This window comes from Rhizobium esperanzae, assembly GCF_014197615.1.
Taxonomy (GTDB): domain Bacteria; phylum Pseudomonadota; class Alphaproteobacteria; order Rhizobiales; family Rhizobiaceae; genus Rhizobium; species Rhizobium esperanzae_A.
The window spans coordinates 1-56,923 of sequence record NZ_JACIFY010000028.1 but is presented as its reverse complement, the minus strand read 5'-3'; the positions used below and the strand labels follow the sequence as shown (position 1 = coordinate 56,923).

At 61.8% G+C, this 56,923-nt stretch carries 52 protein-coding genes and 1 pseudogene (1 of these 53 cut by a window edge); 29 read left to right on the top strand and 24 right to left on the bottom strand.

The annotated features are described in order from the left end of the window. The 5 genes from GGD57_RS27380 to GGD57_RS27360 all read left to right on the top strand — a co-directional run. Window positions 1–260: the end of an SDR family oxidoreductase gene (locus GGD57_RS27380; RefSeq protein ID WP_085740090.1), read on the top strand. The gene continues 475 nt to the left of window position 1, outside the view; 260 of the gene's 735 nt are visible here — the last part of the coding sequence; its start codon lies off the left edge, out of view; its stop codon occupies window positions 258–260. A gap of 88 nt (window positions 261–348) precedes the next feature. Beyond that, window positions 349–1,626, top strand: a complete 1,278-nt coding sequence (locus GGD57_RS27375; RefSeq protein ID WP_184473304.1) for an L-fuconate dehydratase — start codon at window positions 349–351, stop codon at window positions 1,624–1,626. A gap of 224 nt (window positions 1,627–1,850) precedes the next feature. After that, window positions 1,851–4,433 (top strand): caspase family protein, encoded by a 2,583-nt coding sequence (locus tag GGD57_RS27370; RefSeq protein ID WP_184473303.1) that lies wholly within the window; start codon window positions 1,851–1,853, stop codon window positions 4,431–4,433. A gap of 276 nt (window positions 4,434–4,709) precedes the next feature. Beyond that, window positions 4,710–5,108, top strand: a complete 399-nt coding sequence (locus GGD57_RS29335) for a tail fiber domain-containing protein (RefSeq protein ID WP_246713747.1) — start codon at window positions 4,710–4,712, stop codon at window positions 5,106–5,108. Between the two features lie 17 nt (window positions 5,109–5,125). Then, the gene (locus GGD57_RS27360; protein ID WP_184473301.1) at window positions 5,126–6,379 is read left to right on the top strand and encodes an isoprenylcysteine carboxylmethyltransferase family protein; all 1,254 of its coding nucleotides are present in this window, start codon (window positions 5,126–5,128) and stop codon (window positions 6,377–6,379) included. Here the strand turns inward: GGD57_RS27360 and GGD57_RS27355 are convergent. Further along, window positions 6,360–7,967 carry a hypothetical protein gene (locus GGD57_RS27355; RefSeq protein ID WP_184473300.1) on the bottom strand — a complete coding sequence of 536 codons (1,608 nt, stop codon included), beginning with the start codon at window positions 7,965–7,967 and terminating at the stop codon, window positions 6,360–6,362. The genes GGD57_RS27360 and GGD57_RS27355 overlap by 20 nt on opposite strands. A 149-nt stretch (window positions 7,968–8,116) precedes the next feature. Between GGD57_RS27355 and GGD57_RS27350 the strand changes: the two genes are divergently transcribed. From GGD57_RS27350 to GGD57_RS27315, 8 genes are all read left to right on the top strand, one after another. Next, a complete protein-coding gene (locus tag GGD57_RS27350; protein WP_129419277.1) occupies window positions 8,117–8,707 on the top strand; it encodes a hypothetical protein in 591 nt (196 codons plus the stop codon). Window positions 8,708–8,840: 133 nt separating this feature from the next. Beyond that, complete coding sequence (locus GGD57_RS27345; RefSeq protein WP_184473299.1) at window positions 8,841–9,212, top strand: hypothetical protein; 372 nt, start codon at window positions 8,841–8,843, stop codon at window positions 9,210–9,212. A gap of 212 nt (window positions 9,213–9,424) precedes the next feature. Then, entirely contained in the window at window positions 9,425–11,386 is a 1,962-nt protein-coding gene (locus tag GGD57_RS27340; RefSeq protein ID WP_184473298.1) for a DUF4384 domain-containing protein, read from the top strand. Between the two features lie 22 nt (window positions 11,387–11,408). Continuing rightward, on the top strand, window positions 11,409–13,019 hold the full coding sequence (locus tag GGD57_RS27335; protein WP_184473297.1) for a caspase family protein: 1,611 nt from the start codon (window positions 11,409–11,411) through the stop codon (window positions 13,017–13,019). Next, a complete protein-coding gene (locus GGD57_RS27330) occupies window positions 13,016–15,634 on the top strand; it encodes a trypsin-like serine protease (protein WP_184473296.1) in 2,619 nt (872 codons plus the stop codon). Before GGD57_RS27335 ends, GGD57_RS27330 begins: the two co-directional genes overlap by 4 nt. Window positions 15,635–15,647: 13 nt before the next feature. Beyond that, complete coding sequence (locus GGD57_RS27325) at window positions 15,648–16,868, top strand: serpin family protein (protein WP_184473295.1); 1,221 nt, start codon at window positions 15,648–15,650, stop codon at window positions 16,866–16,868. A gap of 131 nt (window positions 16,869–16,999) precedes the next feature. Continuing rightward, a complete protein-coding gene (locus tag GGD57_RS27320; protein WP_184473294.1) occupies window positions 17,000–19,405 on the top strand; it encodes a protein kinase domain-containing protein in 2,406 nt (801 codons plus the stop codon). A gap of 285 nt (window positions 19,406–19,690) precedes the next feature. After that, window positions 19,691–20,443, top strand: coding sequence for an NYN domain-containing protein (locus tag GGD57_RS27315; protein ID WP_184473293.1), 753 nt, complete (start codon window positions 19,691–19,693; stop codon window positions 20,441–20,443). Between the two features lie 92 nt (window positions 20,444–20,535). Here the strand turns inward: GGD57_RS27315 and GGD57_RS27310 are convergent, their stop codons facing one another. Continuing rightward, window positions 20,536–21,180, bottom strand: coding sequence for a TetR family transcriptional regulator (locus GGD57_RS27310; RefSeq protein WP_184473292.1), 645 nt, complete (start codon window positions 21,178–21,180; stop codon window positions 20,536–20,538). Between the two features lie 91 nt (window positions 21,181–21,271). Between GGD57_RS27310 and GGD57_RS27305 the strand changes: the two genes are divergently transcribed. The 4 genes from GGD57_RS27305 to GGD57_RS27290 all read left to right on the top strand — a co-directional run bounded on the left by GGD57_RS27305 (window position 21,272) and on the right by GGD57_RS27290 (window position 24,035). Further along, entirely contained in the window at window positions 21,272–21,928 is a 657-nt protein-coding gene (locus tag GGD57_RS27305) for an O-methyltransferase (protein WP_184473291.1), read from the top strand. Window positions 21,929–21,954: 26 nt separating this feature from the next. Beyond that, window positions 21,955–23,082 (top strand): sensor histidine kinase, encoded by a 1,128-nt coding sequence (locus tag GGD57_RS27300; RefSeq protein ID WP_348646003.1) that lies wholly within the window; start codon window positions 21,955–21,957, stop codon window positions 23,080–23,082. A gap of 6 nt (window positions 23,083–23,088) precedes the next feature. Then, window positions 23,089–23,472: a response regulator gene (locus tag GGD57_RS27295; protein ID WP_184473290.1), complete on the top strand. Its 384-nt coding sequence runs from the start codon at window positions 23,089–23,091 to the stop codon at window positions 23,470–23,472. Between the two features lie 251 nt (window positions 23,473–23,723). Continuing rightward, the gene (locus tag GGD57_RS27290; RefSeq protein ID WP_184473289.1) at window positions 23,724–24,035 is read left to right on the top strand and encodes a DUF982 domain-containing protein; all 312 of its coding nucleotides are present in this window, start codon (window positions 23,724–23,726) and stop codon (window positions 24,033–24,035) included. Window positions 24,036–24,383: 348 nt separating this feature from the next. On the opposite strand, the gene GGD57_RS27285 is transcribed toward GGD57_RS27290, so the two are convergent. From GGD57_RS27285 to GGD57_RS27275, 4 genes are all read right to left on the bottom strand, one after another. Continuing rightward, on the bottom strand, window positions 24,384–26,321 hold the full coding sequence (locus tag GGD57_RS27285; protein WP_184473288.1) for a mechanosensitive ion channel family protein: 1,938 nt from the start codon (window positions 26,319–26,321) through the stop codon (window positions 24,384–24,386). Between the two features lie 430 nt (window positions 26,322–26,751). Further along, window positions 26,752–26,988 (bottom strand): hypothetical protein, encoded by a 237-nt coding sequence (locus GGD57_RS29560; protein ID WP_432443406.1) that lies wholly within the window; start codon window positions 26,986–26,988, stop codon window positions 26,752–26,754. Between the two features lie 508 nt (window positions 26,989–27,496). Continuing rightward, complete coding sequence (locus GGD57_RS27280) at window positions 27,497–28,000, bottom strand: hypothetical protein (RefSeq protein ID WP_184473287.1); 504 nt, start codon at window positions 27,998–28,000, stop codon at window positions 27,497–27,499. Window positions 28,001–28,158: 158 nt separating this feature from the next. Beyond that, the gene (locus GGD57_RS27275; protein ID WP_184473286.1) at window positions 28,159–29,127 is read right to left on the bottom strand and encodes a DMT family transporter; all 969 of its coding nucleotides are present in this window, start codon (window positions 29,125–29,127) and stop codon (window positions 28,159–28,161) included. Between the two features lie 296 nt (window positions 29,128–29,423). On the opposite strand from GGD57_RS27275, the gene GGD57_RS27270 reads away from it, so the two are divergent. The 3 genes from GGD57_RS27270 (at window position 29,424) to GGD57_RS27260 (ending at window position 30,924) form a co-directional block, all read left to right on the top strand. Further along, window positions 29,424–29,957, top strand: a complete 534-nt coding sequence (locus tag GGD57_RS27270) for a hypothetical protein (RefSeq protein WP_184473285.1) — start codon at window positions 29,424–29,426, stop codon at window positions 29,955–29,957. Window positions 29,958–30,096: 139 nt separating this feature from the next. Further along, on the top strand, window positions 30,097–30,507 hold the full coding sequence (locus tag GGD57_RS27265; RefSeq protein ID WP_184473284.1) for a GNAT family N-acetyltransferase: 411 nt from the start codon (window positions 30,097–30,099) through the stop codon (window positions 30,505–30,507). 39 nt (window positions 30,508–30,546) lie between these two features. Beyond that, the gene (locus tag GGD57_RS27260; protein WP_184473308.1) at window positions 30,547–30,924 is read left to right on the top strand and encodes a VOC family protein; all 378 of its coding nucleotides are present in this window, start codon (window positions 30,547–30,549) and stop codon (window positions 30,922–30,924) included. 163 nt (window positions 30,925–31,087) lie between these two features. Here GGD57_RS27260 and GGD57_RS27255 read toward each other — a convergent pair whose 3' ends face one another. Next, window positions 31,088–31,300, bottom strand: coding sequence for a 4-oxalocrotonate tautomerase (locus GGD57_RS27255; protein ID WP_184473307.1), 213 nt, complete (start codon window positions 31,298–31,300; stop codon window positions 31,088–31,090). A 99-nt stretch (window positions 31,301–31,399) separates the two neighbouring features. Between GGD57_RS27255 and GGD57_RS27250 the strand changes: the two genes are divergently transcribed. The 4 genes from GGD57_RS27250 to GGD57_RS27235 all read left to right on the top strand — a co-directional run bounded on the left by GGD57_RS27250 (window position 31,400) and on the right by GGD57_RS27235 (window position 34,150). Further along, on the top strand, window positions 31,400–32,284 hold the full coding sequence (locus tag GGD57_RS27250) for a LysR family transcriptional regulator (RefSeq protein WP_184473283.1): 885 nt from the start codon (window positions 31,400–31,402) through the stop codon (window positions 32,282–32,284). A 199-nt stretch (window positions 32,285–32,483) separates the two neighbouring features. Beyond that, on the top strand, window positions 32,484–32,909 hold the full coding sequence (locus GGD57_RS27245; protein ID WP_184473282.1) for a hypothetical protein: 426 nt from the start codon (window positions 32,484–32,486) through the stop codon (window positions 32,907–32,909). 444 nt (window positions 32,910–33,353) lie between these two features. Further along, complete coding sequence (locus GGD57_RS27240; protein WP_184473281.1) at window positions 33,354–33,638, top strand: DUF1778 domain-containing protein; 285 nt, start codon at window positions 33,354–33,356, stop codon at window positions 33,636–33,638. Next, window positions 33,638–34,150 carry a GNAT family N-acetyltransferase gene (locus tag GGD57_RS27235; RefSeq protein ID WP_184473280.1) on the top strand — a complete coding sequence of 171 codons (513 nt, stop codon included), beginning with the start codon at window positions 33,638–33,640 and terminating at the stop codon, window positions 34,148–34,150. Before GGD57_RS27240 ends, GGD57_RS27235 begins: the two co-directional genes overlap by 1 nt. Window positions 34,151–34,161: 11 nt before the next feature. Here GGD57_RS27235 and GGD57_RS27230 read toward each other — a convergent pair whose 3' ends face one another. Continuing rightward, window positions 34,162–34,932, bottom strand: coding sequence for an SDR family NAD(P)-dependent oxidoreductase (locus GGD57_RS27230; RefSeq protein ID WP_184473306.1), 771 nt, complete (start codon window positions 34,930–34,932; stop codon window positions 34,162–34,164). Window positions 34,933–35,249: 317 nt separating this feature from the next. Here GGD57_RS27230 and GGD57_RS27225 point away from each other — a divergent pair, with 317 nt between their 5' ends. Beyond that, window positions 35,250–35,684 (top strand): hypothetical protein, encoded by a 435-nt coding sequence (locus GGD57_RS27225; protein ID WP_184473279.1) that lies wholly within the window; start codon window positions 35,250–35,252, stop codon window positions 35,682–35,684. 84 nt (window positions 35,685–35,768) lie between these two features. Here the strand turns inward: GGD57_RS27225 and GGD57_RS27220 are convergent, their stop codons facing one another. The 11 genes from GGD57_RS27220 to GGD57_RS27170 all read right to left on the bottom strand — a co-directional run bounded on the left by GGD57_RS27220 (window position 35,769) and on the right by GGD57_RS27170 (window position 46,158). Beyond that, the gene (locus tag GGD57_RS27220) at window positions 35,769–36,644 is read right to left on the bottom strand and encodes an FHA domain-containing protein (RefSeq protein ID WP_184473278.1); all 876 of its coding nucleotides are present in this window, start codon (window positions 36,642–36,644) and stop codon (window positions 35,769–35,771) included. A gap of 2 nt (window positions 36,645–36,646) precedes the next feature. Beyond that, window positions 36,647–37,552 carry a type II secretion system F family protein gene (locus tag GGD57_RS27215; protein WP_184473277.1) on the bottom strand — a complete coding sequence of 302 codons (906 nt, stop codon included), beginning with the start codon at window positions 37,550–37,552 and terminating at the stop codon, window positions 36,647–36,649. Next, a complete protein-coding gene (locus GGD57_RS27210; protein ID WP_184473276.1) occupies window positions 37,549–38,412 on the bottom strand; it encodes a type II secretion system F family protein in 864 nt (287 codons plus the stop codon). The genes GGD57_RS27215 and GGD57_RS27210 overlap by 4 nt, the downstream gene beginning before the upstream one ends. A gap of 112 nt (window positions 38,413–38,524) precedes the next feature. Continuing rightward, window positions 38,525–40,423 (bottom strand): ATPase, T2SS/T4P/T4SS family, encoded by a 1,899-nt coding sequence (locus GGD57_RS27205; protein WP_184473275.1) that lies wholly within the window; start codon window positions 40,421–40,423, stop codon window positions 38,525–38,527. 20 nt (window positions 40,424–40,443) lie between these two features. After that, window positions 40,444–41,370, bottom strand: coding sequence for a Flp pilus assembly protein CpaB (gene cpaB / locus GGD57_RS27200; RefSeq protein WP_184473274.1), 927 nt, complete (start codon window positions 41,368–41,370; stop codon window positions 40,444–40,446). Next, window positions 41,367–42,296 carry a hypothetical protein gene (locus GGD57_RS27195; RefSeq protein WP_184473273.1) on the bottom strand — a complete coding sequence of 310 codons (930 nt, stop codon included), beginning with the start codon at window positions 42,294–42,296 and terminating at the stop codon, window positions 41,367–41,369. The genes cpaB and GGD57_RS27195 overlap by 4 nt, the downstream gene beginning before the upstream one ends. After that, a complete protein-coding gene (locus tag GGD57_RS27190; protein WP_184473272.1) occupies window positions 42,297–42,962 on the bottom strand; it encodes a TadE/TadG family type IV pilus assembly protein in 666 nt (221 codons plus the stop codon). Next, a complete protein-coding gene (locus GGD57_RS27185) occupies window positions 42,934–44,577 on the bottom strand; it encodes a TadE/TadG family type IV pilus assembly protein (protein ID WP_184473271.1) in 1,644 nt (547 codons plus the stop codon). Before GGD57_RS27185 ends, GGD57_RS27190 begins: the two co-directional genes overlap by 29 nt. Then, window positions 44,574–45,371 (bottom strand): TadE/TadG family type IV pilus assembly protein, encoded by a 798-nt coding sequence (locus GGD57_RS27180; protein ID WP_184473270.1) that lies wholly within the window; start codon window positions 45,369–45,371, stop codon window positions 44,574–44,576. The genes GGD57_RS27185 and GGD57_RS27180 overlap by 4 nt, the downstream gene beginning before the upstream one ends. 5 nt (window positions 45,372–45,376) lie before the next feature. Continuing rightward, entirely contained in the window at window positions 45,377–45,940 is a 564-nt protein-coding gene (locus GGD57_RS27175) for an A24 family peptidase (protein WP_184473269.1), read from the bottom strand. A gap of 14 nt (window positions 45,941–45,954) precedes the next feature. Continuing rightward, on the bottom strand, window positions 45,955–46,158 hold the full coding sequence (locus GGD57_RS27170) for a hypothetical protein (RefSeq protein ID WP_018246152.1): 204 nt from the start codon (window positions 46,156–46,158) through the stop codon (window positions 45,955–45,957). 472 nt (window positions 46,159–46,630) lie between these two features. Between GGD57_RS27170 and GGD57_RS27165 the strand changes: the two genes are divergently transcribed. After that, entirely contained in the window at window positions 46,631–47,947 is a 1,317-nt protein-coding gene (locus GGD57_RS27165) for a CpaF family protein (protein ID WP_184473268.1), read from the top strand. Window positions 47,948–48,032: 85 nt separating this feature from the next. Here the strand turns inward: GGD57_RS27165 and GGD57_RS27160 are convergent, their stop codons facing one another. Together GGD57_RS27160 and GGD57_RS27155 are read right to left on the bottom strand one after the other, a co-directional pair. Further along, entirely contained in the window at window positions 48,033–49,439 is a 1,407-nt protein-coding gene (locus GGD57_RS27160) for an RtcB family protein (RefSeq protein ID WP_184473267.1), read from the bottom strand. Window positions 49,440–50,231: 792 nt separating this feature from the next. Beyond that, the gene (locus GGD57_RS27155; protein ID WP_184473266.1) at window positions 50,232–51,788 is read right to left on the bottom strand and encodes an RNA-binding protein; all 1,557 of its coding nucleotides are present in this window, start codon (window positions 51,786–51,788) and stop codon (window positions 50,232–50,234) included. Window positions 51,789–51,998: 210 nt separating this feature from the next. On the opposite strand from GGD57_RS27155, the gene rtcR reads away from it, so the two are divergent. Then, window positions 51,999–53,606: an RNA repair transcriptional activator RtcR gene (gene rtcR / locus GGD57_RS27150; RefSeq protein WP_184473265.1), complete on the top strand. Its 1,608-nt coding sequence runs from the start codon at window positions 51,999–52,001 to the stop codon at window positions 53,604–53,606. A 17-nt stretch (window positions 53,607–53,623) separates the two neighbouring features. On the opposite strand, the gene GGD57_RS27145 is transcribed toward rtcR, so the two are convergent. Then, entirely contained in the window at window positions 53,624–54,517 is an 894-nt protein-coding gene (locus tag GGD57_RS27145) for an NAD(P)/FAD-dependent oxidoreductase (protein ID WP_184473264.1), read from the bottom strand. 199 nt (window positions 54,518–54,716) lie between these two features. On the opposite strand from GGD57_RS27145, the gene GGD57_RS27140 reads away from it, so the two are divergent. Both GGD57_RS27140 and GGD57_RS27135 read left to right on the top strand, forming a co-directional pair. Beyond that, window positions 54,717–55,364, top strand: a complete 648-nt coding sequence (locus GGD57_RS27140) for a TetR/AcrR family transcriptional regulator C-terminal domain-containing protein (RefSeq protein ID WP_184473263.1) — start codon at window positions 54,717–54,719, stop codon at window positions 55,362–55,364. A gap of 34 nt (window positions 55,365–55,398) precedes the next feature. After that, window positions 55,399–56,262: a class I SAM-dependent methyltransferase gene (locus GGD57_RS27135; RefSeq protein WP_184473262.1), complete on the top strand. Its 864-nt coding sequence runs from the start codon at window positions 55,399–55,401 to the stop codon at window positions 56,260–56,262. Window positions 56,263–56,287: 25 nt separating this feature from the next. Here the strand turns inward: GGD57_RS27135 and GGD57_RS27130 are convergent, their stop codons facing one another. Beyond that, on the bottom strand, window positions 56,288–56,461 hold the full coding sequence (locus GGD57_RS27130) for a hypothetical protein (protein WP_184473261.1): 174 nt from the start codon (window positions 56,459–56,461) through the stop codon (window positions 56,288–56,290). A gap of 171 nt (window positions 56,462–56,632) precedes the next feature. Next, a pseudogene (locus GGD57_RS27125) lies at window positions 56,633–56,923 on the bottom strand (HlyD family type I secretion periplasmic adaptor subunit); the annotation flags it as partial.

Genomic DNA, 56,923 nt, shown 5'->3' with positions numbered 1-56,923 from the left:
CCAAGTCCGTCGCCGCCGATTATGTCGCTCAAGGCATCCGCTGCAACGCCATCTGCCCCGGCACGGTGGAAAGCCCGTCGCTGCAGGATCGCATGCGCGCGCAGGGCGATTACGACGCGGCGCGCGCCGCCTTCATCGCCCGCCAGCCGATGGGCCGGCTCGGCTCGCCGGAGGAGATCGCCGATCTCGCCGTCTATCTCGCCGGCGCCACCTATACTTCGGGCCAGGCGATCGCCATCGACGGCGGCTGGACGATCTGAGCTCGGGCGATGACGCGGCCGGCAGCATTGCCGGCCCGCAAGATGATCGGCCGATATAACAAGCCTTAAGGAATCGGGAGGAACAACCATGACCCGCATCACCGACCTTCGTGTCTTCGATCTCCGCTTTCCCACCTCGCAAAGCCTGGATGGATCGGATGCGATGAACCCCGATCCGGATTATTCGGCCGCCTATGTCGTGCTCGATACGGATGCGCCCGATCTAGCCGGCCACGGCCTGACCTTCACCATCGGCCGCGGCAACGACATTTGCTGCATGGCGATCGAGGCGATGCGCCATCTCGTCGTCGGGACCGACCTCGCCGACGTACTCGCTCATCCCGGCAAATTCTGGCGGCATCTGACCAGCGACAGCCAGCTGCGCTGGATCGGCCCGGAAAAGGGCGCCATTCATCTGGCGACCGGCGCGGTCGTCAACGCCGTCTGGGATCTGCTTGCCAAACAGGCGGGAAAACCGGTCTGGCGGCTCGTCGCCGACATGTCGCCGGAAGAGATCGCCGATATTGTCGACTACCGCTATCTCACCGACGTGCTGACCCGCGACGAGGCGATCGAGATCCTCAAGCGCGCCGAAGCCGGCAAGGCCGAACGCATCGCCACCCTCGAAAAGGAGGGTTACGCCTGCTACACGACCTCGGCCGGCTGGCTCGGTTATGAAGACGAGAAACTGCGCCGCCTCTGCCGTGAGGCGATCGACGCCGGCTTCAACCATATCAAGATGAAGGTCGGCCGCGACCTGGACGACGATATCCGCCGCTTGCGGATCGCCCGCGAGGTGATCGGCCCCGATCGCTACCTGATGATCGATGCCAACCAGGTCTGGGATGTCGGCCAGGCGATCGACTGGGTCAAGGCGCTTGCCCCGGCCAAGCCCTTCTTCATCGAGGAACCCACCAGCCCCGACGACGTCGCCGGCCATCGCAAGATTCGCCAGGCGATCGCGCCGGTGAAGGTCGCGACCGGCGAGATGTGCCAGAACCGCATCATGTTCAAGCAGTTCATCGCCGAAGGCGCGATCGACATCGTTCAGATCGATTCCTGCCGCATGGGCGGCCTGAACGAGGTTCTCTCCGTGCTGCTGATCGCCGCCAAATTCGGCCTGCCGGTCTGGCCGCATGCCGGCGGCGTCGGCCTCTGCGAATATGTGCAGCACCTGTCGATGATCGATTACGTCGCCGTGTCGGGCACCAAGGACGGCCGCGTCATCGAATATGTCGATCATCTCCACGAACACTTCCTCGACCCCTGCCGGATCGAGAACGCCGCTTATATGCCGCCCGCCCTGCCGGGCTTCTCCATCGAGATGAAACCGGACTCGATCAGCAACTATACGTTTCGAGGCTAATCAAACCTCACCGCTCCGCATGATAATTTCCTGATTTCGATAGTCTTTCCTTGAGGGAACGGACTTCCAATCAGACGGGACTGCTCCAATTCACTTGGAAGCGGCGAAGCTTGCTTTTTTTAGCAGTCGGGAATATTTTCGAATTGTGAATGCGGAGGGGGCCCAGCACCAGCAGGCCGGCAAATTTTATTGAACTTAAACAATAGAATGTTTGCGATCCAGCCATGCCCAAGTTTCACCACGTCAAGAGACTGTGCGCCTATCTGCTGATCCTCGCGGCAATGCTGCTGCCGGTCGGCCTGGCGCATGCCGCCATGACCGAAGGCGAGAACGGACGCCGCGTCGCCCTCGTCATCGGCAACTCGGTCTATAAGACGCTGCCTTCGCTCCCCAATCCCGCCAATGATGTCGAAGAGGTCGCCAATACGCTGCGGGCGGCCGGTTTCGACGTGACGATCGGCGTCAATGTCGACCGTATCGGGCTCGAGGATACGGTGCGCCGCTTCCTGCGCTCGACCAGCCATGCCGATGCCGGCCTGATCTACTATTCGGGCCACGGCATCCAGGTGGGCGGACAGAATTTCCTCGTGCCGGTCGATGCGACGCTGGAGACGCCCTATGACGTCGAGACCCAGACCATGCCGCTCGACCTCATCCTGAACCACCTGAAACAGAATTCGCGGGTGCAGCTGATCTTCCTCGACGCCTGCCGTAACAATCCCTTCAATGCCCAGAAATTCTGGATGGCGGAAAAGCTGGAACCGGTCGGCGCCACCCGCGGCCTTGCGCGCATCGACAGCGATCTCGGCAGCCTGATCGCCTTTTCCACCGAGCCGGGCCAGGTGGCGCTCGATGGCCAGGGCGCGCTCAGCCCCTATTCGGAATCCTTCATCAAACGCGCCAGCGAACCCAACAAGGAAATCCGCCAGGTCCTGACCGACGTGCGCCGCGACGTGATCGCCATGACCAACGGCAAGCAGGTTCCCTGGGAAAACTCCTCGCTGATGGACAGCTTCTATTTCATTCCGGCGCCGCCGCCGCCGAGCGTCGAGGCGATGCAGCAGGTGAGCGTGCCGGAGGGAGCAACTGCCACGAAACTGCCGATCGCCCCGCCGCATGACGAGACCGGCTCGGCGCTGCTGGTCACCCTGAACCAGCTTCCCCAGACCGGCAAACTCAGCTTCGACGGCAAGCCGGTCGAACAGGGCGCCAAGATGCCCGCCGCGGCGCTGACGGCGCTGAGCTATGATTCCTCCGGTGTCGCCGCCGGAACCGTCGGCCTGATCGGCTATACCGTCAGCGATCCCTATGGCCAGGCGACGCAGGGCGTCGTCGCCATTACCGTCTCGGCCGATGCCGGCGCCAAGCTCGCCCAGCTCGAACAGCAAAAGCAGACCCGGCTTGCCGATGCCGGCGCCTATCTGAAGGAACTGCCGCGTGACGTCGACGCGACGATCGGCGTCGGCCCTGTTGCAGCCGCTCTGCCTGACGTGCCGGCATCGGCTGCGGAAATGACCTTCAAGGTCGCGGCCCTGCCCGACAAGGGCACGCTGCGGGCCGGAGACCGGGTGATCGGGCTCGGCCATGTGTTGGAACCCGCCGATATTGCGACACTTTCCTACGAGCCGCAGATCGGCACCGAAAACCAGCCTTTCGCCCTGACGCTGCAGGCCGCCAATGACAACCTGCCGCCGGCCACCATCACCTTCAAGCCGACGCTCGACGCCTGCGACACCGCAGCCGCAGCGCCTCTCGACCTGCAGGGTGTGACGTCGGGCAAACTGCCGAACGAGATCGACCCGGCCATCGCGGTGCCGGCCTGCACGGACGCCATAAAGACCTATCCTCAGGTGGCGCGCTTCGTCTACCAGCTCGGCCGCGCCCAGCTTGCCAACCGCGACACCAAGACGGCCTTCGCGACGATCAAGAAGGCGATGGATGCCGGGCATATTCGGGCGATTTCGGAGCTTTCAGGCCTTTACGCGCTTGGCGCGTCCGTTACGCGTGATGATGCGAAAGCTGCTAAGATAGTTCAAGCGGGGGCAGAGAAAGGTGATCCCTTCGCTTTGTATGGCTACGGTAGGAGCCTTTACTACGGCCGCGGCATCAAGGCGGATACACAGCAGGGACTGCGATTGCTGCTTCAATCCGCGGATCTCGGCCATACCTATGCGATGAATGAACTCGGATATATTTTCTTGAACGGCATCAATGTTCCAGCCGATCCGGAACGCGGTATCCGCTTCTACCAGGCGGGCGTCGAGCGAAACGACATTTACTCTATGAATAACCTCGCGATGGCCTACCGTTTCGGAAAGGGTACGCAGCAAGATCTTTCTAAGGCAGTCGAACTTTTCACGCGGGCTGCAGAAGGTGGACAGCCCTATGCTCCGACCAATCTCGGGCGCATGTACCGGGATGGCATCGGCGTTGCCGTAAACAAAGCCGAAGCAGTGAAGTGGCTGGAGATGGGAGCGGAGCGCGGTGACTACTGGGGTGCACTGGACCGCGCCAATCTGGCGAAGGAAGAAGGTGCGGATGCCGACAGCCTCGCAACCGCGGTCCGCTACTTCGCACTAGCGATGGCGATCAACATGCCAGGCAGCGGCGATCCGAAAAATCAGGCGCTGGCGGAACTCAAGAGGCTGCCTGGAGCTGCAAAGAAACAAGCGGAAGCCACCTTTGCCGCCGAGCTGACCGCTCAAGAGCAAAAGGCAATCTCCAAATCCAAGTCGCCCGATGACAGGCTTATCAAGCTCGCCAAGGCGACATGGGTCAAGCGAAATCCGAGGTACGATCTCTTCTAAAACGGCGGTCTGGGGGCGCCCTACATGAACAGCAAGCTCATCATCCGTATCCTAATGTGCTCGACATTCCTTGCAGGCTCTGGCGCGATCCTGCAGAGCTGTATTTTCGACCCCGGCGCCAAGACGCTATTTACCAGTGAAGAGCCGGCGAGAAACGTCGCCCCCGCCCAAACCACACCCGCCGCTAAGAAAAGGGTACCCTCGAATACCAGTCAACCGGCTTTCGCCCGCTCTGAGAACAGTTCCAGCGGGAATTCCAGTTCTGGAGGAGGAGGCATGGGCGGCGGCGGATCGAGCAGTTCTTCCAGCTCGAGCAGTTCTTCCAGCTCCAGTAGCTCCTCTAGTTCGAGCAGTTCCGGTGGATGGAGTCCCTCGGATCGCCGCCTGAAGACCGATATCCGTCGACTCGGCACCTCGGCTGAGGGCATCCCGGTCTATGCCTTCCGCTATATCTGGGGCGGCCCGCTCTTCGTCGGCACGATGGCGCAGGATCTGTTGGCAATCCGGCCCGAAGCCGTCATCGCTACCGGATCGGGCTATTACATGGTCGACTACGACAAGCTCGATATCGCAATGATCTCGCTGCCGGAGGATATGTCGTCCCTGACGGCTGAAGCAGCAACGGCGCTTGCGGCGCGGATAGGCTCTCCGGTCTCCGTCCAGCCGGCAATCTGACCGAGAAAGCCGAGCGCGTGCCGATATCGCAGGACAGGGGTGCCGTGGCCGGCAGCCCTCTCGTCAGCCAGGCCGCAACCCTTGCCGGCGTTCTCGTCGGCATCGCGCTGTCGGACTATCTGCAGCTTGCGCCCGGCATGGCGATGGCGCTTGCCGTCATCTGTCTTCTCCTCGCGTGGATCGTTGTCGAAGGCATGCCGGCCGCGCGTCAGGCCTGGGCATCAAGGGAAAGACGCAACGAGGCTCCTGCCATCTTCTGGCGGCGCATCGGAACCAAGCTGGTCGGCCTTGCCGCGCTCCTCGGCGCGGTCGTCATTGCCTGTTCGGTCTTTCCGTTTTTCACGCAGTCGTCCGCGGTCCAATGGGTTGTCGAAGCCAGCCATACGACCATTCCCCTTTCCATCGCACTGGCGATTGCCACCATTCTCTACGTCGCGGTCACCGATCTGATCGCCAAGCAGCCTGACGATTATCTCCATCAGGCCGGACGGGCGGTGCTGATGCAGGATTTTCGCGAAGAGGACGTGCTCTTCGCATTGCGCCTGCTCGCGATCAAATGCTTCTTTCTCGTGCTGATGTTTTCAAGCGGCATGGCGGCTCTTTCCGATCTGGCCGACAAGCCGGCCTGGGCCTTTCCTCCACTGTCGGCGGCCTGGTTCGAAGGCTGGATGCGGCTTGTCTTTCTCCTCGACGTCATCCTTGCAGCCGGCGGCTACATCGCCACCTTCAAGCTTTTCGGCTGGCATGTCAGGGCGACGGAGACGACGGCGCTCGGCTGGCTCGTCTGCCTCATCTGTTACGAGCCGTTCTTTCCTGCGATCTCACATGCCTTCGTGCCTTACGGCGACGGGCCGGGCTGGGAGAGCGTGATCCGGGAGGGTTCGTCCGTCTTCTTTCTCTGGAGCGGTGCAATGCTGTTCTGCGCCCTGATCTATGTCTGGTCGACCATCGCCTTCGGGCCGCGTTTTTCCAATCTCACCCATCGCGGCATCATCACCTCGGGCCCCTATCGCTTCATCAAACATCCGGCCTATGTCTCGAAGAACATCGCCTGGTGGCTGTTTGCGGCCCCGAGCTTTATCGCAAGCGGGTTTGCGGAAGGACTTGCCCGGGCCGGCATGCTGGCGATCGTCACGCTCATCTACATCATGCGCGCCCGCGCCGAAGAACGCATGCTGAGCCTGGATCCAGCCTATCGGGACTATGCCGAGCGCGTCGCAACGCACGGTCTTCTGGCAATGGCGAGGCTGCTCACCCATCCAACCCCTTGAAACGCACCGGCTGGTAGCCGCGCATCAGCAGGCTGCCGAGGGAATAGGTGTTGCGGCAGACGCGGCCCTTGCAGGCGTTCGGCGAGGCCTCCATCACTTCCACCTTGCGGTCGTCGGTGAAGCGCATGAACAAGAGCACATGCGAGCCCGGCTTGTTCAGCGCGTCGCCCGGCCGCAGCGACCAGGGGTCGGAGAGGCGTTTGGTGATGCCGGGGATGGCGCGCGTCGAGACATGCATCTTCAGGCCCCAGGCGTCGCTGACGAAGCCGGAGCAGTCGACGCCGAGAATGTTGGATTGCGGCGCGCTCTTGGTGCAGACATTGCCGGCGGTCTGGCCCTTTTCGACGCCGCCGATGAAATTCTCGAGCGGCGTCTTGCAGCCCCAGCAATAGGGAACGCCCTTCACCGTCTGGCCGCGCTTGCCGATCAGGTAGACCGGCCGGCGCAGCCGGTTCATGTTGAGGCAGCCGGGCCCGGGATCGCCGCCATAGGCGGTCGGCGTCACCAGCCAGTTCAGCGTCTCGAAGCCGATCGCCCGCTCGATCACGTCGTCCCGCGATTTCGGCACGATCGCCACCTTCGGCGTCCTGCCGGGTTTATCGGGTTTGAGCGGCTTGGCAGGGTTGATGACGGCAAGCTTGCGGCCGGGATCGCGGCCGTCGAGTTTGACCACCTGCGCCCGGCCCTCCTGCGATCTCAAATAGAGCACGTCGCCGCGCGGGCCGATCGCCACGAAGCGCCTGGAAAACACCGTGCCCGGGTCGATCGGCAGGTCGTAGACCCGGTCCATCGCGCCGTTCGGCGTGAAGCGCGCCACCAGCATGCCGGTGCGCTCGGGCCGGTCGGCCGGCACCAGTTCGACCAGTGCATAGGGCCTGCCCGTCGTATCGATGTCGAGAAGTTCGACGGTACCGATCCGCCCGTCCGCGCTCAGCTGCAGCGACAGGAAATTCTCCTCCGAGCTCGCGCGCCGCAGCAGGATCTCCGCCTTGTCGCTGGCGGCCGAGACTTCCGCGACGATATCGCCGAGCCCGCGGCTCGGCACATATTGGATAACAGGCGGGCGGGCTTCGGGCCGGCTGACGCTGCGGCCGATCTCGTCGATGATGCTGTTCAGCGGCCCCGGCGGCACCGAGCCCATCGAAGCGAAGACCGAGCGGGTGTAATCATCGGCATCGCCGCCGCCGTCGACGGCGCGCAATGTCTGCGACCGGCCGTCGGCCTCGGTGGAGCGCTCGAGCGGCACGACGCCATCGGACCAGAGGTAGAGTTCGTTATGGACGACGGCGAGATCCTCCGGCGCGGCATTCTCCGGCAGCGGCAGGATCTCGGGTTCGGCCTGCGAACGTTCGGCGTCGATGGCGAGCACGCGGCCGTTGTTCTGGTCGAGGATATAGACGGTGCCGTCGTCGCCGACGGTGATCGCCGCCGGCCCGGAGGCTTCGACCTCCTCATTGGCGGAGATGATGCCGACCGAACGACCGCCGTCGCCGCCGGGAAGCTCGATGATCACAGTGTCTTTGGCAAAAACCGGCGAAGCGACCGCAAGTGCCGCGGCAAACAGGATATGCGACGCTGAACCACGCATTGCCTCGACCCTCAAAAGACTGCCAAGTCTTTAAAATGTTAGGACAGTTGCGCCTCCTCAGCAAGCTGTTGCTTTCCAAACGATTTGGAGATCTGCGCTGGGAATAGTACAAGATCATCGTCTCGACGATTTGCTGGCAGGGAATGCTTATGCTGGAATGGAACGGTGACGAACTGGCGCTCGACATCAGCCTGCTGGAGCAGGTGCGCGCCGCAAGGATCGGTTTCTCCGATCGGGTCTGCGCCGCCTCGGCCAGCAAGGACGACAAGCATCTGGCGCAACTGCGCTCCGAGCCGACCTACCTGATGGCCGAGTTCCTCTATTCGATGAAGGTCTTCGGCATCAGCACCGCCGAGGATATCGAACGTTTCGCCGACCTGCACAATGATTACGTGGTGTCGCTCACCCGCGATCCGGCCAAGCTGCAGCGCCTCGGGCTGTCGCAGGATCGCGCGCTCGCCTCGATGTTCACCGCCGACACCAAGCCGCGGCTGATCCAGAACTGGGCGGAGAAGGCGGGCGCCATCGACCAGTCCAATCTAGCCCGTTTCCTGGTGGCTGTCATGTCGAGCGAGACCTGCCGCAAGACGCTGATCGATTTCGAGACGGCCGGCTTCATGCAGCGCAAACGCTCGCCCTACGGCACCATGGTCGTCTGGTCGACGGGAATGATCGAGGAGATTTTCGGCGAGATGCTGCGCGATCTCCGTCTCGGCCTGCAGCAATTGAAGATCCTCTGATTTCCAACCGATTTCACCCCTCCCAACCGATTGGCACTCGATTGGCACCGGGCGCCGTTGCCATCTTTCCGGCCTCTGCCTATTGTTTCAGCGATAGCCGCGCAAATGGCGCACCAAGACGGATGTGACGACGATGACGAAATCCCGGCTCATACCCCTGTCGATCACCCTTCTCATGGCACTGCCTCCGCTCGGCCATGCCGGCCCGGCCGAGGATGCGCTGGCGGCGCGCAACCCTTCGCTTGCGGCACTGCGCCAGCATGACGAAAAGGCCTTTATCGCGGCAGCCGCGATCATCGCGGACCATGAACGCGCTGAGGGCCTGACACCCGGCGCGGGCAAGCTGCCGGATCAGACGTCGCCCGGCCGCGACATGGGCGCCGGCCCCGGCAAGGAATTCACCGTCGATAATCCGGATATTCTCTGGCTTTACAATTCCTCGCCCGAGGGCATGAGCGACCTGATCTCGATTTTGAAATCGGCCGGGCAGAAACCGAAGAACTAACCACGGCTTCGAAGTCAAAATGACTAGATCGGGCGGTGAATATTGCCGAGCGCGCGTCTTGCGCAGGTCTTTTCCGGGACGGTTTCTTCCAGGCTCCAAATAATTTGTAACCCTCCCTCAAGCAAGACAGGCAAAGCCATCCCAATTTCGCCGGTCAGTGCTATTCTCATCTTCGACACAGTGTGAGATTGTTCGAAAGAGGAGGTTTTCCAATGCCGAACCGCAAAGCCATCCTAGCCGCAGCCACCTTTCTTTCGTTCTTTGCGGTAGTTCCCGCCGTCGAGGCGCAGAATGAACGCACACTCACCGAAGCGCCGGCGCAAACCGGCCCCGTCAGCATCACCTTCGATCGCGCGGAGGCCAAATACGCCATCGGCGAAGTCGTCGGCCTCTTCATCCAGTCGAGCGAGAATGCCTATGTCACGGTGCTGAACGTCTCGCCGAACGGTTCCGTCGTCAAACTTTTCCCGAACAAGTATCAGACCGATGCGCTGGTCGGCGCCGGCAAGCGCGTGCAGGTGCCGGATCCGGCAAGCGGCGCCCGGCTGCAGGTCTCCGGCCCTGTGGGACAGGAGCAGATCAAGGTCTTCTATTCTTCCAAGCCGCTCAACATTTTCGCCGATCTCGGCGGCAGCGGCAGCGGCATGTTCCGCTCGATCGACGGCGGCATGGATGCCGTTTCCCGCAGCCTCGAAGAAGCCCGCAGCCTCGGCACCAAGATCAGCAGCAAGACGCTGATGCTGACGACGGTCGACAGCCCGGCGGCCCTGCCGCCCACAGCAACCCCGCCGATTGCCGCCGCTCCCGCCGCAAAGCCGGTCGAGCAGGCGGTAAAGCCGCCGGTTGCACCGAAGCCGAAGCCGGCGAAACAGGAGGTCGCCAAGAAGCCGGAAACGGTGGTGGAAAAACCGAAGCCCGCCGCCCCGAAGAAGGTGACGCCGAAGCCGGTCGAACAGGCGACGACCCAGCCGCCGAAGAAATACAAGATCGTCACCAACCTGGCGCCCGGCCAGGAGCTTGCCGCCGACGAACTGCAGTTGATCGGCCCGGCCGACACCACATCCTCCACCCGGCCGAACCAATATAAACAACCAGGCCAATATCAGCAGCCCGCCCAGTCCTACCAATCATCGCAGACGAAGATGCCGAAGCTGCCAATGCCGCAGCTCAAGATGCCGCAATTCAAGCTTCCCGGCGGCTTCAGCATCAAGATGCCGCAGCTCAACCTTGGCCGTTCGGCAGACCCGGCCGGCCAGGCTGGCGAAGGCGAGCAGATCGAGGTGGCCAATGCCGACACGCCCGCCTGCACCGCCCTGCTCGACAAGCTGAATACGGCCGTCGCCGCCAAGGATATCCCGGCTGCCGCGACGCAAGCCGATACGATCGCCGTCAGCGCCGAATGCGGCCAGTTCCAGGTGAATGCCCAGCGCCGCGTCGCAGCCCTCAGGCTTGCCGCCGCCCAGGAGATGATGGCCGCCGACAAGCCGGTCGCCGATTACGAGCCGCTGCTGGTGGCCGCCGACAGCCCGCAGGTGCTCTGGCAGGCCTCGGCGACACTCGGCGAGATCTATTTCTCCGCCCGCCGCTTTGCCGATGCCGCCGCCGATTACCAGCAGGCGATCGAGATCATCAAGAACGAGACCCGCACGCCGAAAGCGCCGCCGGCCGATACGATTTCCGATCTCATCCAGCGTGCCGCCCAGGCCCGCATCCTTGCCGCCAATCCGTCGAGCGACAATCCGCAGGGCAGCTTCGTGCCGGCCGAGAAGGATCACCGCAGCGGCGTGCTCGGCGGCATCTATTCCGAAAATGTCCGCGGCATCGTGCCGGTCTCCATTCCGGTGCCGATCACCTTCGATTTCGACAAATCGACCTTCACCTCGATCGGCACCGAGGCCGCCGAGGAACTGCTGGAAGCGCTGAAGGAGCAAAAGCCCGGCCGCATCATCCTCATCGGCCATACCGACCGGCGCGGCGGTGACGATTACAATCAGAAGCTCTCAGAGCGCCGCGCCCAGGCGGTTGCCGATTTCCTCAAGAGCCACGGCATCGACGCCTCGATCGATGCCGAAGGCCGCGGCGCTTCCGAACCGGTCGACGTGACCGCGACCGCAAACCTCACCGAAGACGATGTCGATGCGCTGAACCGGCGCGTCGAATGGCGCCGCGAATAGCTGGGGCGAGGGGGGCTCGGCCATGTCCACATCCGTTTCCCTGGCCGCAGCCCTTGCCTTCCTCACTTTGGCGGCCACCGGCAGCCTGGCAAGGACGATCGAGGCGCCCGAACGCGGTGCCGTCCGGGCGGTGCTGATCGGCATCGACCTCTACCGCAACGTTCCGCCGCTGCACGGCGCCGTCGCCGATGCCGAAGACCTCTCGCTGTCGCTGCGCTCGGTCGGCGTCGAGGATATGACGCTGTTGAAGAACGGCGCCGCCGACCGCGAGGGCATCTTCCATGCGATCGAAGCCGTTACGGAGCGGGCAGGGCAGGGCGATCTCGTCGTGCTCGGCATTGCCGGCCACGGCTCGAGCGAGCCGGAGCGCGTCAAGGGCTCGAAACCGAGCGGCCGCGACGAGGTCTATGTGCTTGCCGGCTTCGATACCCGGCTGCCGGGCTCGCGCGAGCGCATCTTCGGCGACGAGTTCAAGGTGCTGATCCACAATCTCGAAGCCAAGGGCGCCGATGTCGTCTTCATCGCCGATACCTGCCATGCCGGCGGCATGACCCGCGACGTCGATCCGCGCGGCGCCGACATCACCTGGCGCCAGGCGCCGTCCTATACGATCGAGGAGGACGACCTCGCGCCGATTTCGACGACATCAGATGCGCTCTCAACCGGCTTCGATTTCCAGCGGCTGACCTTTCTCGCCGCCGTCGACGACAACACCAAATCGCCCGAAATCTCGATCCCCGGCATTGCCCAGAAACGCGGTGCGCTGAGTTATGCCACAGCCCGCGCCTTCGAGGGTGCCGCCGACCGCAACGGCGACGGCGCGGTCAGCCGCCGCGAACTCTTCGAATATGTGCGCCAGGCGGTCTACCAGTTCACCGACCAGCGGCAGAATATCTTTACCGAAAGCCCGCCCGGAACCGATCTCGACCGCGCCGTCGTCTACACTTACGAAGGAGCGGGAGCCCAGGAGACGGCCGCGAAATCGACCACTCCGCCGCCCGCCGCGGCCACGCCGATCCGCATTGCCGCCCTCGGCCCGGATCAACCGCTGCAGGGGATCAGCCCCGCCGTCACGCCGTTCACGCTGACGGAGGCCGCCGATGCCGAACTGGTTTTCGATCCGGAAAAACACGAGGCGATTGCCGGCGGTGATGTCGTCGCCTCCGGCGTCGGCGCCGGCGACATGCCCTTCGTCGTCGACCGCATGGCGGCGCTCGATACGCTGAAGCTGCTGTCGGATCCGCAGACGGTGCGCGTCACGCCATCGGATGCGGTGCATCGCGAAGGCGAGCGCGTCGGCGTCACCGTGTCGGATCTCGCCGGCCGCAGGCTCGTGCTTTTCGACGTCACCGGCGATGGCACCGTGCAGTTCCTCTATCCCGGCGAGAAAGATGCCGATAGCGGGATGCCCCAAAACTTCGATCTCGATCTCTCCGTCGTCGCCCCCTTCGGCACCGACCTGCTCGTCGCCGTCAGCTCTGAAACCCCGATGCCGCAGCTCGTGGAATTCCTGAAGCAGAACGACAGGCGCCGCACGGCCGGCAATATCGCCCGGCGCCTCGGCGAATTCCTGCCCGAAGGCGCACGCGTCGGGTTTACGGTCCTCTATACCTCCGCCGGAGCCAAGTTATGAGCACGTCGATCAGCAGGGTCCTCAATATTGCGTCCGTCATGCTGCTTCTCTCCGCTCCCGTGCTGGCGCAGCAGGATACCGATTTCGCCGGCGAGGATGGCGGGCGCGTCATCGGCGGCCAGGCGGCGAAGAAGGGCGAGTGGCCCTGGCAGGTGAAGATCCTGGCGCCCGATCCCGAGCAGCGCGGCCGCTTCGGCGGCCATTGCGGCGGCTCGCTGATCGCCCCGCGCTGGATCCTGACGGCCGCCCATTGCGTCACCAGCGGCCGCTCCGGCAAGCAGGATCTCTTCGCCCGCGACCTGCTGATCGTCGAAGGCAAGTCGAAGATCGACAAGGTGATATCGGTCGACGGCCCCGACAAGCCGGGTCTCGCCGTAGAAGACGTCATCATCCACGAGGATTTCGACCGCAAGGTCTTCGCCAACGACATCGCCCTCATCAAGCTCGCCGAACCCGCCGTCTCCAGGCCGGCCATTCTCGCCTCGGCCTCGGACGAGGATGTGGAGGCCGCAGGTCACAAGGCCGTCGTCACCGGCTGGGGCTACACCAAGGCCGACCACGGCTGGGACGACAAATACCTGCCGACCGAGCTGCAGGAAGTCGAGCTGCCGATCGTCCCGCGCGAGGATTGCCGTGCCGCCTATCGCGACAGCTCGATGCGCATGAACCCGATCGACGAGCGCAATGTCTGCGCCGGTTATGCCGAGGGCGGTAAGGATGCCTGCCAGGGCGACAGCGGCGGGCCGCTGGTCGCCCAGCGGCCGGACAAACGCTGGATCCAGCTCGGCATCGTCAGCTGGGGTGCGGGCTGCGCCGAGGCCGAGCATTACGGCGTCTACACCCGTGTGGCCGCCTTCCGCGACTGGATCGCGGCAAAGACCGACGGCGACGTGCCGAACGTGGAAGGCCCTGATGCCGGGCAAGCCGGCGGCGATCAGGTCGCATCGACCACAACAGGCACCGGGGCAAAGCAGAAACAGTCCGGCCAGCAAGAAGCCAACCTCGCCATCACCTCGCCGACAGGTGAGACATCACCGAAAGGTGAGACCTCGCCAACCGGCGAGACCTCGCCGACAGGTGAGACATCACCGAAAGGCGAGACCTCACCGACCGGCAACACCCCGCCCGCCGGCGCAACCGAAACGCCGAACCCCGACATGCCGGCCGCGAATGCTCCCGCCGACAATCAGCCCGCCGTCCAGCCGGCGCCCGTTCAAACCCCCGCGACGCAAAGCTCCTCCGGCGACCGCGCGCTGCTGATCGGCATCGACGATTACGAAATGCGCGAGGCCAAACTCACCGGTTCGGCAAGCGACGTGAAGGCCATGCAGCTCTTCCTCGCCAAGACGCTCGCCTACCGCCCGGAGCAGATCCATACGCTGACCAACCGCAAGGCCACCCGCGAGGCGATCCTGGCCGAAATCGACGACTGGCTGGTGCGCCAGTCGACGCCGGGCAGCCGTGTCTTTCTCTATTTCAGCGGCCAAGGCTCCGAGGAAATGGGCGCCGAGGCGACGACGAGCCCGACGCTGGTGGCCGTCGATGCCAAGCTGACACGCGAAGGCGGCAAGGTGACGGTCACCAACCAGATCCGCGAAACCGAGATCGCCGCCCGGCTGAACAGCCTCAAGGACCGCCGCGTCACACTGCTGATCGATGCCTGCCATGTCGGGCCCGGCAGCCGCAGCGCGGTGGCCGCCCCTGCCGGCGGCACCGTGCGCTGCCTCGGCCCGGCGCTCGCCGCCCTCGAACCGCCGAACAAATCGGGCAAGGAAGCGAAATTCTCTTTCGGCGGCGAAAACGCCATGGTCTGGTCGGCCGTCAACTCGGGCCAATGGGCGCTTGTCGACCGTGAGGCCAAGCCGGCGCTCGGCGTCTTCACCCGCAACTTCATCGAAGGCGTACAGGATGGCGTCGCCCGCGCTGCCGACAAGCCCGACGTCAGCAATGCCGCTCTGCTCGATTATGTCAGGCGCAAATCCGATGAATATTGCCGGACGCACACAGAGGACTGCCGCTTCACGCCGGTGCCGCAATTTTATGGCCAGCCGGATGCGCTCGGCCGCGACGTCATCACCGGCGAGGAGGCGAAAACCCCGGTTGCCGCCGTCGAGAATACACTGAAAACCGATAACGAAGCCGGTGTCGCCGTCGACATGCTGCCCGGCACCTCGGTCGGCATCGGCGACAAGGTGGCGATGCGCGTCTCCACCAAGAAACCCGGTTATTTGATCCTGGTCGATATCGACGCCTCCGGCAAACTCACCCAGCTCTACCCTAACAAGCGCTCGATGGGGCTGAAGCCGACAGCCAAGAGCGGCGACAACCGGCTTGATCCTGCCCGCCCGGTCGTGGTGCCCGATGCCCGCAATCCCTATATCGGCTTCGAATATCAGGTGGAGGGACCGGCCGGCGTCGGCATGGTCGTCGCCATCCTCAGCGACAAGCCGATCGAAGTGCTCGACCTGCCGGATGTGCCGACACCGCTCGTCGGCCAGCGCGCCGCCTTCAATTATGTCTACGACCTCGCCCGCAGCCTCCGGATCGTCGGCGACGACGAGACCGGCGCCCAGGGCAAATGGTCGTTCGATTCCAAATTCTATCGCATCCGCTGAAGAGGAGCGAACCATGCCGAAATCCATTCTGCTGGCCGGTCTTGCCGCTTCGCTGATCACACTTGCCCCGGCCGCCCATGCCGGCGAGACCGGCGACGGCAAGGCGTTGCTCGCCGCGCAGGCGGGGCTTGCCGTCGAACTGCTCGACCGCACGCTGGCGAGCGAAAAGGCGGCCAATATCATGGTGTCGCCGGCAAGCCTTGCCGCCGCCCTCGGCCTGGCAAGCCTCGGCGCTTCGGATCAGGGCAAGGCGTCGATCGCCAAAAGCCTGGGTTTCCGGGAACCGAAGGGACCGGCGACCGTGCTCGACGCCATGACCCCGGAAAAGCCCGCAGCAGCCGATGCGCCTCTGGCAACGGCAGTCGCGATCGTCTTCGATGACAAGCTGGCGCTTGTCCCCGGCGCACTCCCCATGCTCGCCACCCATCGCATCAAGCCGACGATCGAGGATCTCGACGGCCCGGCATCGGTCGAGCACATCAACGCCTGGGTCAAGGACGCCACAAGAGGCGCCATTCCGTCGATCCTCGAGGCGCCGCCCGGCGGCGGCTTCGTCAGCCTCGGCGCACTCTCCTTCAAGGCGCGCTGGAAGACCTCCTTCGACAGGGAAAGCCCGGCAAGCCCCTTTCAGCGCCCGGACGGCTCGACGGTCTCGGTGCCGATGATGCATCTTGCCGGCGACGGCCAGAAATTCCGCTCCGACGAGAAATTCTCAGCCGTCGACCTTGCCTATACGGGCGAGGGCTACAGCATGGTCGTGGTGGCGGCGCGCTCCGGCAAGGGTGTCGACGGCGCCGATCTGAAGGCGCTCACCTCCTGGCTGCAAGGGGAAAAATTCGAAGCCGCCAAGGGCGAAATCTTCCTGCCCCGCTTTTCCCTGAACGACGGGCGTGATTTGATGCCGGTCCTGAACGCGATGGGCGTGGCGCCCGAAAAGGCCCAAAAGACTGAAAAGGCCAAAGATGCGGCTTTCCCGGGTTTCACCAGGGAAAACATCCGCTTGTCGCGCGTCCTGCAGAAGACCATGATCAAGGTCGACGAAAACGGCACGGAGGCGGCGGCAGCCACGGCTGCGATCACCGAGCGCAGCATCGATCCGAAGCTGGTGCGCGTCGTCGCCGATGCCCGCTTCGCCTTTGCGCTGCGCGATACGAAAAGCGGCCTGCTGCTCGCCGCCGGCCTGATCGGCGATCCTTTACTAGAACAGGATGATTTAGGGCCGGGTCGGCCTTAAATCTGAATCCTGTTCTAAATTAAAGAGTTAGAGCATGATGTCGTCCGAAAACCGCTCACACTTTTCGGCATCATGCTCTGGCAGGCGAATAGAGTTCGGTTTCATATGAATGAATGCAGGGGGACACGTGCATGAGAAGTGATCTGATCGCCCGCTACACGATCGGCGAGCCGATCTATGAAAACGAGTTCATCGTCTATCCCGCGGAGGATAAGCGGATGGGCCATGCAGTGTTCATCGTCGCGCCGGATGTGGCGCTGAAACTGGACAAGGCCCGTTTCGAGCGGGTCTGGACCTCGATCAACGAAGCCAAATCGCTGACGGCGCGGCGCTTCGTCGAAATCGAAGACCTCATCCCGCCGTCGCCTGAAGACGACAATTTTTATATCGTCGAGAAGCGGCCGTCGAAAACCCTGCATCAATATCTCGACGAAACCGAAATGGTCGCCTATGAGCGCGCCGCCGAAATCGGCCGCCACATCCTCGAAGGCCTGGCGACGCTGCATGGCGCCGGTTACGCCCACAACGCGCTGACCGACCAGTGCATCTATGTCTCCGAGGATTATTCCGGCCTTTCGGTCCGGATCGGCAACCTGCACCTGATCTCGAAGATCGGCGAGCACATCATCCCGCCCTATGTGCCGGAATTCGGCGCGCCGGAGATCTATGCGAGCGGCACCTTCTCCGCCTCGCCGGCCCTCGATATCTACGCCATGGGCATGATCGCCTATAAACTCTTCCTGCCGCGCCAGACCTATGCCAGCGTCTTCGACAGCGTCATGGTCTGGGAGGACGAACACCAGCGCGAGCAGAGCTGGAAGAACATCCATCTCGACCCCTCCAATATCTTCCCGCGCCTGGATGTGCTGATCCCCGGTTTTCCCGAGGGCCTTGCCAGCCTGATCGAGCGGATGCTGAGCCGCGATCCCGGTATGCGGCCGCGCACCGGCGCCGATGCGCTCGGCGAATTCAGCCGCGTCACGACAGGCATCCAGCCGATGTCCTGGGATCCGCGCGGCGGCATGCCGCAACAGCCGGAATCCCCGAAGCGGAAAAAATGGACGCTTGCGCATATCTCGATGTTTACAGCGCTGCTGCTGATCTGCATCGGCGTCGGCATCGTCACCATTCCCAAACTGCTGCGCCCGGATCCGAAACTCGTCGCCGATGTCGGCACCTGGAAGAAGGAGGCCGAAAGCCGCAAGCAGAAGGCGATCGCCGCCAAGGCGCCGGAGCGTCCGGCCAGCGACCAGGCGAAACTTTCCTATGACACCGGTGCCGCGGCCCTGACCTCGGCCGACGCCCTGCTCAAGGACGAGGATTACGACAAGGCGCTTCCGGGCTATCAGACCGCCGCCATCAATCTCGGCAATGCGCTGATCGCCATATCAAAGGAAAATGCCGAAAAGGCGAAAGCCGCCGCCTCGACCGCCGGCGGCGACAAGGCGCCGAGCTTTGCCGAGGCCGAAACCAAGATGAAGGCTGCCGCCGATGGCGCGGCCGCCAAGCAGATGCATGCCGCCGTCGACAATTACGACGCCGCCAAAACCGCCTACGACGATCTCGCCAAGGCGCTGACGACGCTGACCGCGGCCGAAAAGGATGCGGCGGCCAAACGCGAAACCGTCACCCGCATCGGCGCCGGCGACAGCCCCGATGTCGCCAAGGCAAGCGGCCTGATGACCGAGGCCAAGGCCAAGGCGGAGCAATGGCAGCTGCCGGCCGCGACCTCGGGCTATGGCGACGCCGCCAAGCTGTTCGACAAGCTGATAGCAGATGTCATGGCGGCCAAGGACGAAGCGACGGCGCTGCGGCAGAAAGTCACCGATCTCCACGCCTCGATCACGACACGCGCCGGCGCCGCCGACCCGACACTGGCCGCATTGGCGCCGAAGCTGACCGAGGCCGACGGCCGCTACACCACGGAGGCTTATAAGCTCGCCATCGCAGCCTATCAGCCGATCCTTGCCGACCTCGAAGCCCTGTCGGCCCGCGGCTTCTGCCCGGTCTCGCAGAGCCTTGCCTTCGAAACCGTGCCGGCCGGAAGTTATCCGCTCGATAATGTCCGGCTGATGACCTCGTCGCTGAAGGAGCTCGGCGGCATGCTCGGCGTCGCCAACGGCGCCGTGAAGATCGAAAAATCCTTCTGCATGCAGGCGAAAGCCGTGACCCGCGCCGAGATGGCGCAATATTACGCCGCCAACTCGGATCCCGCCGCCGCACAAGCCTATGCCGACAATCCTGAGCAGCCCGCCGACGACGTGCCGCTCGCCGTGGCGCAGAACTATACCGCCTGGCTGTCGAAACAACTGAACACCCCCGTCCATCTGCCGTCGGCCACCGAATGGATGGCAAGCGCCGTCAAGCTGACGGCCGAAAAACTCCCCGACAACGGCGACATCATCCTGCAATGGAGCGCCACCCCCTGCGAAGCCGGCGGCAACGTCGCCTTCATGGCACAAGAGGGCTCGACTTTCGTGGTCTGCTCGGATGCCTCGGCGGGTGGGATTTTTCGGGTGAGTGCGGAGTTGCGGTGAGGGGGCGAGGCGCCATGAAAAACGAAAATGCCATCAAGGATCTTCGATGGAGTGCTTTTGAATAGGCCCATTCGTTTTGGCAGTGTCGGCGCCCCTTGCTCCCTCTTCTCCCCTCGGGGAGAAGGTGCCCGTAGGGCGGATGAGGTGGCCACACGGCACGCCATTCACCATCTCTTTAGCTACCTCCATTCACGATAGACGATACCTGATGCAACCGTTTTGCTGAAGGACGACTGAGTTAACCAGCCTGAGTTTGAGGTCCATCAATCGCCAAGGAGCTTCGACATGCCTGAATTACGCTCGCCACGTCTTGCGGTTCTTATCGATGCTGACAATGCCTCTGCGAAGATCGTGGACGGCCTGTTCGAGGAAATAGCCAAGATTGGGGAAGCAAGCGTGCGGCGCATCTATGGCGACTTCGCCAGCGCTCGCTCGAAAGCATGGATCGACGTCCTTGCAAGATACGCGATCATCCCTCAACAACAGTTCGCCTACACCACAGGCAAGAACGCGTCCGACATCACCCTGGTCATCGATGCGATGGACCTGCTGCATAGTGGCCGCTTCGACGGTTTCTGCTTGGTGTCATCAGATAGCGATTTCACCCGCCTCGCCTCGCGCATCCGCGAGCAAGGGATCGATGTCTTCGGCTTCGGGGAACAGAAGACGCCGGAGAGCTTCCGCCAAGCGTGCCGGCGGTTTATCTACACGGAAAATCTGGCTCCTTCGGCTGTGTCGAACGGAGCGGATGCCGTGCAGGCTGCGTCTTCGCTACGGCCGCCTAGCGCCGCAACACCGATAATCAAAAGGGTAATCGCGCAGATGGAGACCGAGGATGGATGGGTCCAGCTCGGCGTCGTTGGAAATCAACTTGCCAATCTGGCATCTGACTTCGACTCACGGACTTTCGGATTCAAGAAGTTGATCGATCTGGTAAAGAAGACCAACGCCTTCGAGGTAGATCACGCCGGAGGCCGTCCGGTTCGTATCCGCCTGAAACCCCAACCAACGAAAAACAGCGTGAAATCAGCAACCTGACGATTGTGTTTCGCGGTGCATTTAATGCATGCGTTGATCGATGTTATAGAGGCAGGGTTTCAGCTTGATGGCGCCGGCCTGAGCCTGCGGTCCTATCGCGCATCAGCCCCATTCACCAAGCTTTCCAAGTACGCACAAAACATCTGCGCCATCGCCGCCGAGAAAGTGGTGATCTCCTCCTCCGTCCTCGGCGTTGCCGAGAAATCCTGGCCGACCGTGCTCAGCGTCGTCATGATCAACTCACAGGCGACATCACGAACCGGGGTCGATGCTGCCGGCAGCACCTCGCGCATGAATTGCTCCATGACCGGCTCGGTCGCGCGTTTTGCCGCTTCCGCCTCCGGCGCGTCGCGGTAGAGCGGCGCGGCGTCGCTGAGTGCGATGCGAACCGATGCCTCCTCGCATTCCGAGCGCAGAAACGCATGCACCAGCAATCGAAGCCTTTCGAAGGGAGGCATCGATCGGTCGCTGAGCATCTCCGCCAGCATGGTGGTCGTCTGCTGCCATTCCTCGCTTTGCAGCCGGAACAGGATCGACGCCTTGTTGGGGAAATATTGGTAGAGCGAACCGACGCTGACGCCCGCCCGCTCGGCCACGCGCGCCGTGGTGAAGCGATGCGCTCCCTCTTCCGCCAAAACACGAACTGCCGCCTGCAGGATCGCGCCGACGAGGTCGTTCGAGCGCGCCTGCTTCGGCGATTTTCTCGTGGAAATCCGGGGGCTTGTAACCTTGCTCATCTCGACGGACCGCAATGCGATTAGAAAATGCGACGAATTATTCGTATTTTCCATGGCGACACAAGAGACATCGCCAACAAGGATTTCAACGATGACGACATTGACAACCGCCCCGCTCGCGCCGCTGCTCGTTCGCCTGTTCGAAGAGGCCGCTTCCGCCACCAGCCCGGCTCTTTCGAGCATCTCCGGCGAGGAACGGCTGCGCCTTCTGACAAGCAAGACCGAGTATCTCGATCTCTACACCAGCCTGAAGGACCTCTGGCTGCCCGTGTCTCGCGAGGCCGGCCATCTTCTCTATATGCTGGCGCTCAGCACGCGGGCCCAAAACATTGTCGAATTCGGCACGTCCTTCGGCATATCGACGCTCCATCTCGCAGCCGCTCTCCGCGACAATGGCGGCGGCCGGCTGATCACCACCGAGTTCGAGCCGTCGAAAGTGGCGCGGGGCCGGCGGCATTTGACCGAAGGCGGCCTGATCGACCTCGTCGAAATGCGCGAAGGCGACGCCTTGCAGACCCTTGCCGCCGATCTCCCGGAGACCATCGACCTTGTGCTGCTCGATGGCGCCAAGGCGCTCTATCCTGAAATTCTCGCCCTGCTCGAACCGCGCCTTCGCTTAGGTGCCCTCGTCATCGCCGACAATGCCGACGATTGCCCTGAATATCTCGAACACGTCCGCTCACCGGCGAACGGTTTTCTCTCGACGCCATTCGCCGGGGATATCGAGCTTTCCATGCGCGCCGCCTGATAGGTCGGTACCGCGTCAGGCGGAAGATGGGCCTCGGCCGGAATGCGCCAACACCGCACATTGCCAGCCATGCGGAAAAGATTATCTTAAATGCAGGGGGCTTGCCTGTGGAACGGCAATTCCTGGCTATGGGCTTCGATATTGTCGCCTTGAAGCATGATGCGAGGATGGCATCTATGTTGCTGGAAGATTTGTATCGCCTGATGAAGACCGGGCACGTACAGGCTCAGGGCATTGTCGACACCATGACCCAGCCCGTTGTCGTACTCGATCAGCATTTCTATGTGACGGCCGCAAACAATGCCTTCATCAAAGCTTTCAAAGTCGAGCGGGAGGACATTGTCTCTCAGGACTTCTTCGGGCTTGGCAATGGGCAGTGGGATATTCCGGAACTTCGGCAGCTTATATACTCCGTCATCCCACGAGCGGCCGCCGTCATCGGCTTTGAAGTGAAGCATGATTTCCCGACAATCGGCAAACGTACCTTTCTTGTCGATGCCCGACGCCTCGTTCATCCCGATGACAATAGTCCCAACATCTTGGTCATCTTCGACGACGTTACGGAGCGCCTGCGCCACGATGCCGAGATGGACTTCATCGTCGCGGAGATGCGGCATCGGCTGAGGAACCTGTCGGCCGTCGTTCAGTCGGTCGTGAACAACACCAGGACCGACGATCCGGCCGTGGCAAGCTTCAAGGAAGCGCTGCTTGGAAGGCTGAATATCACCTTTCAAGCGCAGGCGGTTGCCGCCGTTAGTGGCGTGGCCGAGTTTGAAGCGTTGCTGAGAGGCGCAGTCGGCACGACGGTCTCCGAACGGCTCGAATGCTCTGGACCTTCCGTAGAACTTCGCAGCTCAAACGTTCTTCCGGTCAGCATGATCCTGCACGAGCTCAGCACGAACGCGTTGAAGCATGGTGCGGCCTCGGTCCCCGGCGGAAAGATACGGCTGACGTGGGAACTGGAAGCCAGGCCACGGGATCGGACGCTGCTCGTATGCCAGTGGCGCGAGGAAGCGGGGCCGCGTATTGATGAGTCTGTACGCAAGGGCTATGGGACTGAACTGATCGAAGGCCTCGCCGCCCATATGGGTGGAAGCGTGGAACTTAACTATCCTCCCAGTGGTTTTACTGCGACAATCAAAATCCCGATGTGAGATCATGTGAGCAATGCTGTCGACACGAGGGCCGGAACCGAGATCAAGGTCCTCGTCGTCGAGGACGAGTTCTTCATCGCCGATGAGCTCCGAGGCAATCTGACCGCGGCAGGATTTCTGGTACTTGGCCCGGCATCATCCAACGAGGACGCTCTCGATCTGCTTGAGCAGGAGCGACCTGACGTTGCTGTACTTGACGTTCATCTCGGCGAGGCAACAGTGAACCCGGTAGCCGCGAAGCTTCGGCAGATGAACGTTCCGTTCGTCCTCACGACAGCAAGTCCAGCCCATGAACTTGCATCTGATCCGGACCTCGCAGGCGCCGTCATCCTGCCAAAGCCGACAGATTTCGGTCGTCTCGTCGAAATCCTCCGCAACCTGGCCAGGTGACGGTTCACCGGGTGGCGCGCGCCCGGCGCAGGTCAATCCGGGCCAAAAGCGGGTCGTCGGTGGCAGCGGCTGCGCGATACCGAACAAGTCCGCGGAAGCAGTTCACCGATCTTGATAGCAACTCCTCTTTGCAATCGCGAAGCTTCACGCTCAAGCAGTGTTCGCCGTAAAGTTTTCAATTCCCAATTTCAAAATACGCGCGTATATTGCAGCCAGGATTGCAGTATCCGTGCCTTGAGGGGTCGAGGACAATGTGCTGGAATACATCGTCGGCATTCACGCCGGTCGCGCTTTCTTTGAGCGGTCCGGTATCTCGCAAAATCGTACGGACGCTGGGTGACGCCGCGTATCTCCTGATCAACGACTGGCCTTTCGATGACGGCGAGGAATATGTCGCCGCCGTGAAAGCCTGCGTCGACGCCATCAGCGGAAAGATTGCCCCGGAGCAATTCCGGGAAGCGCTTCTGCGGGCGGCCGGGGAGGCCGGTATCGCTGCTCTATCGCTCGTACCGCAGGGGGTTGGGCAGCGCAGAGCCGACCTGCCCCCGGCGATGCGAACATAGGCCTTGTTCCCGCCTTTCAACGTCAGGTTTGCGCCAGTCGGGGCGAGCATCCTAAATGCGCCACTGCACGGACATCATTTTGTCCGACCGCCGCGCCACACGCGAGCGAGCAGCACCGAAAGAACTAAATGCAGCATCACTACGGGCCAAAGCAGGATGCCCGCGTGCCCGGAACCGAGGCCCAGGTAGGCAAGATAGAGGGCTACAACTGTACTATAGAATAGCATCCCTTCGAGCGACCGACCCCGCAAGCATGCGATCCCAAGTCCGATCAGCGCGATGCCCGCTACACGCGCGACCGCCGCCGCCGGGCCGACCAGTGCCTCCCCAAGCAGTAACTCGCCTGGTCTAGGTCGTCGGCGTGGCGGCAGACGCCTGTTGCGTCCGGATAGCCTGCGCGGCCGCGGCCACGCCTGCACCTTCCTTCTCGTCACCTCCGACCTGCACCGTCGGCTGCGCAAACGTAATTCCGTTTGCCAGGAACAACTCGCGGATCTTGGCGTAGGCCTTGCGACGGATGTAGGTCTGCATGCCAGGAACGGTCGTCATCGCAAAACTCAACACAATACCGTAGTCGGCGAATTCCTCGACGCCCTTCATCTTCAGGGGCTCGATAAAAAGCGGCCCTAGCTCTGCGTCCTCCTTCAGTTCTGCTCCAACCTTCTTCGTCAGCTTGCGGGCCTTCTCGATATCAGTGTTGAAGCCGACTGTGATCCTGAACTTGTCGATAACCCAATCACGGCTCATGTTCTGGACGGCGCCCAGTTCGCCGAACGGCACTGTGAACACCGGGCCGCGGTGATGACGCAGGCGAACGGAACGCAGGCTGAAGCCCTCGACGGTTCCCTTGTAGTCCTTGGCCTGTATGTATTCTCCCACGCGGAAGGCATCATCCAGCATATAGAACACCCCGCTGATGACATCCTTGACGAGCGTCTGCGAGCCAAAGCCAATGGCCACGCCGAAGATGCCGGCGCCAGCAATCAATGGTCCGATCTGCACGCCGAGCTGAGCAAGCACAATCAAAGCTGCCATGACGGCCACCACGACCGCCAGGGCATTGCGGAAGATCGGCAAAAGCGTGCGGAACCGCGCCCGCCGGGCGGCATCGGCAGGTGGAAGAGACGCTGTTTCCGCCGACCCGCGTAGCGTTCGATCAATCCACCCCTTCGTCAGTTGCCAAAGCAGGTCGGCGCAAACGAGGATGAGAACGCTTTTCAAAGCGCCGTAGAACAATGCCGCGATTATGGGGTCGCGCTGACCCAGCGTATCCGGATTGAGACGCCAGACCAGTGCAAGCCAGGCAACTGCGGCCGCGATTGCCGTCGCGCGTGCGCCCCGGACGATCAAGATGCCACGAAGGCTGGCCGGGTCATTTGTGAACGTTCCGGCGATGCGGCCGATGGTGTTGAGAATCGAGGGAAGAACAAGCGCATAAACGCCGATCCAAAACAGGCCCCGCATGTTGAGGCACCAGACAAGCCACAGGGCGACAAGGAAGGCCGTCACCGCCGCCTTCCAAGAACGGGCTCGCGACGACGTACTCCACACAGTTTCGATGATCAGAAGGAGCCCGACGACTGAAAAGCAGTAACTGAGCGCCTCCCTGGCGAGGGGCGGCATGCCGAGCGGCCCCCCAATCGTGGCAGTGGCAATGGCAAAGCAGATCAGGCCGATGATGATCTTTAAGCGGACACGCACTGGCCTCGCAATCGCCGCGACCGACAGAAGTGCCACTACGACGCGGAACGCCACGAAGGCGGAGAGATAGGCGAGCAGGGCAACGCTGGCGAGAGGCGGCCACTCCACCGCAAAGAAGACGATCGCCATGGTCCCTGCAAAGATGCCGACCGGGGCCAGTCTTCCGAAAAGCGTTTCACGCGGACCGACTCGTCTGCGGTACAGTCCCTCCACGAGAAGACCAAGAGCCACAAGCCCGCCGAATATAACGAACACCGGCGCATAGCCCATGCTGATGGCCTGCTGACGTGTCCGGCTGGCGGCCGCCACCGCTTCCGCCGGTATCGCGGGAATGGTGCTGATCACCTCATGAACGCGAGTGCGGGCCGCGGTCTCCCATTTGGCGAGATCGTTCGAGCCCGCTGCGGCGGTGTCGCCCGGAGCCGGAGGCACAGCTTCCTTTCGGCTGTTGAGCCAAGCCTGCACGTCCGGATCCTGAAGCAGGCGGACGAGCTCATCGATCTTTTGTGGCGGGGCCGTCGGCGATTGCGCCATGGCGTTGAACGCGAAGACAAGTCCGGCGACGACTGACACAATCCATTTCATCTTGCTTATCCTGTTGCATCAGGGTCTGCGACGTGGTGGTGAGGTGCGGCTCCTCGATGATTGCCGCCGACGCTGCGAGCGTGGTGCAGATGCACTTTTGACCCCAGCCGGATGACCGCGCCGTGTCAAAAGAGGAGGAGCGGAGGCGACGCCAGGTTTCAGCTTTTGCATTCCGATTACCCCCAGGGGAGAATGGGCATCTCATTGCTACAGGCTAGCAGGCAGCGCACGTCGAAGCCTGTAGCATCGCGTAACATCTATGTGTCTGCTCATGGATTGGCGCAAAATTCCCACATCGTTGCGGCATGGCGCCGCCGATTGCTTAGGGACGGATCCGGGAGCGCAATGTCGGGCGCCCGGAATGCTTTTGCCTGTTTGATGGCAGTCCTTGATCGATCGATGACCGCATCGATGGCGTCGAAATCGATACCTAGCGACGACCGACGCGGTTAACTGGACCACCTTTATTTACAGCAGTTCCGTGCGTCACTGTACCACGCGCTGCACGAGCAACCGGGCGCGGCCTCAGCACCACCCCGGGCCTTACGACGCAGCCCGCCGGATAACTGATATATTGACAATAGACAACAGCATTTGCGGTATCCATCGGCGGCGCCGTAAATCCAATCGTTAGAAAGGCAAGTGACACAGCGGCAATTCTTTTCATATTCTCCTCCTATATCCTCGACACTTCCTAGAAGTATTGCAGTTGCTCCCACTTCCAGGCGTAGGCCTGTGTGCGTACGAACGCTTTGATAATGACGGAGCGTCAGACCTGGTCATGGCAGGCCCACCTACAAACGGCCTCATCATAACATTCGAGCCAATTCCTGGCTCGTAACATCACGTAGAATCGGTTCCGTGCTGCGATGCCAAGGCCGGAGCGTGATTAGGCTGCGGCTGCTGATCAGCGTCGCCGACGGCTTTGAATGTTTCCTTTGGGCCGATAGCGGCCCCCGCTCAAAACCTATTTGATCACGGCTGTAGCGTCCTGCGAGCGCGAAACCTGGGATGAATGCCTCGATGCACTACGCACAAGGTTTGTCTGGGAATGGGACACGCCGAACAAGCAAAAGAGCAAAAAGTAACGTATCGCCTATCGCGATGGCCGCGTCGGGCCGGAAGCCGCCGGCGGCAGCGTTGGCTTCTCACAAGTAAACACAACCAGCCTACCATCAGCAGCTACATCCCGAGCGCCAGCAGTGAGTAAAGCCAAACCAGCAGGAAGGCCGCACCTGATATAAGACGCCCCGCATTAAGTTTGCTACCGAACCAAACGGTCCGGTAAATTGCAAGGCAGCCACCGGCAGCGGCGATAAACCGAGCGGCGCGTAGAGTTTGATCGTTAATTCGCTGCAGTCGAGGCAGCCACCAGGGCCGTAGCCGTGGAACCCGCCCTCAAGATAAACGCGGATCTCCGAATACGACCACCAAGCGAAATATGCGGTCAGCGACCATGTCCAGTATCTCCTGGTATTGCCAATTTGGAGAAGCACCAAACCCATAACGCATAGGAACACGTAGTATAGGTCGTCAGACGTATCCGCGCTCAGATCAGTCGTATAAATCCATTCGATCCGTGCCATTTCGAAGTTTTGAACTGACAAGAATGCTGCGATGGCTAAAAGTCCAAAGGAAATCAGAAGTCGGCTGTTCTGTTCAATCGTGCCGTAGCGCATCGAGACACCTGCTCCCAGTTCCTTCGCGATGCTGTCTAGCTCGAAATATGGCGGAAGGGGCGATTATCCGTTGCTGTGCGGCAATGAAGCGCAAGCACTTCGCTGATGCACGCCAACCGAGAACGAAGATATCCCGGACTAGGTGATGGAAGGATGGATCAATTGATCCCATCCGCTCTGGTCGTCGGCTTCAGCAGGATGATGAGAAGCAGGCCGGCGACGATGAGTGCCGCGCCTTCGAGATGATAGCGTTGCAGCTGTTCGCCAAGGAACAGATAGGCGAGCACGGCGATAAAGATCGTCTGGATGTAAAGCAGCACGCCCGCCCGCGCCGCGCCCAGGGCCTCGATGCTGCGATTGAAGAGATAATACATCGCCGCGCCGCCGGGGATCGCGACATAGCCGAGCGCGATCAGGCCGCTGGTATTGAGCGTCGAGCGCTCGTCGGAGGCAAGCTCAGAGAGGTAGAAGGGCAGCGCCGTCAGCACCGCCGCACCGAGGAGGAGGACCAGGAGCGCAAGGCGATTGAGATCGAATTTCGCCCGGCGCAGCAGCACGGTATAGAGGCTGAAACAGAAGGCGCCGGCGACGATCCATAATTCGCCGGGATTGAGGTCGAGACGCAGGAGCCCGGCCGGGCTGCCCTTGACGATGATGACGACGATCCCGAGAAAGGCGAGGATCGATCCGATCACCTGCCAGCGCCCCATCGGCTCGGCCAGAATGAAACGGGCAAGAATCATGGTGATGATCGGGATCAGGGCGATGATGATGCCGGCGGTCGTGGCATCGGCATGTTCGAGGCCGACAAAAATCAGGCCCTGGCAGATCGCAAGCCCGATACCGCCGATGGCGAGCAGTTCGAGACCGCGGGCCCGCACGAGCGCGGCCATGGCGCCGAAATGCCGGGCGACGATCGGCATCAGGATCGCCCAGGCAATCAGCACGCGCCAGAAGCACAGCGCCCAAGGCGGCATCTCCGAAGAAACCCATTTCGCGGCGATATAGACGCCGGCCGACAGCAGCCAGCAGAAAACCCCCACGGAATAGGCGGCAGCGAGTGAACCGCCCGCCGTCTGTTCCGTCCCGACCGTGTCGCGATGGACCGCCAAGACATGTATCGCCATGGCGAAGTTATGCCACAATTCCCGAGCGCTGCACAGATGATGCGGCGGCACTTCGCCTATTGCGCAAGGACGACCTCCGGCGTCGCCGGGCCGGCTACGATTAGAACGCAGCATTTCCCGATGAATCGGCGCTGGCTGCTTGGGACCGATCGCCGACGAGCCTCGGCCGCTTTGCGCCGGAAGCAGTCGTCATGCACGCCACAAACGCCCTTATTTTTCAATTCAGATGCTTCGCAGTTGATGACCCGACAGATCGACGGCTATAAGGCGCCGGGTAGTATGAGGGGAGTTAACGTGTGGCTGGCGTCGAGTTAATTCTTTCCGAAAGCCGGATGCACACCTTCGTCCAAGAACGCCTATCTGGATGTATCATCGCTAAAGACGACAAGGTGCCTTTTTCGGGACCGCCTGATGATGATCTTTTCGATTACGTGCGTCGCCAATTTCGACAGCTTTTTATCAAGCACTCCTCTTTCGCGAACGATGAATTCTGCTTCAAACAGCACACATACCCTGATGGCACTGAGATCTTCTTGGTCGATCAGTTCGTCGGGCTGGGCCACCTGAAAATGCTGACGCTTCCGCTGATAGGCGCACTGGAACCGGCCTACCGGCTGACCATCGGATACCAGAGTTTCTTCGTGTTAGGAGACGCGCATATTCCTCCCTCACCAGATCTCAAAAAGTTTTATACCTCGACGATAAATGCTGCCAAGAAGCGAACGCTGAAGCTAGAAATATTCAAAGGCCGCAGCATGTGGTTTGAAAGCGATCTTTTGAAATCCGTTCCCAATATTCTGGATACTGTTAGAGCCGCATATCGTCGTTGACGAGGCTTACGGCCGTCCGCCCGCTTCGGGCCAGGAGCAGTCAGGGGATCGCGTCCGCTTTGTACCGAGAGCGGTCATTGAACCGGTGACCGCAAAGAGGCATTGTGCAAGCCTTCGCAAGATATCGAGAGATCATTGCATGCTCCGAAAAGCGGTTCCAAGCGACCTCTTGGCGCTGAAAGCTATCCGTTCGTCAGTTGTCGAAAACATGTTGAGCGACCCCACAAAGGTTACCGATGATGATTACGATTGGTATGTAGCCAACCCGGGCGTGGCCGTTTGGGAAGAGAACGGCGATGTCGTCGGCTTTTCGGTGGCTGACCCACGCAACGGAAACATTTGGGCGCTTTTCGTGGTCCCTGGATTTGAAAGAAAAGGGATCGGCTCCATCCTGCTGGCCGAAGCCTGCGCCTGCCTCAAGTCTGCCGGCATCGGACGCGCCTGGCTCACCACCGATCCAAACACCCGAGCCGAGAAATTCTATCGCGCGGCCGGTTGGGAACATGTCGGCGAAAAGGACAACGAGCTTCTTTTCGAACGATCACTGTGAGTCTTGCGCCATCCGGGAGAAAAGAAAGGGAGGCACCAGTTGCAACTGAGTTTGGAGTTATTTGTCGAAACGCCTGAGAAATCGCTCGATTTCTATCAGCGGGTCCTGGGCTTTGAAGTCCACGGTTCGGCGAGCGCCGAATACACGATGCTGAAAAGCGGTGACGCCGTGATCGCGATCAATTCGCGAAGCGTCCTTTCGACCGATCATCCGTTGTGGATCGAAACCGGCGACAGGGTTGGCCTCGGCGTCGAGATCGTCTTGAAGGTCGCCGACGTCGAGGGTGCCTATCGCACAGCGAAAGAAAGCGGCTGGCCGGTCTCCGATCTTGCTCTTCAGCCTTGGGGGCTGCGTGATTTTCGCCTTATCGATCCTGACAGCTATTATGTCAGAGTGACCAGCCGTCACACGAGCTGATGCCAATCCGGGCGCGGTTGCAACAGACAGGCTCGCGGGGGTGACGGTGGCCTGCGACGTCAATCCGTCACCGCCCGTCAGCACGGGCGCCGAGTGCCGGCTCCCCATCCAATGCCATGGCGGCGGTGCCGGACCGCTCGCCCCTCGGCGTGCGGGGCGTCTCTCAGCCCTCGGATTTCAGCTTGCCGCCGGTCGCCCAGGAATCCTTGGCGATCTCCGTGATCAGAATTTCCACCGATTCCGGCGGGCACACCAGGGTTTCGACGGCGGCTTTGGTCGCTTCGCGCACGAAGGCGCGCTTCTGATCGTCGGTGCGGCCGGGATGCATCTGCAGGTGAAGAATGGGCATGTTTTCTCCTTGGTCACGGTTGGTTATGTCCGCCGCCTTGGCGCGGACATGACGACTATGTTGTAAATAACAGGGTTGATAAATAAGCTGCGAGTGTCTTCATTCGAAACCTGGAAGTAGGCAATCATGGACAAGCTGGCCGGCATGGCGATGTTCGTCAGGGTCATCGACAATGGCAGTTTCGCCGCCGCTGCGGAGATCGCGCAGGTGTCGCCCGCCATGGTTGCCAAGCATATCAAGACGATCGAGACCCGGCTCGGGGCGAAGCTGATCCATCGCACCACGCGGCGCCATCAACTGACGGAGGTCGGCCAGCTCTATTACGAGCGCTGCAAGCGCGCGCTATCCGAAGTGGCGCTGGCCGAGGCTTCGGCAAGTGAGCTGCAATCGGCGCCGCGCGGCCGGCTTCGGCTGGTGGCGCCCGTCAGCTTCGGCACGCAGAACCTGGTGCCGGCGCTCGTCGAGTACCAGAACGCCTATCCCGACGTCAGCATCGAGCTGTCGCTCGACAACAATGTCCATGATCTCGTCGGCGAGGGTTTCGAGCTCGGCATCCACATTGGCCCGCTCGCCGACAGCAGCCTCGTCGCCCGCCCGCTCACGCCCTACCGGCGGATCCTCGCCGCCTCACCGGACTATCTCGCCCGCCATGGCCGGCCGGCTTCGCCGGAAGCGCTGACCAATCATCTCTGCCTCGGCCACTCCTACTGGCGCAAACAGGACCGCTGGCATCTGGTCGGGCCGGGCGGCGAAATACGCGACGTGCTGATCTCGGGAAAATTCTCGACCAACCAGGGGGCAGCACTGCGCATGGCAGCGCTGAGCGGCGCGGGCATCGCGCTGCAGCCGGAACTGCTGCTCGCCGCCGACATCGCCGAGGGCCGGCTCGAGCAGGTGCTGCCGGAATGGTCCTACAAGCCAGTGCCGATGTCGCTCATCTACGCCCCGAACCAGCGGCCGACGGCGATGTTGCGCACGGTGATCGATTTCCTGGTGGAACGGTTTGGCTGACGACATCAGCCGGCTCGATAGATAGCTATCCCTGCGAGATCGAAATGCGGGGCATCCGGACGAAAAGAGTACCCGAAGCGGCGATCATGTGATGGTTGGACCGGAGCCGTAAAACGAGAATAGGGTCCGGCAAGAAACCCATAAGACGGCGACTACCTATCTCCCGCGGCGCAAATAAGTGATCATCAGGAGTGTGGAAATGAAAGAAATCGCATGGAGAAACGATGACGACGGGATGCTTCTTGGCGCCAGAGCCCACGATGCTAGATTGATTTCGTTGGAGTTTGTGAACCGACGCCGGCTTCTTTTGACTTTAAGGAGAGTTGATGGAACGGAAGTAAAACTCTCGTATGAGGGGGTTCAAGAAATTTCCCTCGGGCAAATTTGGGATGATTCGATAGTCATCGATATTTTCATCTGGAGCGTCGAAAATGTGCCGGCTTCGCAGTCGGTAGATGCGGGATGGAACGCATTGTTTCAGGGGCAGGCAGGCCTCCAATATCTTCAGGAAGATATAAGGAAAATAATCGATCGAGATAGGTTTCAGTTTTTGTCCATCATCGGCTTCGTCAACGGCACGTCAACGGCGGTGGTTTGCAAGACCCTGCGCATCGCAGAAGCTTGAGTGCTAGGAATGGCCGGTCAACCGCTCATCTTGAAGTTAATAGTTGGGACCTGCTTCGGCGCGTGTCTCGTAAGCTTCGCTGTCATTTTTTGGGTGATAATCAGGGTGCTCATTAAGACCGGCTGTCTGATAGATAAGCCGGAAGACCATGACCTTGACTGGCGGGAACGGCAAGCACGCAGGCGCAACCGCTTCGACAGGTACTACGTTGCCGACGAGTTTCGTCCATTGCGCAAGGCAGCCGCCATCGCATGGACAGCTTGGCTTCTGTCTTTCAGTTCCCTTCTTTTAATAGGGTTTCTGTTCGGCGAGAGAGCGTCGCACTAGGCAGAACCACGATCTTCCAGCTTTGTAGCAGAACCCGCAATCAATCGAACCGCAACGCCGCAAAATAGATACACATTGTGTATGCGCCTTGGTATGCTGACCTCAAAGGAAAAAACCATGGCCAGCAAAAACGCGACCGATACCCATAAACGCGCCGTCAATTTGAAGGTGCGTGACGACATTCGCGGCCTGATCGACCGTGCAGCCAAGGCTCACGGGAAAACCCGGTCGGATTTCATGATCGACGCCTCGCGCCGCGCCGCCGAAGACGCGCTTCTCGACCAGACATTGGTGCAAGTCGATCCGGACAGCTATAAACACTATCTGGCCGTCCTCGACCAGCCGCCAAGCGGCGAAGGTTTCGAACGGCTGATGAATGCTCCCAAACCCTGGCAGCCGTGATGTTGTCACCGCCGGCGCTTCTCGGCGAAGCGCACGATCTCCAACTATTCAACAGCGGGCACGATAGTCTCGATGAATGGCTGCGCCGCCGCGCGCGGGCCAATCAGGTCAGCGGCGCATCGCGAACCTATGTGGTCTGCGAGGGCGAGCGTGTCATCGGCTACTATTGCCTGTCATCGGGGGCGCTTGCGGTCTCGCACGCACCGGGAACGATCCGACGCAATATGCCGGACCCCGTTCCCATGGCGGTGCTTGGTCGTCTTGCTATCGATCGGAACTGGCAGGGAAAAGGCGTCGGAGCCGCGCTGTTGCAAGACGCCGTTTTGCGCACAGGGCAGGCGGCGCATATCATGGGCATTCGCGGCCTTCTGGTTCACGCAGTCTCCGACGAAGCTAAAGCCTTTTACGAGCGCTATGGGTTCGTCGCGTCGCCCGCCAACCCTATGACCTTGGTGTTATCGTTGAAAGCGCGACAGGCTTTAACTGCCGCATCGGATCGCCTTTACCGCTGATGTGCTTCGCCTCAGGCGACCGACCACCCACCGTCCACCAGCAGGTTCGCGCCGGTGATCAGGCTTGCCGCCGGCGACGCCAGGAAGACGACGGCACCGACCACATCATCGGTTTCGCCGATCCGGCCGAGGGGAATATGATCGAGCGTCGCTTTGCGATTGGCGGGATCGGATAGAAAAGGGGCCGTACCATCCGTGTGGATGAAGGTCGGCGATACGGTGTTTACGGTGACATTATAGGCTGCCCATTCGGCTGCGAGGCAGCGCGTCAGGTGATTGATTGCCGCCTTGCTCATGCAATAGATTGCCTCGCCGCGCAGGGCCACGGTGCCGGCCTGGGAGCTGATATTGATGATCCGGCCCTGATTGCGCTTGATCATCTGCCGCCCGACCGCCTGCGTCATCAGAAAAGTGCCCTTGATGTTGACATCGAGGATCTCGTCAAGGTCCTTCTCCTCGACGAGTTCCGCAAGATTGCCGGGCGCCACGCCGACATTGTTGACGAGGACATCGATCCGGCCAAATGCCGCTAACGCCGCGTCGACGGCTTGCGCGATATGGGCCTTGTTGGGAAGCTCCAGTTCAACAGCGAGAACTTTGCGTCCCGCACCCTCGATTTCGGCAACCAGATCCCCCGCGGCTGCGACATCGCGGACCCCCAAAACAATATCGGAGCCCGCCGCAGCACAGGCAAGCGCGCAAGCCCCGCCGATGCCACGGCTCGCTCCCGTCACCAAAGTCACCTTGCCCGCAAGGCTGAAGTCCGGCGCATTCTTCTGCATCATGCTGCCTCCCCCGATGAGACCCAATTATGGCAGGGTCGGCGGGCGGATGCCAGATGCTCTGCGGATGTTGAGGCGTTCCTAACCTCGCCTGACCTGTCCGACGGTCCATATACAAATCGCGGGTCGGAGAACGTAGCGCCGGGGTTCAAGAGAGCCTCATCCTTGAGGTGCCCCGCAGGGGCCTCGAAGGACGAGGCGAGTGTGCCGGACGTACGACGCTGCAAACCCAATCCTTGCTGGCTTCGCGCCAGTAGCGGTCATTGCAGAAGTCCTGCTATCAAACCAAGCAGCCCTTTCTCTTTTGGTGAAAAGCAATGACCTATCGGACTATCTATTCAGATGTGGATTTCGCCGAGATGGGTTGGCATGATGCCACTGTCTACTCGATCACGTTCCCCCAAGCAAATTTCACGATCAGCTTCGACATCGATTACATCTTCAAATGGCACAGGACACAGACAGAATTGCGAGGATGGGACGTGGCTCCCTGCACCTTGGAGTTTCAGAACATCTCTGATCTCAAGATGTCGCTAGACTGGCAAATGCAGGGTGACACCACGATTCTGGACATTACTCGGCAAAACAGGCAGCTATCGCCGAACGGAAAGTTTGTTTGCTGGGACTACCGGGTTGAGCTTGATGTAGGGGTGGTTAGCTTCACTGCTACCGGGTTCGAGCAGGTTGTGCGCACCCCATCGATTTTTTCAGAATCTCAGTCTCTCGGGCGGAAGAACAGAGTTCTTGAGTAGCGGGAAATGGGCGGCCGTGAAGTCCGCATGGGCCGACAGTGGTCATTGGCGCGTGGGCTACGAGCAGCTGCACCGAACCAGCATTCACCGCCGCGCCGGCGGCTTCGTGGCCGCTCGCCGCTGCAGCGCGAAACGCGCCGCCGAGCAGTTGATGTCGGGAACGAGATCGTAGGTCTGCTGGTAGAGGCTCTGCGCCAGCGTGTTGTTGCCGCGATTTTCCGAGGCAAGGGCCGCGAGCGCCGTGCGTTTATAGGCCTCGACGATCGGTTCGGCGGCCTTTGCGAGGGCGGCGTCGTCGGAGGGTTCGGCGGCTAGCGAAAGGGCCGCATAGGTCGCCTCGCCATCGCGGCCGACGCGGCCGCCGACCGCACCATTGAAGCTTTGCTCGGAAACCTGGCGCATGCGCCTGGCATTCTTGATGCAGGTCGGGATGCGGGCGGCCTCCGCATTGATGCGTTCGGCCGTCGGGCCGCTCTCGGCGCTCTCGCCGCCGGAAAGGATTGCGTAGCCGATGATGCCGACGATGGCGAGATAGACGAGCCCCATGCCCGCGAGGAAGGCCGGCTGCTTGAGGAGCGGCTTCTTCGGCTTGGTGTCGCCCGCCTTGGCGGCCTCCTTCTTCGGCGCCTCCTTGGCGGGGGCCTTTTCCAGAAACTGGAATTCGACGTCCTTGCCGAGACGGAAACTGTCGCCGGTTTTCAGCGAGGCCGTCTGCAGCAGCGCTTCGCCGCGCAGCATAATCGGGTTCAGCCCCATGCGGCGGATGATGAAGCCGCCGTCGCTCTGTTTTTCGATGCGCGCATGGATCGGCGCCAGGAACGGGTCGTCGACGACGATATCGGCGTTGGCGGCGCGGCCGATCGACATTTCCGCCCGGTCGAGCACATGGCTGCGGCTCTGGCCGCCGGGACCGGTCTGCAGCAGGCTGGGTTTGTTTCCGCGAAAAAAGGAAAAGGCCATGATCAGAACATCCCACTCGACATCATCTCGACAATTGCCGGCGCCAACACCAGAAGCAGGATCGACACGACGATCATCATCGCCGGCATGACGATCTTGGCTTTCAGCTTTTCGCTGGCCCGGTCGGCTTTCTCCCAGCGGCGGAAGCGCAGGTCGCGCGCATGTTCGCGCAACAGCTCGACGCGGTTGCTTCCCTCGACCTCACCCTGGATCACCGCGCGGATGACCCGCACCACCTCTTCGGCGGTCATCCGCCGCTCCAGGCGCTGCAGCGCCTCGACCATGCCGGTGCCGAGCGCCACGTCCTTCAGCGTCTGGTCGATCTCTTCGCTCATCACAGTGCCGGGGGCCGCCTCGGCATAAAGCCTGAGGCTTTCCGGCAGCGTCGCCTGCGCCTGCTGGGTCATGACGACGAGATCGAGGAAATAGGGAAATTCGCGTGAAATGCGCTCCTTGCGGTCCTGCATCTTGTCGTCGGCGACCACCCAGAAATAGATGGCCGGGATCAGGCCGAGGATCAGCCCGGCCACCAGCCCGCCGATGATGCTGCCGCTGGCAATGCCGAACAGCACGCCGAGCAGGACGAAGCCGAACAGGCTCATGACGACGAGAAGGGCGATATATTCCCGTCCCGTCACCCCGCCGAACGGGCGGCCGCCATAGATCAGCTTCTGCTCGAGCTGCGCGCCGTAATCGGCAAGAACCGGCTCGAAATGGGCGAGCACGAATTCGACCGGCGTACGCATGCCGATGCTGTCGACGATATTGGGCGGCGGCCCATCGCCGCCATGGGAGCGGCGCACCACCTGGATGCTGCCGAGCAGATCGCCGATCCACCAGACGATGAGCGCCGCGGTGATGCCGGCAAAGACAATGGCGATCAGGGCGAGCGGGATCTGCGACATCATACCGACACCTTCATCATCGAGCGCATCCAGAAGAAGCCGGTGGCATAGAGAATGGCGCCGACGATCGCGATGACGATGCCGATGGCGTTGCCGAACACCTTGTCGATCAGCTCCGGCTGACCGAAGAAGATCATCAGGATCATGAACAGCGCGCCGCCGTTGACGACGCGGAAGTTCATCCGCGCCTGCGACGACGAGGTGCTGATCTTCTGGTCGAGCTTCCAGATTTCCTTGAAGGATTTCGACATTTCCGTCAGCGGCTCGGATATGTCGCCGCCCTGGCGGGCAAAGAGGCCCAGCGCCGCATCGACCATCTTGAAGTGCAGGCTCGGCACGGTGCGGCCGTGGCGGTCGAGCGCCTCGACCAGGCCGATGCCGAGCTTTTGTTCGCGGGCGATGCGCTCGAACTCGCGCGAGGACGGCATCTGGCCGGTATCGGCCACCGCATTGACGGCGACGGCGAGCGGCTTGCCGGTGCGCACCGCCGAGACGATCTGGTCGACGGCATAGGGAAGCTGGGATTCGATCTGCAGCCAGCGGCGCTGCAGGAAATAGCGGATCATCGCCTTGGGCAGGAAGAAGGCGACCGGGATGGCAAGGACGATGCCGAAGATCGGCCCGAAGATCAGCGAGACCACGGCAAAGACGACCACCGCCGTGATGCCGTAGGCAAGGATCATCGTATAGGGCGGCACCGCATCGCGCCCGAAGACCTGGGCCGCCTCGCTGGCAAGCGCGATATCGCGTTCGGTCGCCCGCAAGAGCGGCGCCGGCCAGCGCACCGGCGCGCCCCAGACCAGCAGCCCCGCGGTCACCGCGCCGAGGGCGACCGTAAAGATCTGCAGAATGCTGATATCCATGGCTTCCCCCTCAAAGCAATTCCAGGAAAAGTGCGAAGCGGTTTTCCGTCCAGAATTGCGTAAAAACAAAAACTTAGAGCGGTTCTGGGCGTCCGTGAAACGCTGAACCGCTCTACACGAACATATCGAGTTTTTCGATTTCGCCGTCTTCCCCGAACTCGACGAGTTCGGCGACGAAACTCGGCAGGTAGCCGGTAAAGGCATGCACCGCCTGGCCGCCGGCGCGGCCGACCAGATGGAAGATCGGCTCGACGATGACGAGGCCGGTATCCGGATCGATGCCGATCACCTCGGATATTTCGGTCACCGCGCGCCGGCCGCTTTCCAGGCGGTTGAGCTGCACGACGAGTTCAACGGCGGCGACGATCTGCTGGCGGATCGCCATGACGGGCAGCGAACTCTGGCCCTGCAGCACCATCACCTCCAGGCGGGTCATCATGTCCTGCGGCGTGTTGGCATGCGCCGTCGTCATCGAGCCGGCATGGCCGGTGTTCATCGCCTGCAGCATGTCGATCGCCTCGGCCCCGCGGCACTCGCCGACGATGATGCGGTCGGGGCGCATGCGCAGCGCATTGCGCACGAGATCGCGGATGGTGACGCTGGTTTCGGATTCGGCCGTCTTCGGCCGCGATTGCAGATAGACGACATGGATGCCGTCGAGCTGCAGTTCGGACGTGTCCTCGACGGCAACGACGCGCTCGCCGATCGGGATGAACTGTGACAGGCTGTTCAAGAGCGTCGTCTTGCCGGAGCCGGTGCCGCCCGAGACGACGATATTCTTGCGGGCACGCACCGCCGCTTCGAGGAAGGCGCGCATCGGTTCGCTGAGCGCCCCCGCGGTCACCAGCTTGCTGATGTCGAGCCGCGACTTGCCGCCGAATTTGCGGATGGTCAGGCAAGCGCCCTTGACCGCCAACGGCGGAATGACGGCGTTGACGCGCGAACCGTCCGGCATGCGGAAGTCGGCCATCGCCTCGCTCTCGTTGATCGAGCGGTTGGAATCGACGGCGATGCGCTCGATCACCTTCATCAGCTGCCGCTCATTGGCAAAGGCGAAAGGATAGCGTTCCAGCAGGCCGAATTTTTCGACGTAGATCTCGTCGTAACGCGTCACCATGATTTCCGAGATGACGTCGAGATCCATCAGCTCCGAGATCGTGCCCCAGCGATACATCAGCTCCTCGATATTGGAGCGCAGATGCATATGGGCGATCTCGTAACGGTCGCCCGCATTGAAGAGCGCCTGCCGGGACTGGAAGGCGGCGCTGAACCGCGTGTCGAGCTGGGCGAAGTCGGAACGGGTGGATTCGAAATTGAGCTTCAGCTGCAGCGCCGAGATCAGCGCCTTGCCAACATCGAAGAGCCGGCGATTGTCTTGCTCCTCGCGCGCGAGGCTCGCCGCATTCGACGAGGCGTCGCGCCGGCCGGTGCGGGCGATGCGTTTGGCCAGCCACCGATAGACGGCGTTCTTGATGACGAGGATGACGAGATCCTGCGGTGCTGCGTCCAGCGCCTCCTTGATGAACATGTCGAGCCGCTCGCGGATGCGGTTTCGCGTATCCTCGCGCCCGAAATCCGAAGACTTCACCAGCCGGTCATATTGCGTGTCTTTTAGCAATCGCTCATGGATCTCCATCTGCAACGCCAGCACCCGCTCCTGGTCCGGAAACTGCGTCACCGCTTCCTGAGCCGCCGCTGGTTCAACAAGTTCAATCGTGACATTCGGCACCCAGATCGACATGCCGGCCGAGACCGCCACCGGCGTACCGGCCCTCAGCGGCTGGTCGTCGACCCGCGTCGGATTGCGGCCATGATGCTGCACCGACCAGCCCAGGCCGGATTTGCGCAGCACGAATTGCGGCGAGGAAACATGGCTGCCGCGCAGCCGCACGACCCCGGCGCCGGCCGGCAGCGAAAGCGTGCTGCTTTCGCCGACGAAATAGGTCTCGTTCGACGAAAGCGGGATCACCTCCCGCCCGCTGCCGTCCTCATAGGAAATCTTCAACAGCATGGCTCACTCCCCCGCGACCGTCACATGCGCGTCCAGTTGATGCTCGGCAGGTCCTCGACGGTATTGTCGGCCGGATTGCGCAGCACGAGGTTGAGGCTGCCGTTCGATTGGCCGAGCGCAAAGATCAGCATCTCGGCTTCGGCCGGCGTCACTTCGACGGTCACGTTGTTGTAGGTGCTGTTGGCCTTGGTGACCGCGCCTTCCGCCGTCGTCGCCGCGCCGACGGCCAGCACTTTGACATTCTGCAGGAAGGTGCGGGTAACGACGCGGGTCCGCGAGCTGATGCCGAGTTTATAATCCTGCGCCTGTTTGCGGTAGGCGTTGACGTCGTTCTCGTCGGCGCCTGGATATTGGGTCAGGTAGTTCTTCAGCATCTGCTCGACCGGTGAGGGCGGCTGGGCCGGAGCCTGTGGCTGACCGGCTGCTGCAGGTGCCTGACCGGGAACGGCAGGCGCTCCCGGTTGGGTGGCAGCCGGGGGTGCAACCGGCTCGACCGGCTCATCGACGGTGCCGAGAATATCGACATAGCTGCCGGGCTCGACGAAGTGGCCGACCGCAGCAGCGGCGTTGACAGGCAGGGTCAGCGCCCGCTTTCCGGGCGCGATCATCGTCGTCAGGCGCCCGCCGTCATTGTCGTCGAAATACTGGAAGAGCAGCACCGAGCCGGCCGGAATGTCGGCCGCGGCCGTCCGATCCTTCAGCCATTCCCGGTAGGCGCTCGCCGCCGGTACCGCGAGTTTGGCCAAGGCCCCGAAGCTTTCCGGCAGCATCACCGGTTCGGCGAGCATGTCAGGCGTGATCGCCTGTCCTCTCGTCACCTTGCGGTCGGGCTGGAGCCGCATGAAGGCATAGGCCACCTGCTCGTTCTTGACGCTCTCGGTCCAGAAGTACAGCAGAACGCCGGTGATGAGCCCGACGATGACAGCGGCAATGAGCTTCCAGTTCATGGTGTTATTCCCCCTACGAAGGGTTGCCTGATTTGAATGACCTCGACGGTCCGACCGTCGGCCTTGCTGCTGGTGTAAAGAACATTGGCTTCGACGCTGCCGCGCCGGCCGTAAAGCGCAATCACCCTGCCGCGCTGAGCCGGCGGGGTCTCGATGGTGAAACCGTCGCGGGCCAGAAGATCGGCGCGCTGATCCGACCAGCGCGAGGCGGTGAGCGTGCCTTTCGAGACGACCGTGCGCGACGTATGGCCCTTGTCGCGATCGCCGATATCGCTCAGCACTTCGACGCCGGCGGGCGGGCGCAGCGACATCGGCAGCTTGCTGACATCGGCGGGCGCGGCAAAGGCCGGCAGCGTCGAAGCGACATCGTCGAAGCGGCTCATCAGCACCTCGGTCATCGGCGCATCGGCGGGACGACGGATCATGATCGAGACGCCGGGGATCGGCGCTCTTGCCGAAGGATTGTTCGGGTCCTGGCGTTTGAGATAATCGAGGGCCGCCTCGCCGTCGCCGTCGAAGAAGCGCACCACCACGGCAAGATCGTCGCGGATGCGGCTCACCTTCGGGACGATCAGCATATTGGCGGCGATGACGGCGGTCAGTTCCTGCCTGTCGCTGCTTTTCGGCAAGGCCGGCCGGGTATTGGCGGCCAGTACCCGCAGCCATTCGTCGGTGATATCGGAAATGCTGCGGTCGCTCTGATAGGGCGTGAATTCGAGCGGCTGGCCGTTGATGACGAGATCGCGCGGCGCCCGTTCCGGCGCACCGAGAATGCCGGCCAGCATCGAATTCAGCGTCGCCTGGAAATCCTTGTAGACCTCGGCATGGCCCGGCTTGGCCACCACCACGGCAACGAGCCCGATGACCAGGGCAATACCGGCGAAATGGCCAGCGAAACGGATTGAGATGCGCGCGCCCTGTCTCATCTATTTCGCCCCCGGAAAGACACCGTCGAAGAGATCGCCGGAATCGTCGGCGACATCGCGGATTTCGCGCCGCAGCGTCGGATCGTAGCCCCGGCGCGTGATATCGTTGTTGTGCGAGGCAAAGAGCGTCGCGTCGTCCACGGTGAAGGCGTCCTTCCAGCGGATGCTCCTGATCGTATCGAGATCATCGGAATCCCTGAACTTGTAGACGCGGTCGGCCGTTGCGGTGACGAGCTGCGGCTTTTCATTGGCGAGATCGCCGACCATATCGCCGAAGTCTCGGCCGTCGCGCTTCAGCGTGTTCTGCACGTCGTCCCAGACAAAAGTGCGCTGCGGGTCGCCGCCGCCTTCATGCGATGGGGTGCGCGAGCAACTGATGGCATCTCCTCCCGGCAGTGCCGGCAGGGCCGGGAGCGGGAAGACATTGGAAAAGTCGGAGGTGCAGTCCAGCCCATTCGCCTCGGCGAAGGCAGAGTTGCGCATGGCGAGCATGGTGCCCACCTTCTTGGTGGAAATCCTGTTCGCATGGATCATGAAGATCACGATCAGCAGGATAACAGGTGCGGCGAGCACGAATTCGATCGAGGCGAGACCGCGCCGGTCGCGATGCAGCCGCATCAGCAGGCCGCCGGCATGTTCAGTGTGTGTTGACGGCAGCCCAGGCATTGGCTCCTCCCTGGTCGAAGACGCGGGTCAGGCCGGTGAAACTGTCGGCGGCCGGGCTCTGCTTGATGGTGTTCGAGACCTGGCCGATATCGTCGGCAAGCGTGGCGGGCGCCAGCGATGCGAGCCAGTCCTGCGTATAGAGGTCGAAGGCCGTGTAGTTGTGGACCCAGCTCTGCGCCAGGGCATAGGCCGACGGTGTCTTGTCCTTGAAGATGCGGATCTGCAGCCTGGCGCGCGGGGCGCGGGACACGATCGCCAGCGTCTGGTAGTCGTCGAGCTGCTCGCCGCCGAAGGGCGTGAAATTGAAGGGGATGCGGCCTTTCAGCCAGTAGGGCTTGGGTAAGGAGATGACGGGCAGGGGGGCACCTGCCACGGAAATCGCGCCGCCGGCCGGGCCGCAGACCTGGTTCCAGATCATGTCGAACTTGCGGGTAAAGTCGTTCTTGTCCTTCGTCTGCGAGTCCGAGTAGCGCGGCGGTACGTCGATCGGCAGCTGGAACGGGTTGGTGATGCCGAAGCCGACGCCGAAGACTTTGTCGGCGATCCAGAAGCTGGCATCGAGCGCCAGTTCCTGCCACCAACTGAGATCGCCGGCATATTGTTCGACAATCGCTTTGAACGGCACCTTGCTCAGATAGGCCGGGCCGAAGGCTTCATAGAAGATGTAGAAATTCACCAGCGCATTATCGATGCCGCTCTTGTGGTTGACCCAGTCGCGGATGTGGCTGCCGTCGACGCCGCCCGCGGTCAATGGACCCTTGCCGTTGGGGAAGCCGCGGTTGGCAAACTCGCCGCGCATCAGCAGCGGGTCCTGCCCTTGCGTGCCGTTGCTCATCGCCAGGCACATTTCGGTATAGGCCGCAGCGGGATTGATGCCGTCGCGATCGACCGGCAGGTTGCCGCCGGCGCCTTCTCCGGCGTCGTTGCAGGATTCGCACGGCGGATGGAAAACGACGTGATCCGATTTGTTCAGGCGCACCAGGTGCAGGGCTTCGTTGCCGACCCGCTGCGGAAAGCTCTCGACGAGGTAGTCATTGAGATCGTTCATGCCGTCGATGATGTCGCTGGACTTCACGATCAGGCCCCAGGGATCATAATCGATCTGTGCTTTGACCGTATATGCAATCGCCAGGCTGGCTTCCGTTGCTCGGAACCCCTGGAACGCCAGGCAGGCACCGTAGATGATGCCGCCGACGATCGGAACCTTCTGCCAGCCCGGGCAATAGGGCATCGGCGGCAGCGGCGGCAGCAGCGAGGCCGGTCCGAAACCTTCGGTGAAAGAATATTCGGCGAGTTTGGCCAGAATGGCGGTCGAGCGCAGGGCCAGTTCCGCGGTGGTCAACTGGAAGGCGACCGAGGTCGCCATGACGACGGTGGCCTGCGACGAGGCGACGTTGTTCATCGCCATGATGTTGAGATAGCGCGCTTCCCAGTCGGCATGGACGAGTGCTGCCGCATCGGCGGTATCCTGCGTGCGCTGCTTGTCGTAGATCATCTGTCCCGTGTTCAGGATCCAGACGATCATCAGGGCGAGCGCGATCGTCATGTAAAGGATGATCGGCGACAGGAAGCCGCGTTCGTCGCGGTGCAGGCGCTTGACGAGAGACGGTGTCATAGCAGGTTCACCTCCGCCTTCGAGATCGTGTAGTAGCGGCCGTCTTTCCTCTGGCCGCGGGCAAAGACCCAGCCGGCATATTCGAGCAGCAGGAAGCGCGCTTCCACCTTGGCGGTGACAGGCACCTGCGGCGAGCGGTTGATGGCGGCATAGAACGCCATCGGGGCGCGGTCGACGGTGACCGTAACGTTCTGCGGGTCGAACATGTAACGGGCCTGGTTGCGCATCGCCCGCCAGTTCTTCGAAAGACCGGAGGCATCGGCAAGGGCCTTCAGCGCTTCTTCCGGCGGCTGGCAGGCGCCGACGCATTTCAACTGGTCGTAGGGGGCGGCCGGGATCAGCGCCAGACGGGCGGCGAGATCGGCCTTGCCCGCTGCAGCGTCGTCATCGCAGGTCTTCGGGCCGATGAAGCTGTGGATGGTGATCGGCAGGGCCGGGCAGAAATAGACGCGGGCGCTGCGGGCCGCCGCATAGGCGGCATAATGGGTGAAGAGGTGGTTTTTGGCCAGGATCGCGAACTGGAAGACCACGAACATGAAGAAGACGAAGACCGGCGTGACAAGCACGAAATCCATCATCGTCGTGCTGCCGGAGACATCGCCGTGCAGCTCCGATATCCGGCGCCGGCGGGCGGAAAGCCGCGGCAGCAGCAGCATCGAGGCAAGCAAGATCATGGCGATCGCGAAGGTGCCGAAGAGCGCGCCGTGATCCTCGGGGATCCAGAAGGTCCGCGAGTGCAGGATCGAACTCCAGAAGGCGCCGTCGAAGAGAGGGCGTTCGAGTTCCGCGCGCATTGCCGTTACCTCACGAGTGAAAGAGGGGTGAAACCAGGCATGAACAGGCACCAGAGAAGTCCGAGAGCGGCGGCAACGCCGAAGCGGACGGTATGATGGGTTTCGCGCGGCTTCAGCACGGAAGCGGCATCGCGGAAGCCGGCAGGCAGGAGCAGGGCAAACAGTCCGACCGTTCGGGCCAGCACGCTCCACTGAACCCGTCGCGCCATGGAGAAAACGGCGATGACGCCGCCGACCATGAGCGATGCGAGGGTCACGTCGATGGCGGGCCACAGGCCGAGAATGGCGCCGAGCGCCGCCATCAGCTTGACATCGCCGCCGCCGCAGCTTCCGGCTGCGAAGGCGATGATGAAGATCATGCCGGCCGCAACGAGGCCTGCAAAGGCAAGACCGATCCCTGCGAGACCCCCGCCGGCCGCCGCCAGCATGAAGCCGGCAAGCAGGCAGGGATAGGTCACGGCGTTCGGGATGTGACCCCGGCGGTGATCGAGCACCGCCGCGGTCATGGCGCAGGCGACGGCAAGAGCCGCCGCCGCAGGCATCAGGGTCAGATCGTAGGGCATATCCATGACACCGGACCCGCTTATTGACCCGGCTCAGGAATTCTCTCGGCGTCGGAGAGAGCCGTGTTCTTTTCGTTGAACCATTCGCCGATCTGTTTGCCGAATGCGAGCAGAAGCAGCATCAGCGGGATGACGATCAGGGCGACGGCCAGGACGATCTGGGCCATGTCGCCACGTTCGTCCTTGTGAAGTGCAATTGCGAGAGTCTTGAGTTTTCCAAACATATGCGTATTCCTCGTTCCTAGGTTTGTTTCGGATCGAAGACCTTGGTGAAGATGAAGCAAGAATACGCTATCGATCCGAACCAGCACGTTGCTCGTTCCAATGATAATTTCTGCTTCGGTTTTTCTTCCCCAGTGGCCAACGCTTGTTGAGCAACACCATTAAGACCCAAGAGTGCGCCCAAGGCCAGCCCTCCGTCAAGCAAACGAAACGAAGGGTTCCAATTGCTTTGGAGGCGTCCCTTGATGAAACAGAGTTGACGGCGGCAATTTGCAACTAACCTCCTGAATAATATACAGATTTTCCGTAAATAAGAGGCCACCCGCGGGCTTTGTAAACTGCCGCCGACCGCCCCATAATTGGTCAATTCTTTCAAAGCGATAGAATAGACGGCCAGCGAACGCCATATCGGCCGCTCGCGCATGACGCGGCCATGGCGTTGCTTGACGATCTGGATTAAGCTTCTCCGACGTCATGGGCTTGGCCCTTCAGTCGTTCCGGAGAAAGAACCATGGAAACGATGAGCAGCGTCTTGATACTTGCATTGGTCCTCATTCCACTGATGATGTTCTTTCCGACCGCCGTTCAGATGATGGCGACACTGTTCGGCATGAGCACAGTTCTTGTCGGGATGCCGCTCTGATGAAGGCCGTTTCCGACGACGCTGCCGAACAGGCGACCTTTCAGGTCCTGACCCGGGCGCTGGACAAACTCTTGGGACCGATCCGCTTCCTTCTCGAGGACCCGAGCGTTTCCGAAATCCTGATCAACGGAACCTCCGACATCTTCGTCGAAAGGCGAGGCAAGCTCGAACGCGCCGATACGCGCTTCGCCAGCCGCGAGGACCTGGAATCGGCCGCGCGCAGCATCGCGCAATTCTCAGGCAAGCGGCTGACGCCGGAGGAGCCGAGCGTGGAAGCCCGTCTGCCGGATGGGTCCCGCGTGCAGATGATCCAGCCGCCGGCCGCCCGCACCGGGCTCTGCATCTCCATTCGCCGCTTTCTGAAAGAGCATCGCAGCATCCGCGATCTCGTCACCCAGGGCAGCCTGACCGAGGAGTCGCTGTCGCTGCTGCAGGCAGCCGTCGGGCTGCAGAAGAATGTCATCATCTCGGGCGGCACCGGCACCGGCAAGACGACGATGCTGAACGCGCTGTCGGAAGCCTTTGCCGACCACGAACGCATCATCGTCATCGAGGACACGTCGGAACTGCAGATCCGCAAGGAACACGTGGTCTATCTCGAAGTGACGAAGCCCGACCGCTTCGGCCGCGGCGGCGCCAGCATCCGCGACCTGTTCCGCTCGTCCCTGCGCATGCGGCCCGACCGCATCATCGTCGGCGAATGCCGCGGCGGCGAGGCGCTCGATATGATCCAGGCAATGACCTCCGGTCACAGCGGCAGCCTGTCGACCGTGCATGCGAACACGCCCTACGATGCCCTGCACCGGCTGGAGACGCTGGCGCTGATGTCCGACATCGACATGCCGCTCAGGCCGCTGCGGGCCCAGATCGCCTCGGCCGTCGACGTCGTCGTGCAGATCGCCCGCTTCAAGCGCACCGGCAGACGCCGGGTGATCGAGATTTCCGAGATCAAGGGCCTGAACAATGACGGCCAGTATATCGTCGAGAGCATCTATAAGCTCGAGGGTGACGGCCACTCCAATTCCGACGGCGCACTGCTCTGGACCGGCGTGGTGCCGAGCTTTGCCGCCGATGCGATGGAAGAGATAGCGGACGGTGAACACCCCGAATGGGTGAAGGCTGATCCCGCCATTCGGGCAACGGCTTGAAGCCTGTTGGCGGACGCGACCTCGGAACTGTCTGTCCGGCATGGTGCGTCGAGGGAAGGCAAGCCTGGTTGCCTTTCCTCATGTTTCACTGACGCTTTTTGCGCCAGGGCGCGTTCTTCTGCCAGTCGCCGGCCATGATGCTCCCGTAGGGGATCACTTCGTCGACCACTTCGGCGAGACCGTAGTGCTCGATCTGTGCCCGCACGTTCGCAGCACTCTTGTAGGCACTCGGCAGTTCCGACACGTCGGCGAAACCGGAGAAGAACCGCGCGTCGAGACCGCTTGTTTCCTTCTCCAGAATGGCCGCGATGTTGTTCGGGCTGAGCCCCCGCGAATCCGCCCCGTACTCCGCAGACAACTGCCTCATATGCGCGCTGCGCGAAAAGTTGCGGCCAGCGCCATGCGGCGAGAAGCCGAGGCCATGGGCAGCGTTCGAGCCGCGAACGATCAGGATCGGTTCCGCCATATTGAGCGGAATGATGGTCAGATCGGTCGCGTCATGCGCCCAGTTGTCAAAGGCAGGGGTCGCGCCCTTTCCGTGGTAGAACAGCCCGTCCGACTTCCGGAAGACGAAATTATGCTCGTTCCAGAAGCGGTCCGCGACCTTGGTCGAAAGATTTTCCGCCGCCATGTCGTGAAGGACATAGTGGTTCTCCTTCGTCCACTGGCGGATCGTCTGCAGCGCCGACCAGTAGGCATCGCCTTCCTCGGTATCCGCCGGAATCCAGGCATTCTCCCTATGCGTCTCAGGCGAGATGCGTTCCCGAAACTGGTTGGCGACCTTCATGCCCTTGTCGTAGAGCCGCGCTCCCGGTGCTCGCGATCCATGATGGGTCACAAGCGCGGTTTCCCCGGTCGACTTCATCGTCCCGACATAGGCGAAATGATTGCCGTCGCCCTGGGTCGCGAAATGCTCGATGCTAGCGCTGAGCACTCCGTCACGCAGATAAGGATTCTGCTGAAAGGCTGAAAGCGTCGCCTCGGAAGGCTTGAGCTGTGCGCCGCGCGGACGACCCCCGGGACCGAAATGCGTCACGGCATGCACGGCGTCCAGAAGCGACTTCGGATCCACGCCGGGGAAGATCGAAATCGCCATGGAGCAGCAGATATCGGCCGAATGCATGCCGGGATGGATCGCTTCCGACGCCACCACACCACCGACCGGGATCGTTCCGACCGGACCCGCCGGGCAAGCGTCCGGCATGATCGCGGCGGAACGGACGACGGGTGTGCGCACCAGCGCCCGCATCGTCGCATTGACCTTCTCGACATTGTCCTGTTCGAAGGCGTTCTCAGCGCGGATGTTGGAATAGATCTCGATATCGTTGTCGGCCCTCAGGGCAAGCGTCGGCCCCGGCTGGAAGCTCCTTGCCGCCTCCAGGGCATCCGCCACGGAGCCGCCCTTGCTCAAAACCGCATTGGCCGCGTCGAGAGCCGGGCGAAACCACTTCCCCTGGCTCATTCCGGCGTCGATCAAATCCTGTCCGCTCATTACCGCTATCATTGTCTTTTCTGCGTCTGCAGTCCTTCTTGTTCCGTTGCTTTTCTTCACACCGCCTGAGCGACGAGCATTGCCGGAGACCTATCACCGCACGCATTCCATCGTTATGGCGCGATGCGGCCCCTGTAGTCGCCGACGGCATTCGCCCAGGGCTTTCTTCATCATCCCGGCGACGAGATATGGCAGGACAGTTTACTGAGCTACGCGCTCCTTTCGGAAGCACGGGATGATTTGAACACCCGACCTGCCCGCCGGAAATCCGATGGGCCGCTCTTTCCTTGTAGTCCTGCCGGCATTCGCCGGGTTATTCCGTCCCTGCGGGACAGGGATAGTGCATGCCATGCAGCGGCGACGAGGATGGACGAAACCGGATGGCCCCGCTCGTGCCAGAGAGCGTGTGCCCAGGAGGAGTCGAACCTGCCAGACCATCCAACTTTGGAGGCTGTAGTTCCGTCCGGCATTCGCCACTGCAATTCCCATCATGGCGACAAGTGACCAAAGAAACTTCCCGCTACCAGAGGGATATACCATCACCTGCAGGGTTCGAACCTGCCGCGGCCATGTAGTTCCCATGCATTCGCCATGTCATTCCATTGGTCCGTGACGACGAGGTGTGGTGAAACAGCCTGCTCTATCCGCTGAGCTACGGGTCCATGAACTGGAGGACCCGACGGGATTCGAACCCGCGACCAGGAGATTAACGATCTGTAGTTTCATCCGGCATTCGTCACGGCTCCCGCGCCGTTCACGGCGGCGCGGGGGTATTGCTTTTTGCGAGCCCCGTCAGAGCTCGATCGCCTCGATGGCTTTCACCCAGCCATCCGCTCCCTTGCTATTGGCCGCGAAAGCCGTGATCACTCCATAGACGGCATCGGAGAAGCCGCCGATGTTGAGCACATCTTCCCGCGTCGGCGCCTGTGTCGTCGCATGGGGCTGGATGTCGAGGCAGACCAGCTTTGCAGCCGGGTTGACCCGCTTGATCCTTGCCCATTCCGTCATCACGGCCGTCGGCTGGCCGCTCCCGCGCGCATCCACCCAGGATTCATTGTCCGAGATGAACACCACGAGATCGACCTTGGCCTTCTCGTTTGCCAGCTTCTTCAGCGGTGCGGAGCAATTGGTTCCGCCGCCACCGATTTTCGCCAGCTTGCCGGCATTGGTCATCACCGAATCCCGCTTGTTGAGGCTGACATGCACCACGTCATTCTCGAACGGCAGCACCCGCGCCTTCGGGTTGCGCTGCAGGAACGCCGCGGTCATCAGACCGGCGACATCGATGCAACGAACCGAGGACGTCGCGCCCTTCCGGTAACCGGTGACGGGCGAGCCCATGGACCCCGACACGTCGGGGCACAGCACCACGTTGCCCGTCAGGGACGGCACGTTGGCGATGGCGATATCCATCGCATCCTGCAGCGCATCCCGCACGACATCCGGCACCTGGCCATCGACCATCTTCCACGCCATCATCAACTGATAGGGGAAGACCTTTGCCTTGCGGATTTCCTCCGGATCGGCAAGCCGCGCCGCCAGCGCCTCGGCAAAACCCCCGACCTCGAACACGCCGTTGCGTGCAAAGGTGTTGAGGTTCTGCCGCACCATCTGCCAGCCGCCCTTGCGGGCGATTTCGACCCAATGCTCCCGCGTCAGCGGCAGCGAGGTCAGCATCTGAAACGGCACATCAGGCACTGGCGCCGTCTGGTCGCGCCGGAACGCTTCCAGTGCCTTGACGAGTTCCGGCAGTGCCGCGTAGTCGTGCGGCTTGCCGATCGCCCAGGCATAGAGCGCCTTGCGCTCCTCCGTCGCCGGCTTCGGATGCACCATGCGGATGACGTCGGCGAGCGAAGGATCGTTTCCGACCATCGCACGCAGGATCTGCTCGGTGCTGGCCCGTTCGAGCCACGCCTGCACCATCTTCTTCGGGCGTGTGCCGAGCGACTTGCGACCCGTGGCGCCGGAGCGCATGACCTGCACGAAGCCGCGCAGCATCTTGCCGCTCTTCACCACCCGCGGAAATGCACGGGCGAAGGCATCGCTCTGAAGGCTGGAGAGCATGGCGAGCAACGTCACCGGCATGTCCTTCATGTGACCCTTTTCAGCGGCGTAAACAGCCACCTTGGCGAGAAATTCCGGTTCGACCTCAAGGGCGAGCGTCTTTACCGCATCGAGCTGCTCAGCCCCATCCGCATAGAAGGTGCCGTTGAAGGTGCCGGTAACGGCATATTGCGCCAGCGCCTCACGCGGCGTCAGCCGGTAGGCCGGGGCCGCTTCATGATTTTTTGTATCCGTTCCCGGAAGCAGCTTGCCGAGGTAGGTTTTGAAGATTGCCTTGTTGACCATGACAGCACCTGTTGTTTGGTTCGTGCCAGATACATTTCAAGACGCGTGCCAGTTTGCAGAAAAGATGGCGATATCCGCGAAATTTTCGTTCATCTATCTGTTTTTAAAAGAGGAATTTTTATGTCATCGCCGAACGCAATCATGAATTGCGAAAATCCGATCCCGATTATATTATCGCAAATTATCTTGTTTTATAATTTTGGATAAGAGATGAAACGCCGCGTTGCCATCAGCATATTGGGAACCACGCTCGATGCGGGGAAATGGGAAAATCGCTGGAGCCGCTGGCGGCCCAATGTCGCGCTTTGCCAGCAACCCGGCCTGTTCATCGACCGGCTGGAACTGATCCTCGACAACCATTCGCAAGCGCTCTGTCACCGCATCGTCGCCGACATCGAAACCGTGGCGCCGGCAACGGAGGTGCGGAGCAACATCATCAACTTCAAGGACCCCTGGGATTTTTCGGAGGTCTATACGAACCTCAGGGACTTTGCCCGCAACTACAGCTTCGACCCCGAAACGGAAGACTATCTCGTCAACATCACCACCGGCACCCATGTCGCACAGATCTGCTGGTTCCTGCTGACCGAAGCCCGCATCATTCCCGGCCAGTTGCTGCAGCTCTCGCCGCCGCGCGACCGCGAGCCGGAGCAGGATTTTGCCGGCACGCATCGGATCATCGACCTCGATCTTTCCCGCTATGACGAGATCGCCAAGCGTTTCGCTTCCGAGCGGGAAGACGCCGCCTCTTTTCTGAAATCGGGGATTTCGACGCGCAACGCCGCCTTCAACCGAATGATCGACCAGATCGAAAGGGTGGTGATCCGCTCGACGGCGCCCGTTCTCCTGACCGGGCCGACCGGCGCCGGCAAGTCGCAACTCGCCCGCCGAATCTACGAGTTGAAGAAGAGCCAGCGCAAGGTCAGCGGTCCGTTCATCGAGGTCAACTGCGCGACGCTCCGCGGCGACCAAGCCATGTCCACCCTGTTCGGCCATGTGAAGGGCGCGTTTACCGGCGCTGCCGGCGAGCGTGCCGGCCTGCTCAAATCCGCCGACAAAGGCGTGCTGTTCCTCGACGAGATCGGCGAACTCGGTCTTGACGAACAGGCCATGTGCCTGCGCGCCATCGAGGAAAAGAAATTCCTGCCCGTGGGCGCCGATCGGGAAGCATCCGCGGAGTTTCAGCTGATTGCCGGCACCAATCGCGATCTTGGAGAGGATGTCCGCAAAGGCAGGTTCCGCGAAGATCTCTATGCCCGGCTGAACCTCTGGACTTTCCAGCTGCCGGCGCTACGCGAGCGCAAGGAGGACATAGAACCCAATCTCGACTTCGAGCTCAGGCGCTATCTGGAGCGCGAAGGCGAAAATGTGACCTTCAACAAGGAAGCACGCGACCGCTATCTTACTTTCGCAACTGGGCCGCAAGCCGTCTGGAGCGCCAACTTTCGCGACCTGTCGGCGTCGGTGACGCGCATGGCGACCCTTGCGCCGCATGGGCGCATCACAACCGACGTCGTTGACGATGAAGTCCGGCGGCTGAATGCGTTTTGGCGCAGCTCAAGTGACGACGGCAGGGTGGATCTGATCATTGAAGAAGTGCTAGGTGCGGAGGCTGCTGCCAGCCTCGATCGCTTCGACACAGCCCAGCTTGCCACCGTTCTTCACACCTGCCGTCAACATGCCACGGCAAGCGCTGCGGGCAGAGCCCTGTTTGCGATGTCCCGACTGGAGAAAAAGAGCAGCAACGACGCCGATCGCCTGAGTAAATATCTCGCGCGCTTCGGCCTAAGATTCGAGGACATCAGGAAAGCCGGATAGATCTTGGAATATGGCTCTCAAACCAGCATCGACTGCTGGGCGAAGATACCCGCCATTGCGCCTTGCCATGATGCCGTGGTGACCGAGGGCATTCCGGGATTGGCGAGGTCGCCGGCGGCGTAGATGCCGGGCATGCTAGTCTCGCGGCGTTCGTCGGCCTTGAGCGCGATGCCGCTGGGCGTATCGACTGTGGCAAGGCCCAGTAATTCATGCAGGCTTGCGGACGGCTTGTTGCGCGGATGCGCGAACAGGATGTCGACTGCGACATCGGGACTGGAATCGAGCTTGACGGTGGAATTATGGCCCCCGTGACCGGCGATTTCAGTGATCCGGCCATCGATGACAGGTATGTTGCGGCGCGCGAGATCGGCCCGGATATCGGCCGGAATGTCGTGGCCATCGGCGAAGACCGTCAGCCGCTCGGTCCAATCATGGAACAGCCTGACCTGATTGTGCGACTGCGGGCCGGACCAGACAAGGCCCCAATGCTGGCCGGCGACTTCAAAGCCGTCGCAATAGGGGCAGGGCACGATGGAGGTGCCCCAGCTTTCGGCAAAGCCCGGAACATCAGGCATCTGATCCGCGATGCCATAGCTCAGGATCACGCGGCGCGCCTTGAGGCTTTCGCCATCGCCAGTGAGGACGGAGAAGTTGTCGATTGCGCCGGAGACACTTTCAGCCCGGGCACTGACCAGCTTGATCGTGGGATAACGCGCCAGCTGCTGCCGCGCCTCGGCCAGGATGTCCAGCGGCGGCTTGTGATCGTGTCCGAGCAGACCATGCGAGTGGCCGGCGAAGCGGTTGCGCGGCAGGCCGGTGTCGAGAACGGTAACCTTGCGGCGGGCACGGCCGAGTTGAAGGGCGGCTGCGAGGCCGGCAAAGCTGCCGCCGATGATGACGACGTCATCCATGGTGATGGGCTCCGTGTTGTCGATGGAGGGGAGCGGGCTGAGCCTGGTGCGCAATATCGTCCCGCGATGCGCACTCCAAATCGCTGTGCGGCCAGACGAAACCTGAATTGGAGGGCACGACAAATCCACTGTTGGAATTTTTGATACTGCATAGTATCGTAATGCATGAATAAAGATACTGTCAAGGATCATAATTGCCGTGACCGGGAATAGTCGAGGCCGGCGCGGCCGGCCAACCAATGAGGCGCTCGGCCAAACCATAGTCGACGCCGCCGCCGAACTCTTTGCGGAGTTGGGTTTCCAAGCGACGACCTTGGATAAGGTCGCCCAGCGAGCGAAGATATCCAAGCTCAGCATCTATCGGCACTTCGAGAACAAGGAGGCGCTATTTGGCGCGGCGTTTGCCGCCCGCTGCCAGCAGTTAATACCACAGGCCCTTTTTGAAGGCGTCGACGGTTCGGCCGAGGATCAGCTCATGGCGGTGGGATCATCGCTGCTTCGCACGCTGCTGCGCCCGGACGTCCGCAGTGTTGAAGCCATGGTCATGGCCGACACGCCGAACCAAAAGTCGTTGAGCAAGGTCCATTACGAAGCCGGCCCCGCTCATATCATCGCCCAAGTCGAGGTCCTGTTGCGTCAGTTGCATGCGAAGGCGGCTTTGAACGTGCCCGATCCTCTCCGGTCCGCCCGCTTGTTTGCCGCGCTTTTCAAAGGATCCGATCTCCTGATTATCGCACGCTTCGATGAGGCGAGAGCAGAGGACGACAACGAAATTGAAGCCTATTGCCGGTCGGCTGTCGCCATGTTCATCGCCGCGCACGGTGGCAGCGACCACGCGGGCAGATAGCCTAGTTAAGAATGGATCAGAACAAGGATATGGCATGGCAGAGAAAAATGTTTATCAGGTAACCGACTGGAATGGCCAAAGCGGGGAGCGCTGGGTCGCCCACCAGGCCCGGCTCGACGCCATGCTGGCGGTGTTCGGCCAGGCCGCGATCAAAGCCGCCGCGCCCGCGACGGGTGAGCGCGTGCTGGACGTCGGCTGCGGCGCGGGGGCGTCTAGTCTGGATTTGGCCGCCCGCGTCGGCGCGGAGGGCCATGTGCTGGGCGTGGACATATCCGAACCGCTGATCGGCAGAGCGCGCGCACTAGCGCCGCAGGATACGCCGGCCCTGTTCCAGGTGGCTGACGCCAGCAGCGCCGAGCTGCCCGAGGGCGCGTTCGATATCCTGTTCTCGCGTTTCGGGGTGATGTTCTTCGACGATCCTACGGCGGCGTTCGCTCATATGCGCCGTGCGCTCAAGCCGGGCGCGCGGGTCGCTTTCGTCTGCTGGCGCGGCATGGCCGAGAACGACTGGGTGCGCTTGCCGATGAGCGCGGTCAAGGGCATCGTCCCGCCGACCGCGCCGCCCGATCCCGAAGCGCCCGGCCCATTCTCCTTCGGCGACCGCGGGCGGGTTGCGCGTATCCTGACGGCGGCTGGCTTCACCGATATCGCTATCGCGCCATTCGATGCCTCCATCCCGTTCGGCGAGGGGAGGACGCGGGACGCGGCAATCGACGACGCGGTGAAGATGACCCTCGAGGTCGGCCCGCTGTCGCGCGCGCTCGCTGATCAGCCAGACGACATACGCGCCCGCGCCTCGGCGGCGGTTCGTGACGCCTTTACGGGCCGCCCCGGTGAGCGGTCGGTGATGATCGACGGCGCAGTGTGGATCGTCACGGCGCGCAATCCGGCAAGCTGACAGGGATTGACCGGCGTGGTGGCCCTCAACATGCGACGGCAAGCGCGGCGGGCAGAGCCTTGTTTGCGATCTCGCGACTGGGGAAAAAGAGCAGCAACATGCCGACCGCCTGAGTAAATATCTCGCGCGCTTCGGCCTCAGATTCGAGGACATCAGGAAAGCCGGTTAAGGGCTTGTGCCGGGAACCGAACGTAAACATCTCTTTCGCTCATCATATTCTCGGCAGCGCCGACAGGTCAGAGCCCGAAAGCCGCATTGTCTTGCGCCAAATACCTATAGCTGCTTCCTGCCTTCTCCTGTGGCCTCAAACCACGTATGTTCAGGTTTTTGATCTTGAGGCCTCACGCCGACCGGCGGCTGGTAACCGGCTTTATCTTTCCTGCATCGCCTCCGACGCGATTTCAGCAAGGGGCGAGTAGAGATATTCGAGGATGCGGCGGCTGCCGGTCTTGACCTCGACGGTGACGGACATGCCGGGGGAGAGGGGGACGCGCGTTCCATCGATGTCGATGCTAGCGACATCAGGCTTGATGACGACGGGGAAGACCAGGTTCTGGACACGCTGGGCATTGCCGATCGGGATCAGGCTCTGCAATTCCTTGGCGGGCTGACCTTCGAGCTGCTGCGCATCCGGTTCGGGAATGGCATCGGTGGCGACACG

What these genes read in the sequence shown, in the direction of transcription:
- GGD57_RS27160 (WP_184473267.1), bottom strand. Translation starts at nt 49,439, where the DNA reads ATGAGCGGACAGGATTTGATCGACGCCGGAATGAGCCAGGGGAAGTGG.
- GGD57_RS27285 (WP_184473288.1), bottom strand. Translation starts at nt 26,321, where the DNA reads ATGAAATGGATTGTGTCAGTCGTCGCCGGACTTGTCTTCGCGTTCAAC.
- GGD57_RS27305 (WP_184473291.1), top strand. Translation starts at nt 21,272, where the DNA reads ATGACGACATTGACAACCGCCCCGCTCGCGCCGCTGCTCGTTCGCCTG.
- GGD57_RS27220 (WP_184473278.1), bottom strand. Translation starts at nt 36,644, where the DNA reads ATGGCCTTTTCCTTTTTTCGCGGAAACAAACCCAGCCTGCTGCAGACC.
- GGD57_RS27350 (WP_129419277.1), top strand. Translation starts at nt 8,117, where the DNA reads ATGCTGGAATGGAACGGTGACGAACTGGCGCTCGACATCAGCCTGCTG.
- GGD57_RS27320 (WP_184473294.1), top strand. Translation starts at nt 17,000, where the DNA reads ATGAGAAGTGATCTGATCGCCCGCTACACGATCGGCGAGCCGATCTAT.
- GGD57_RS27290 (WP_184473289.1), top strand. Translation starts at nt 23,724, where the DNA reads ATGTGCTGGAATACATCGTCGGCATTCACGCCGGTCGCGCTTTCTTTG.
- GGD57_RS27280 (WP_184473287.1), bottom strand. Translation starts at nt 28,000, where the DNA reads ATGCGCTACGGCACGATTGAACAGAACAGCCGACTTCTGATTTCCTTT.
- GGD57_RS27180 (WP_184473270.1), bottom strand. Translation starts at nt 45,371, where the DNA reads ATGCGCGCGGAACTCGAACGCCCTCTCTTCGACGGCGCCTTCTGGAGT.
- GGD57_RS27130 (WP_184473261.1), bottom strand. Translation starts at nt 56,461, where the DNA reads ATGTTTACGTTCGGTTCCCGGCACAAGCCCTTAACCGGCTTTCCTGAT.
- GGD57_RS27235 (WP_184473280.1), top strand. Translation starts at nt 33,638, where the DNA reads ATGTTGTCACCGCCGGCGCTTCTCGGCGAAGCGCACGATCTCCAACTA.
- GGD57_RS27215 (WP_184473277.1), bottom strand. Translation starts at nt 37,552, where the DNA reads ATGATGTCGCAGATCCCGCTCGCCCTGATCGCCATTGTCTTTGCCGGC.
- GGD57_RS27275 (WP_184473286.1), bottom strand. Translation starts at nt 29,127, where the DNA reads ATGGCGATACATGTCTTGGCGGTCCATCGCGACACGGTCGGGACGGAA.
- GGD57_RS27175 (WP_184473269.1), bottom strand. Translation starts at nt 45,940, where the DNA reads ATGGATATGCCCTACGATCTGACCCTGATGCCTGCGGCGGCGGCTCTT.
- GGD57_RS27330 (WP_184473296.1), top strand. Translation starts at nt 13,016, where the DNA reads ATGAGCACGTCGATCAGCAGGGTCCTCAATATTGCGTCCGTCATGCTG.
- GGD57_RS27230 (WP_184473306.1), bottom strand. Translation starts at nt 34,932, where the DNA reads ATGCAGAAGAATGCGCCGGACTTCAGCCTTGCGGGCAAGGTGACTTTG.
- GGD57_RS29335 (WP_246713747.1), top strand. Translation starts at nt 4,710, where the DNA reads ATGGGCGGCGGCGGATCGAGCAGTTCTTCCAGCTCGAGCAGTTCTTCC.
- GGD57_RS29560 (WP_432443406.1), bottom strand. Translation starts at nt 26,988, where the DNA reads ATGAAAAGAATTGCCGCTGTGTCACTTGCCTTTCTAACGATTGGATTT.
- GGD57_RS27300 (WP_348646003.1), top strand. Translation starts at nt 21,955, where the DNA reads ATGGGCCTCGGCCGGAATGCGCCAACACCGCACATTGCCAGCCATGCG.
- GGD57_RS27315 (WP_184473293.1), top strand. Translation starts at nt 19,691, where the DNA reads ATGCCTGAATTACGCTCGCCACGTCTTGCGGTTCTTATCGATGCTGAC.
- GGD57_RS27310 (WP_184473292.1), bottom strand. Translation starts at nt 21,180, where the DNA reads ATGAGCAAGGTTACAAGCCCCCGGATTTCCACGAGAAAATCGCCGAAG.
- GGD57_RS27265 (WP_184473284.1), top strand. Translation starts at nt 30,097, where the DNA reads ATGCTCCGAAAAGCGGTTCCAAGCGACCTCTTGGCGCTGAAAGCTATC.
- GGD57_RS27190 (WP_184473272.1), bottom strand. Translation starts at nt 42,962, where the DNA reads ATGCCTGGGCTGCCGTCAACACACACTGAACATGCCGGCGGCCTGCTG.
- GGD57_RS27325 (WP_184473295.1), top strand. Translation starts at nt 15,648, where the DNA reads ATGCCGAAATCCATTCTGCTGGCCGGTCTTGCCGCTTCGCTGATCACA.
- GGD57_RS27340 (WP_184473298.1), top strand. Translation starts at nt 9,425, where the DNA reads ATGCCGAACCGCAAAGCCATCCTAGCCGCAGCCACCTTTCTTTCGTTC.
- GGD57_RS27135 (WP_184473262.1), top strand. Translation starts at nt 55,399, where the DNA reads ATGGCAGAGAAAAATGTTTATCAGGTAACCGACTGGAATGGCCAAAGC.
- cpaB (WP_184473274.1), bottom strand. Translation starts at nt 41,370, where the DNA reads ATGAACTGGAAGCTCATTGCCGCTGTCATCGTCGGGCTCATCACCGGC.
- GGD57_RS27205 (WP_184473275.1), bottom strand. Translation starts at nt 40,423, where the DNA reads ATGCTGTTGAAGATTTCCTATGAGGACGGCAGCGGGCGGGAGGTGATC.
- GGD57_RS27145 (WP_184473264.1), bottom strand. Translation starts at nt 54,517, where the DNA reads ATGGATGACGTCGTCATCATCGGCGGCAGCTTTGCCGGCCTCGCAGCC.
- rtcR (WP_184473265.1), top strand. Translation starts at nt 51,999, where the DNA reads ATGAAACGCCGCGTTGCCATCAGCATATTGGGAACCACGCTCGATGCG.
- GGD57_RS27250 (WP_184473283.1), top strand. Translation starts at nt 31,400, where the DNA reads ATGGACAAGCTGGCCGGCATGGCGATGTTCGTCAGGGTCATCGACAAT.
- GGD57_RS27225 (WP_184473279.1), top strand. Translation starts at nt 35,250, where the DNA reads ATGACCTATCGGACTATCTATTCAGATGTGGATTTCGCCGAGATGGGT.
- GGD57_RS27240 (WP_184473281.1), top strand. Translation starts at nt 33,354, where the DNA reads ATGGCCAGCAAAAACGCGACCGATACCCATAAACGCGCCGTCAATTTG.
- GGD57_RS27355 (WP_184473300.1), bottom strand. Translation starts at nt 7,967, where the DNA reads ATGCGTGGTTCAGCGTCGCATATCCTGTTTGCCGCGGCACTTGCGGTC.
- GGD57_RS27165 (WP_184473268.1), top strand. Translation starts at nt 46,631, where the DNA reads ATGGGCTTGGCCCTTCAGTCGTTCCGGAGAAAGAACCATGGAAACGAT.
- GGD57_RS27375 (WP_184473304.1), top strand. Translation starts at nt 349, where the DNA reads ATGACCCGCATCACCGACCTTCGTGTCTTCGATCTCCGCTTTCCCACC.
- GGD57_RS27210 (WP_184473276.1), bottom strand. Translation starts at nt 38,412, where the DNA reads ATGGATATCAGCATTCTGCAGATCTTTACGGTCGCCCTCGGCGCGGTG.
- GGD57_RS27195 (WP_184473273.1), bottom strand. Translation starts at nt 42,296, where the DNA reads ATGAGACAGGGCGCGCGCATCTCAATCCGTTTCGCTGGCCATTTCGCC.
- GGD57_RS27170 (WP_018246152.1), bottom strand. Translation starts at nt 46,158, where the DNA reads ATGTTTGGAAAACTCAAGACTCTCGCAATTGCACTTCACAAGGACGAA.
- GGD57_RS27335 (WP_184473297.1), top strand. Translation starts at nt 11,409, where the DNA reads ATGTCCACATCCGTTTCCCTGGCCGCAGCCCTTGCCTTCCTCACTTTG.
- GGD57_RS27370 (WP_184473303.1), top strand. Translation starts at nt 1,851, where the DNA reads ATGCCCAAGTTTCACCACGTCAAGAGACTGTGCGCCTATCTGCTGATC.
- GGD57_RS27185 (WP_184473271.1), bottom strand. Translation starts at nt 44,577, where the DNA reads ATGACACCGTCTCTCGTCAAGCGCCTGCACCGCGACGAACGCGGCTTC.
- GGD57_RS27345 (WP_184473299.1), top strand. Translation starts at nt 8,841, where the DNA reads ATGACGAAATCCCGGCTCATACCCCTGTCGATCACCCTTCTCATGGCA.
- GGD57_RS27245 (WP_184473282.1), top strand. Translation starts at nt 32,484, where the DNA reads ATGAAAGAAATCGCATGGAGAAACGATGACGACGGGATGCTTCTTGGC.
- GGD57_RS27155 (WP_184473266.1), bottom strand. Translation starts at nt 51,788, where the DNA reads ATGGTCAACAAGGCAATCTTCAAAACCTACCTCGGCAAGCTGCTTCCG.